Source organism: Gammaproteobacteria bacterium, assembly GCA_015709635.1.
In the GTDB taxonomy this organism is placed as follows: Bacteria; Pseudomonadota; Gammaproteobacteria; order Burkholderiales; family Nitrosomonadaceae; genus Nitrosomonas.
In genome coordinates this window covers 2,133,842-2,191,512 of sequence record CP054180.1, presented here as the reverse complement: position 1 = coordinate 2,191,512, position 57,671 = coordinate 2,133,842, and the positions used below count along the sequence as shown (strand labels likewise).

Here is a 57,671-nt window from a genome sequence, read left to right as displayed (position 1 = left end):
AATGCAGCACCGGATGAAATCGCCCGTAACCGTCGTCGTAGACAATGTTCAGCGCTTCGTGGATGACTTCGGCAAGATTGGAATGTTCGGTCACCAGCTCGCCTTTCTGCAGAAAAGCCAACAACTCGTGCAAACTGCGTCCGGCACGCTGCGCTTGTTCCACACAACCTTGCAGCGCTCTTCGCAAATTGCCGGCACTAAAGCTATTGGTGTTCAGTGCATGCAGTACGACCTCGCTGTACGCGGAAATTGCTGCCAGCGGCTGATTAAGTTCGTGTGCAATTGCGGAAGCGGTGCGCGCCGCCACTTGTTGTTTAAGAATACTTTCCGTTTCATCGCGCTGTAATTGCAGCTTTTTTTGGACAATTTTCTGCTCGGTGACGTCCCGGGTGACGCCGATCAGCCGGTGTGGATTCCCGCCTTCGAAATATACCCGTCCGCGCGCCGATATCCAGCGCTCGGCACCGTTGACGGGATTGATGACACGGTATTGCAACTTGAATTCACCATTACTGGCGGGATCCATCGCCTTATCGATGGCTGCCTGCCGCGCTTCCCGGTCATCCGGATGGATGGCAGCCACAAATTCTTCATAACTGACCGTTTTTTCAGAATATTTTCCCCAGAACTTACGCATCTGCTTATCCCAATAAACGATATTGTGCTTGAAATCGTAATCGAAAATACCCAAGCCTGCCGCTTGTTTTGCCAAACGTAACCGTTCTTCGCTGGCGCGCAACGCTTCCTCGGTATCCAGGCGCCGGTTGGCGATATTGAATATGATCAGGATATACAGCTTTTGCCTTGCTTCCATAGGGGTGAGGCTGATATCCAATAACAATTCCTTGCCTTCGCGGTTTAATGCGACGAGCTCGTTGCCGGCACTGAAGGGACGCTTGGCCGGTTTGCTTAAGAATAGTTTTTGATAGTAGCGGTACTGCTTGCGGTAACGGGGTGCGATCAGTATTTCAATCGCCAGGCCTTTCAGTTCATTCTCGGTATAACCCAGCAATTGTTGCGCTATCGGGTTTGCCGATACGATGTGACCCGAATGTTCAGCCAGCAGCATCGCATCCGCCGCCGCATCGAATACCGTCGAGAAACTCAAGCCTTTAACTGTTGTAGCAATCACGTTATTTTCCTGCTGTTGAATTCAGAAACGAGACACCCTAAAGCTTACGATAAAAAATAATTATTTTCTATAAATTGTTTGTATATAAGAGTTTATACCTACGTATTTACCCTTACGTGTTAGCACGAATATTCCCGCCTATTGTTCTTCTGTAGGATTTCGATGGCAGGGTTAGGGCGCAAACTCAGTCATCACGTGTTTTCCCTGCGCGCCATAAAACCTTTCAACAGTTTGGAGAAATTAGAATGAATAGAAAAATAACAGCTCACCGATTCACTCGATCTGCCCGGTCAATTTTTCCGGACAAAATATTCGCTGCGGGTGCGGTTCGGGCGATTGTCAAGATGCATCCGGTCGCGGTTAAAAACGATGCTCCAAGATATCCACATAGAGTCTTACGTTTAACCACTTTAGCATAAGAGGAGTGTAATCATGTCTCTGTCCAGTCTGCTCGTACCAGCAATACTATTCTTTGCGCTAGGTATGTTTGCTTGTCTTATCAAGTCGGATCTGAAATTCCCTCCCGACATGCATAAGATGATTGTTATTTACCTGCTGATCGGTATCGGGCTTCATGGCGGTAAAGCGCTTGCCGGATCCGATATGGCCTCCGCCATTCCGGCGGTGTGGGCGGCGCTCGCATTCGGTATCGGCTTGCCGATCGTAGCTTATATTATTTTGCGGGCGCTTGGCAAAATCGATCCACTCAACGCTGCAGCCATTTCCGCGCACTATGGTTCGGTTAGTGCCGGAACTTATATGACCGCAGTTGCGTTTCTCGGCGGTATCGGCGTGACGTACGAAGCCTATCCGGTGATCATGCTGGCGATTATGGAGTCGCCGGCAATCATGATCGGTTTGGTACTGGCCGGCTATTCCCGGAAAATCATGGGAGGCGCTACTAAAGCCGATAAAGGAATGTATAAGCACTTGATAATAGAAGCATTTACCAACGGCAGTATTCTTCTGTTGTTCGGTTCGATGGCGATTGGCTGGGTGGTTTCAGATCCCAGTTACAAGAAAATTGAGCCTTTCTTTGAACTCATCTTCATGGGCGCCCTGTGCGTATTCCTGTGCGATATGGGGATGGAAGCCGGCAAGAGACTGTCGGAATTTAAATCCGTCGGTGTTTTTCTGGTCGGTTTCGGTATAGCGATGCCATTGATTGGCGCGGCATGCGGTTTGTTCGTGGGTCACTTCTTGCTGGGCTACTCGGTGGGTGGTATCACATTGGTGACGGTATTGGCAGCCAGTTGTTCCTATATCGCCGTTCCGCCGGCGATGCGCCTTGCCATCCCGGAAGCCAATCCATCCTTCTACCTGACTTTGTCGCTCGGATGTACGTTCCCGTTCAACGTTGTGGTCGGTATTCCTATGTACTATGCGGCTGCCCAGTACTTGCACGAAACTTATTACCCGCTGGTGTAAGTGTTCATCGCTAATAATGGTATAAATATTTTTGGAGAAAAATCATGGTAATACCATCGGAAATCTTGATATCGATGAAGCGAATCGAGATCGTCATCAATGAAGAATCGTTAGGTGAGCTGCGCGAACTGCTTGAACAAGCCAATGTACGCGGTTTCACCGTGATAAAGAAAGTGGGAGGATTGGGATCAACCGGTGAACGCAATCCGGAGGATTATGCATTAGCGGAAAATAATGCCGTGATAGTACTTGCCTGCGAAGAAAAGCAGGCAGAGAAGGTTATTGCGGCACTTCATCCCAGATTAAAAGAATTCGGGGGTATGTGCCTGATTTCCGATTGCCAATGGACAATCGGGCCAGCCGCTTCTTACTGAGCTGAATGATACAGAACTTCACAAGTAAAACTACTTACTCCTAGGTACTACATTGAATCCCGGCTGTTATCAGCCGGGATTATTTTATCCAATTGTCACGCTTTATTGGATACACACCTCTCTGTTATTCCGCAATTTGTCTGTGGTTTCAAGTGATTATTGCGTTTTCTTGTGGCGAATAAGGTAAAGTCTGTATTCCCGGATTTGCCTCCAGATATTATTCGTTAAACCACAAATTGCGCTATTGATCCGGTTTTGCACTTTGTAGTGTCTTTTCCTCCATTTTGAATATTCAACTCCCTAAACAAATAAGGGTTTACGCTTAGGTGCTTACACGGATTTTTTCACTTGTTATCCCCAAGTAATATTTGAAAGAGTTGAATCGGTTGTGTCAGATTTTTACTTGAGAATTACTAAAAGAGAGGGGTATCAAAATGACGTGGAGAAATATTCAATTTACTTGTTGGACAGTCTTTTTCATTATTGGATGTTTTTTATGGAGTCCGCACTTATTTGCGGCGGAAGTGGAAAAAACGGAGACAGATAAGGCAAAAAAGCCATCCGTTGTCGTTCAGAATAAAACCGCGCCGGCCAATGGAACCAATGGCGCACCATTCAGTGCGCTGGGCACGCCGGGAAGTACGCGCTTCGACTTCGATAGCTTGACCAGATTAATGGAAGAGCATAAAACGCCACTAGCTGCAATGGCGCCGGATTGGCTTAACGTGGCGATCGAGCACCGCACGCGTTACGACGTATACGATCACGGCTTTACCAGAAATATTCCGGGATTCAACGATCAGGTCAATCAACGCACTCGCTTTTTGTTTGAAGTCAAGAATATTATCGATCCTCTGAAGTTCACCCTTGAATTGACTGACTTCCGTGTTCCGATGGCCAGTTACGGACAAGATCATAACCCGACGATGGCCAATCATTTCGACTTTACCCAACTGCATCTCGGTCTGCACGACAAAAACTTTCTTGGCACAGGCTATGCGGCAAAATTTGAAGTCGGACGTTTTGTGATGGACCTTGGCGAAGCTCGTCTGGTAGGGGGACATCGCTGGGGGCCCTTCACACCCGCGTTCGACGGCTTGCACTTCATGATGGGCAATACGGATCAAAAATGGAGTCTGCGCGTGTTTGGCGCCCGGCCGGTTCAGCGGGATCCGACATCGCTAGACTGGAACACCCCGGAAACTTACTTTTCCGGCGCTTACGCGACCAACCGCGATTTACGCTGGGCTAACTTCGATGGCTATTTCTTGCAGTTGAACGAAGGCAATAATCTCAGACGGCGCAACTTGTCGACCACGGGTTTCAGGCTGTTTGCCAAGCCGACGAAAGGCAGCATGGATTATGAAATTGAATCCATGTATCAGTTCGGTGATACCCAGGGCGAAAGTATTTTCGCTCATCGCCACCACGGTGAGGTCGGATATAGTTTCAATACGCCGATGCCGTTGCGGGCTATTTACTTATTCGACTTCGCATCGGGAGACCGCGATCCGAACAAGAATTTCGATATTTTGTACGCAAAACGCCGCGTCGAGTATGGTCCGACCGGTATGTTCGGGCCGTTCTTCCCATCCAATCTGTTGTCACCTGTCGGATTCCGTGCAACGCTCGTACCCACGCCTACCGTGCGCCTGATGATGTCGCATCGCGCCTATTGGTTGGCCGATAAACGCGGCGCGTTTGTCGGCAGCGGCCTGCAAGACCCGACTGGCGGCGCCGGTGGTTTTTTGGGCAATATGCTGGACCTCAGCGTAGGCTGGGATCCGCAGTGGAGTTACTTGAAACGGGTGAGCTTCGACATTGGCTATAGCCATCTATTCAAGGGTGACTACTTCGATAAGGTTCCATTTAGCCCGGGCATGAAGGACACCAATTACGGCTACACCATGGTGACGTTCAAGTTCTAGCCTGTTTAGGTATGAAGTTGAGCGTACGGCTCGAAGATGAAGCAGGAATAACCGGTCATTCGGGTGTACAGTGTGTAAAAATGCGATCATTCCTTCGGCTGATCGTTCTGAGTGGCCGAAGGAATGAAGCGGGATTTGCCTGAACCGTTGTTTGATGCGCCAAATTACGACTGCACATTGCAACGGAGCAGGAAGCGCTGTGTGATTGATGAATCCCCCTCCCAGTGCCGCCAGTGCTTCAGCACGATTTCTCCGGAGCCGGTTTTTTTGCCCTGAAAAACGAACTCGATTTCTCCCCCGGAACCCACGGCATCCGATGTATAGTGAGGTTCTGTCGCGATCGTTTCGATGAATTCCTCATCGAAACGATCAATCGCCCAACGATAGCCGGTGGTCGCATTCTCCGGCAAGTTGATTCGAATCCGCTCACCGAGGCGGACATCGATCGTCCGCTCATTATCTTTTTCAGCTACCAGTAACATGGGTGGGAAAGTCTTTTCCAGAATTGATTCACAAGCCGCACCTGTGGCGTACACGAGGCATACCGCCACCAGTGCGGTTACGAGCATCCACTCCAAGGATGATGGTGTTTCCGTCATGGGGTGCTCGATGATTCAAGCGCCGGTTAAACAGTGACGCCGTAACTTTCATTATAAAAACCGGCATTGATGTACGCTTCGCTGGCATAGGCGAAGCCTTGATCTCCCCATGTTTTGCCCCAGCTGTTGCGGATGATGAAGCGTTTGTCCGTCGTGTAACCGACGATGCACACAGCGTGACCGCCGCGAATAGTGCCGGGTTGAAAGCCATCAAGCTTGCCGTGGGTTGCCGTGGCATTATCCCATGTTGCATCGACATTCAATCCGGCCATGATCGGGCCGTGAGTGGCCAGCCAATTGCGCCAACTGTTCAAGTCTTTGCCTAGATTGAAGTAAGCTGCAATGCGGCGAGTTGCCGCAGTGGCGTACAGGGTGTTTTCGTCACCGAGATACATCGCGGTCGTAATGTGAAAAGGCAGCATGGCTTCAGGGACTGCGCCGTATTTACGCAGGATATCCATGGCTGCTTTCAGCGTAGTACCGGCTTCTTCGATAAAGGTTTCCGGGCGGCTTGCGAGCTCATCGGTTTCCTTCGACGCCATCCACGTGCAACGCGGCGACAAAAAGCCAGGCTGGACGATTTTACCGGCTTTGACCATGTGGTAACGGGTTACACCATCGGTGGAAGCCCAGCCGACACAGGAACCGGTGCTTTCCTGGTTGCCGATATTCCACCAGGCTGCACGCAAATCCACACTGGCGGGTAAAGCCGCAGGTGCGGCGGCGACAGCACCGGCCGCGATAGCATGTTTGATGCCCCAGTCACGCTCGGTATCGCGCGAGGGTATCAGATTACAAATCCGATTTGCTTCAGGCCTTGTGCTTGGTGTTGAATTCATGGTGATTCTCCTTGGGTAAAATGCGAGAGTACCGGTGGAAGCTTCGTATTCTCTGCGTTGTTATTGAACTAAAGGGTGCTGCCGAACATGCGTTGCTATACTAGCACGCTGGCGGGCAATTCCATTGTGACCTTTACCACAGCATTGCTATTATGAAATTCAACCGGTAAAAGATCTAACTCAAATTTAACTTTCGGATTATAAAGATGGATTACAAAATTTTACTGACGGTTTTCGCCACGGTGTTTATCGCGGAGCTGGGTGACAAAACGCAATTGGCCACGATGTTGTTTGCCGCCGATAAAGAAGCCGGCAAGTGGACGGTATTTATCGGTGCATCGCTGGCGTTGGTCGCGACCTCGGCGATCGGGGTGCTGGCGGGTAGTTTTGTTTCCGATTACATCAGCGAGAAGCAGTTGCACTACATCGCAGGGGTAGGGTTTATTCTGATTGGTGCATGGACGCTGATCAAAGCCTAAGCCGGGGTGGGTAATGTTCCTGATGCGACGAGTTCAGCACGAGCATTATTTGCTTTTCTTTAAACGCAAAGTCACGCTAAGACCGCTGCTTGGGTTGTTCTCAATCGATAGCTCGCCACCGTATACCTGCATGATATCGCGCACAATCGCCAGGCCGATACCGTGACCGGGTGTGGATTGGTCGGCGCGTACGCCACGCTCCAGGATTCTGGCGATTTCGTGCGGCTGGATGCCCGGGCCGTCGTCTTTGACTTGGATCACCACTTGAGTTTCCACATAACCAGCGGATAAATGGATGCTATGGCGGCACCATTTAAAGGCGTTGTCGACCAGGTTGCCGAGCAATTCCATCAAGTCGCCTTCGTCGATGCGCAAACCGATGGTGTCATCGATTTCCACGATTATATCCGGATGCTTGTTGCGGTAGGCTTTGGTGACAGTGTTGACGATGCGGTCAGCCATCGGGCGTAACAGAATCAATCCCATTCCCGGTGAACTGCCGGCAGTCGCGGCGCGGCGTAATTGGTACTGGATGGTGTTATCCATGCGCTCGATTTGTTCCTGAATGGTTTTGCGCCGGATGGTTTCATCGTCTTCGCTATGAATCGCGCCTTGCAGCACGGCGAGCGGTGTTTTGAGGCTGTGCGCCAAATCGGCGAGACCGTTGCGGTAGCGTTTTTGTTGCTTGTGTTCGTGCGTGATCAAGGAATTGATGCTGTCGGTCAGTAGTTTAAGCTCACTGGGGTACGTATCTTTGAGGCTCTCCTGCTGACCGGATTCGATCGCGGCAAGCTCCACGGAAACCTTGCGCAGCGGTAGCAAGCCCCAGCGCAATACCAGCATCTGCGTCGCCAGCAAGAAAGCAGCCATCACACCCAACCAACCCCACAAATCTTCCCGGTAGTGCTCGATTTGCGCTTCGAACAGCACGGTATCGGTGATGACATGGAAAGTCAGTGGGTAATCGCCGGACGGTGTCTCCCAGGCAACGCCATAACGGTAGATAAAATGCGGTTCATCGTTGAGCATGATTTGCTCGAATTCTTTTTTTCCTTTATCCAGCAGCGCAATCGCCGGAATCGGTTTGTTCAGCGATGACGTGGAGCGCCACATGATCGTGTTGGTAGGGCCAATGATGAAGGCATAGGTATCCGAATTGACGTGACCGAGTTCTGCATCGAGTAAGTTAGTCGGTACATCCAGTTCACCGGAATCCTCCACCTCGGCGTCACCCATCAGCATCAGCAATTTTGCAAATAACCGATCCTTAACACCCACGCGTGCGCTATCGTAGAAGGCGCGATCCAGCGTCAAGGCAATGCCTACGATAAAAATCAGCAATACCAGCGTCGCGCTGAATAAAACGCGCTGATTGAGCGACATCATGACGATTTGTTGCAATCCAGGGTGAAGCGGTAGCCGCGTCCGCGCATGGTTTCAATCGGGTTTAATGTGCCATCGGGGTCGAGTTTGCGGCGTAATCGGCCGACCATAACTTCGAGCACATTGCTGTCGCGATCTTCGTCGTGCGGATAGAGATAGTCGGCGAGCGTATGTTTGGACAGTACTTCGCCATGGTGGCGTACTAGCTCTTCCAGCAAACGGTATTCAAACGAGGTTAATTCAATATTTGCGCCGTTGACCGTGACCGATTGCGCTGTGACATCCACTGTGACCGGACCGCATTTCAATAGGGTTTGCGGGATGCCGGTGGCGCGCCGCAGCAGCGCCTTGACCCGCGCTTGCAGTTCTTCCATCTGGAACGGTTTGGTCAGATAATCGTCCGCACCCATCTCCAATCCTTGCACTTTATCCTGCCAGCTGCTGCGTGCGGTCAGGATCAGAATCGGCAGCAGGCTGCCGCGTTCCCGCAGCGTCTTGATAATTTCCAGGCCGGATTTACCGGGCAAACCGATATCGATGATGGCGGCATCGAGCGGGTATTCCGTGGCGAGAAACAAGCCTTCGTCACCGTTACTGCAGGTGTCGACCATATATCCGGCAGCTTCCAGTTGCTGGCGGATTTGGTTTTGCAAGCGGAATTCGTCTTCAATAACCAGGATACGCATTCAGGTCTCCTGTACTACACAATGACAACGAAAAAACGTGTTGGATTGAATCATGGAATTCATTTCGAGATTAATGAGTTGATACGACGCTACCGTCCAGCGCATTGATCAGAATTGTGTGTACAGTGCCTTGATCGCTGAGTATTTTGACGCGATACAGATGGTCGGTCTGATTGATCGCCAGCACGCGGCCTTTGAAATGCTGCTGCGCAATCGTAATTGCGCGTTGCTCAGAAATACCGGCAGCCGGATCGCTTGCGCTACCGCGCTCACTGGGTGTATTTTGCCGGCCGGCCGTTGCGTTCGTCAGTACGGTACCCATGATCAACGCTATCAGTAATGCTTGCCGCCATTTGTTCATAACCCAGCATCCTTGCACGCCGAAAATAAAGATTAAGCGGGGCGGGATATGCTTTTTATCGCTATCCGGCACCCGCTTTTCGCATCAGAAGCGTAACATAAAGTCCACATTTCCGGTATTGATGCCCATCATCATTTGAGGCGGAACGGCATAAACCGGAGCTGGAGGGTAGTAGCTGTAATTATAGCTATACTGCGGCTGCGGATAGTACGGTTGATAGTAGCCGCGCGGTTGGCTGTAGACATACCCGTTGAAATGGCTATGGTGTTTATGGTGATGATGACCATGATGATGCCGGTGATGATGACCTCTATCCGCGTGCGCCAAAGAAGGTGCTGCCAGGTTGACGGACAGCAATGCAATCGCGGCGAGACTGGTCAGTTTTTTTGTTGTGGTGCTCATGATATTTCTCCTTTGTATTGTTTGTTCCAGGTGAATTCCTGATGGCGTCAATCTACGCCGCTTTGTCTGAACAAAAACTGAATGGAGAAAATGGATTATTTATCAAGCTGTATATTTCGATTTGCTGTCTGCATTGCGTCTACATAAACAATAAACATTTTTTGCACCCACTTATAACCTACTGTTTCTGCAGTGTGAATGCCAAAAATGAAGTTATGGATTTTCTGATTAAAAATTAACAACAGTTCGGATTGCCTGAGTTTCCATTAAAATGGAGCGGACTGATATAAGCACACAAGGGATGAACTGATGAAACATAAACCACAAATGATGAGAATGCGTTGGTTGGGCTCGGTAGTGATGTTAGCCCTGTATGCCTCGTCGGCTTGGGCCTTTACCATCGATGATGTTGCAAAACAAGCTCGATCGTTAGCCGGCAAAAGCTACGAAACGCCGAAAAGCAATTTGCCCTCTATTTTCCGCGACATGAAGTATGCGGATTATCAGCAGATTCAGTTTAATCATGGTAAAGCTTACTGGAGTAATCTGAAGACTCCATTCAAGCTTGAGTTTTATCATCAGGGTATGTACTTCGATATGCCAATCGAAATTAATGAAGTAACCGCCACGTCGGTACATAAAATCAAATACAGTTCCGATTATTTCAATTTTGGCGATGTCCAGTATGATAAAGACATAGTGAAAGATCTTGGCTTTGCCGGCTTCAAAGTACTGTATCCGATCAATAGTAAAGGTAAAAACGACGAAATTCTCAGTATGCTTGGTGCCAGTTATTTCCGCGTGGTTGGTGCCGGCCAGGTTTATGGTCTTTCCGCGCGTGGCTTAGCTATCGATACTGCTCTGCCTTCCGGCGAAGAGTTTCCCCGGTTTCGAGAATTTTGGATCGAGCGGCCTAAACCGGCTGACAAACGACTGACAATCTATGCGCTACTCGACTCTCCCCGTGCTACGGGTGCTTACCGCTTTGTCATGATTCTGGATCGCAATATTGTCATCGACGTGCAATCGAAAATCTATCTGCGCGACAAGGTTGGCAAGCTCGGCGTTGCGCCGCTGACGAGCATGTTCCTGTTCGGCTCTAATCAGCCTTCTCCGATGACGAACTTCCGTCCTGAGTTACATGACTCTAATGGCCTATCCATTCACGCCGGTAATGGAGAGTGGATCTGGCGTCCGCTGAACAATCCGAAACGTTTGGCCATCAGTAGTTTCTCCACGGAAAATCCGCGGGGCTTTGGTCTGCTGCAACGTGGCCGCCGGTTCTTGCGTTTTGAAGATCTGGATGACCGTTACGATCTGCGTCCGAGCGCGTGGATAACGCCGAAAGGAAAGTGGGGCAAAGGTAGAGTCGAGCTGGTGGAAATTCCGACCAATGATGAAACCAACGACAACATCGTCGCCTTTTGGACGCCGGATCAACTGCCGGAAGCTGATAAAGAGATGAACTTCAAGTACACCATCACCTTCAGCCGCGACGAAGACAAACTGCATGCGCCGGATAACGCGTACGTCATGCAGACGCTGCGCTCAACGGGTGATGTAAAACAGTCTAATCTCATTCGCCGACCTGATGGCACGATCGCCTTCGTCGTCGATTTTACTGGCGCAGAGATGAAGAAGCTGCCGCAGGATACTCCTGTTGTAGCGCAGACCAGCATTGACGACAACGGTGAGATCGTCGAGAGCAGCGTGCGTTACAACCCGGTCATTAAAGGTTGGCGTCTGATGCTGCGGATAAAAGTACAAGATGTGAAGAAAATCACTGAGATGCGTGCTGCGCTAGTCAACGGTGACCAGACGCTGAGTGAAACTTGGAGCTATCAGCTACCTGCCGATGAATAAGGTGACTGAGTATATTGACGCGCTGCCGCTGACTGACGCTGAGAAAGCGGTGCTGCCGGCAATGAATATCCGCGCCCTTCATGAGGCGCTGGATCCTGAGCATCATCACTATGCGCGTGAAGATGATTCGCCGCTGGGGTCTGTGAAAGTGCGGCTTGAGCGGAGCTGGCCTGATTCTCTGGTTGGCGGGCAACTGATCAAAGACAACGAAGATCGTACGCAACTGAAAGCGATGCCCAAAGTGACACGTTCACCGATGTCACCGGATCCGTGGCGCACTAATCCGATTGGTCGATTCTGGGATCATCTGCGTGGACACGATGTCGCACCGCGCTATGTGTCGCGACTGACGAAGGAAGAGCAAGCTCATGAACAGAAATGGCGCACTGCCGGTACTATCCGCCGCTACATTTTGCTGCTGCTGACGTTGTCGCAAACCGTGGTTGCGACTTGGTATATGAAAACTGTCCTTCCTTACCAGGGCTGGGCGCTGATCAATCTGGTCGATATGATTGATCAGGATGCGTGGATATCGTTTATGCAATTGCTGCCTTATATACTGCAAAGCGGCATTTTGATCCTTTTCGCTATTCTCTTCTGTTGGATATCCGCCGGTTTCTGGACGGCACTGATGGGCTTTCTGCAGCTACTGATCGGTAAAGACAAGTACAGTATTTCCGCATCGATGGCAGGGGATGTGCCACTCAATCCCGAGCATCGTACGGCGTTGATTATGCCTATCTGCAACGAAGACGTGGATCGCGTATTCGCCGGATTGCGTGCGACCTGGGAATCAGTGAAGGCGACAGATCAACAACAGCACTTCGATGTCTATATTCTGAGTGACAGTTACAATCCTGATATCTGCGTTGCGGAACAGAAAGCGTGGATGGAACTGATTGCAGAGGTTCAGGGTGAAGGTCAAATCTTCTATCGCCGCCGCCGCCGCCGCGTGAAACGTAAGAGCGGTAACATTGACGATTTCTGCCGCCGCTGGGGCAATCAGTACAGCTACATGGTGGTGCTGGATGCGGACTCGGTGATGTCAGGAGAGTGCCTGACCAATCTGGTGCGCTTGATGGAGGCTAACCCGAATGCCGGCATCATTCAGTCGTCGCCGAAAGCCTCAGGCATGAATACCTTCTACGCGCGTTGCCAGCAGTTTGCGACACGCGTTTACGGACCGCTGTTTACTGCCGGCCTGCACTTCTGGCAATTAGGAGAATCACACTACTGGGGCCACAACGCCATCATCCGTGTGAAACCGTTTATTGAGCACTGTGCGCTGGCGCCTCTGCCGGGTGAAGGCTCTTTCGCGGGCTCCATTCTCTCTCACGACTTCGTGGAAGCGGCATTAATGCGCCGTGCGGGATGGGGGGTGTGGATCGCTTACGATCTGCCGGGTTCTTATGAAGAACTGCCGCCGAACCTACTGGACGAGCTTAAGCGCGACCGCCGCTGGTGTCACGGCAACCTGATGAACTTCCGCCTATTTCTGGTGAAGGGCTTGCATCCGGTACACCGCGCGGTGTTCCTGACCGGCGTCATGTCTTATCTTTCCGCGCCGCTATGGTTTATGTTCCTTGCGCTTTCCACCGCGCTGCAGGTGGTGCATGCGCTTACAGAACCGCAATACTTCCTGCAGCCGCGCCAGCTGTTTCCGGTGTGGCCACAGTGGAAGCCGGAACTGGCGATCGCGCTGTTAGCCTCGACCATGGTGCTACTGTTCCTGCCCAAGTTGCTGAGTATTCTGCTTATCTGGTGCAAGGGAACGAAAGAGTACGGTGGGTTCATTCGCGTCACGATTTCTCTGCTACTGGAGGTACTCTTTTCGGTGCTGCTGGCACCGGTACGTATGCTATTTCACACCGTATTTGTGGTCAGCGCATTTCTTGGCTGGGAGGTAGTGTGGAATTCGCCACAACGTGACGATGATTCCACCTCGTGGAGTGAAGCCCTTATGCGCCATGGTTCTCAACTGCTGCTGGGGTTGGTGTGGGCCGTAGGGATGGCGTGGCTTGATCTGCGCTTCTTATTCTGGTTGGCGCCTATTGTCTTCTCGCTGATTCTGTCGCCGTTCGTGTCGGTCATCTCCAGCCGTTCGTCCGTTGGCCTGCGCGCCAAACGCTGGAAGTTGCTCCTGATTCCGGAAGAGTATTCGCCGCCTCCGGTACTGGTGGATACAGACAATTATCTGATGATGAATCGCAGCCGCACGCTGGACGATGGCTTTATGCACGCCGTGTTTCATCCATCGTTCAGCGCACTGGCGACGGCGATGGCCACCGCGCGCCACCGCGAGAGCAAGGTGCTTGAGATTGCCCGCGATCGTCACGTTGAGCAGGCGCTGAATGAAGCCCCTGATAAGCTCAATCGCGATCGCCGTCTGGTACTGTTGAGCGATCCGGTCATCATGTCGCGTCTGCATTATCGCGTATGGGCGATGCCGGAGAAATACGCTTCGTGGGTGAATTATTATCAGCAACTGACGCTAAATCCATTAGCACTGAAAGCGAAATAAGCCGAGCATTAAGGGAAGTACCGGCTATGCAGCAATTAGCCGTTGAAATTTTCTGGTGTAAATAGCGGAGATGAGATGAACACCTGTAAGAAGTATCTAGGAATTTCCTGATAAACCGATCGGTCAGTGGCATTCTACAGAAAGCGCAAAAGACTATGGGGATATCGCCATTTCAATGTGCGATAGGCGCGACAGATGGGGTACAGAATGATCAGTGCCAGCAGCGTGATCGCGTAAGTTTGTTCCAGGCTGCCGCGTTCGAACAGCGGTTTCAGTGCCGTCAGCACGGCGAAGTGCGCGAGGTAGAAAAACAGCGCGGTTTGGCCGAACAGCAGTACCGGGTTGTTGGGGTTGATGGTTTTATTGCGCGATTCCAGCTGCATCAGTAACGACAGCATGATCGCCATCAAGCCCAGTTCCAGCAGCGTGTATGCCAGACTGGGCGGGTACTTGCTGACGTGCAGCCAGTCGATCAGGGTATCGCCTTGCAAGTGCATGAACAGGTTGCCGTAACCGTCGTGGCCACGGATGATGACGAACAGCGTCAACGCAAACCACCCGGCGGTCATCAGCACGCGCTGCGGCTGCCAGGAAGCGGATGGATGGACGATGAGCCGTTCGCCGAACGCCCAGCCGAGCATCATCATGCCGAGCCACGGCAAGGCAGGGTAGAGCACGGTGTAGGTGTCGCCGAAATCCGGTGCGAACGTGAGCGCGAGCCAGAGCGGCACGTCGCCACCCGGTTGCCACAGTAGCGCCAGTAACCACTCACCACCGGCGATAATCAAAATCGCCAGCGAGAAAACCGCACCTGCGCCGAGACGTTGCAGATAGACCATCAGCATCATGCTGATGCCGATGGCGTACAGCACTTGCAGCACCGGTTTGCCGCCGATCAGCGAGAACAGGCCGATGTCCAGCAAGGCAATAAACGCGCCGCGCATTAATAATTCGTACTCGATGACGCCAGCACTCATACCTTGCTGGCGGCGCTGGAAGTTGCTGATGGCGATCGAGGTGCCGGCGAGAAATAGAAAAGTCGGCGCGCAGATGTGCGTAATCCAGCGCGTGAAGAATTGATCGGCGGCGAAGCGGGTGCCGGGCTCGAACAGCAATACCGAGTCGGCGAAAATGCGCTGCTCGTTGAAAAACCACGACGCGTGATCGAGCGCCATCAGGATCATGACAATGCCGCGTAGCCAGTCGATGGCGGCGATGCGTTGGGTTGACTCGGCTGGCATAATGGCGGGGGTGTGGCGGTTACAGCAGAACCAGATTGTTCCTGTGAATCAATTCCGGTTCGTCGACGTAACCCAGAATCGCTTCTATTTCGCTGCTGGGTTGTTTCAGGATTTTTTGCGTTTCCACGGCGCTGTAGTTGATCAGGCCGCGGGCGATTTCGCGTCCGCCCGGATCAAGACAGGACACCGTTTCGCCGCGCTCGAATTCGCCATTGACCGCGACCACGCCGATCGGCAGCAGGCTTTTGCCGTCGCCAGTCAATGCTTTAACCGCGCCGTGGTCGAGCGTGACGTAACCGCGCACTTGCAAATAATCGGCGAGCCATTGCTTGCGTGCCGCCAGAACCGGCAGTTTAGCCACAAAACGGGTACCGATGGCTTCATCCTGACTGAGGCGTACCAGCACGTTGTCTTCGTGTCCGGAGGCGACGATCGTGTCGGCGCCGCTGCGTGCCGCGCGTTTGGCAGCGATCACTTTGGTTTGCATGCCGCCGCGGCTGATGCTGCTGCCGACGCCGCCGGCCATTTTTTCCAGCGCCGGATCGCCGGCATGGACTTCGCTCAATAATTTCGCGCTGGGATCCTTGCGTGGATCGCTGGTATACAAACCGGCCTGATCGGTCAGAATCACCAGTGCATCGGCTTCGACCAGGTTGGTGACCAGCGCTGCTAGCGTGTCGTTATCGCCAAAGCGGATTTCGTCGGTGGCGACGGTATCGTTTTCGTTGATGATCGGGATGATGTTCAGTTTGAGCAGTGTGGTCAATGTCGAGCGTGCGTTCAGATAGCGCTTGCGGTTCGACAGATCTTCGTGCGTCAGCAGCACTTGCGCGGTTTGCAGACCGTATTGCGAAAAGCTCGAAGCGTAAGCTTGCGCCAATCCCATCTGACCGACGGCGGCGGCTGCCTGCAATTCATACAGCGCGGTCGGGCGGCTTTCCCAGTTGAGGCGCTGCATGCCTTCGGCGATCGCGCCCGACGAAACCAGGATGATATCCTTGCCCATCTGCTTGAGCGTGGCGATTTGCGCCGCCCAGCCGGCCAATGCGGTGTGATCGAGCCCTTTGCCTTGATTGGTGACCAGGCTGCTGCCTACTTTGATGATGATGCGGCGTGCTTGCTTTAACATGGATTCGATAGTTCGTTTTCCGGGGTCGGGTTTTCGGGCTGCGGCGGTAAATGCTGCTCCAGATAATCCATGATGGCGTAAGTCAGGAGTTGACAGCCTTCGCCGGTCAATGCCGAGATGATGAAGTATTTGTCTTGCCAGCCTAATTTCTTGACGAACGTACGGCATATCTCGTCGCGTTTGTCCTGTGGCATCATGTCGGTTTTGTTCATGACCAGCCAGCGCGGTTTTTGATACAGCGCTTCGTCGTATTTTCGCAATTCTGCTTCCAAGGCATGCGCCTCGTGCACCAGATCGGTTTCTTCGTTCGGCGGCATCATGTCGATGACATGCAGCAGCAGCCGGGTACGCGCCAAGTGTTTTAAAAAACGGTGACCCAATCCCACGCCTTCGGCCGCGCCTTCGATCAACCCCGGAATATCAGCCATGACGAAACTGCGGTTCTGGTCGACGCGCACCATGCCGAGGTTAGGGTGCAGGGTGGTGAACGGGTAATCGGCCACTTTGGGACGTGCGGCGGATACCGCGCGGATCAGCGTGGATTTTCCGGCGTTCGGCATACCGAGTAAACCGACGTCGGCAAGCACTTTGAGTTCCAGCTTCAGTTCGAATTCCTGGCCGGGCTCGCCGAAGGTAAATTGACGCGGCGCGCGATTGGTGCTGGACTTGAAGTGCAGATTGCCGAGTCCGCCGGTGCCGCCTTTGGCCAGCAGCACTTTTTGCTGATCGTGCACCAGATCGGCGACGACTGCATCCGTGTTGATGTCTTTGATCAGCGTGCCAACCGGCATGCGCAGGATAATATCTTCGGCGCTTTTGCCGTAGCGGTCCGAGCCTTGACCGTTCTGGCCGTTCCTGGCGCGGTGGATGCGGGCGAAGCGGTAGTCGATCAGGGTGTTGATGTTGCGGTCGGCTATGGCGAATACGCTGCCGCCCCGGCCGCCGTCGCCGCCATCAGGTCCACCCCGCGGAATGTATTTTTCCCGCCGGAAGCTGGCGACGCCGTTACCGCCTTTGCCGGCTGATACCTGGATAACCGCTTCGTCGATAAACTTCATAGCTAGCTGATTATTAATGTGTTGCTGTTTTTACCACAGCCTGCAAACAAAAAAGCCCCATCGTTTTAGACGGGGCCTTCAAAGTGGTCAAGTGATTTGTTTTTTTATACCGGTATCACGCTTGCTACTTTACGTTTCAATGCGCCTTTGATACTGAAATTCACTTTTCCCGCTACTTTGGCGAATAAGGTATGGTCTTTACCGATACCGACATTTTCGCCCGGATGAACCTGTGTGCCGCGTTGTCTGATGATAATCGATCCGGCTGAGATCAATTCGCCGCCGTACCGCTTAACACCGAGCCGTTTTGAATGTGAATCGCGCCCGTTTCTGGAACTTCCGCCTGCTTTCTTATGTGCCATTTCTTACTCCTTAAGCTGAAATACCGGTGATCTGTATTTCAGTGTAATTCTGCCGGTGACCTTGATGCTTTTGATAATGCTTGCGGCGGCGCATCTTGAAAATGCGGATCTTGTCGTGACGTCCTTGACCGAGAACCGTTGCACTTACCTTGGCGCCACTGACGAGCGGCGTTCCCACCGATACTTTGTCGCCATCCGCTACCATCAATACCTGATCGATAACGAGTTCGCTGCCATTTTCCGCTTTCAGTTGCTCAATTTTCAGCTTTTCACCCACTTGAATTCGATATTGTTTACCGCCGGTTTTTATGACCGCATACATATTAAGCTCCATGCTTCCCTTTTACAGAACCGCGAATTATACATAAATAACCCTTGATTGTGGTGGAAAATTTCGCGCATTTTATCTTTATGCTTGACACTTGGGTGTTGTCATTTCTAACATAGCGTTTTCTTCAAGGTATTATTGTGTCAATCGAAAATATTAGAAGCTTCATCGCGCAAGATATGGACATCGTCGACGATGTCATCCGCGCAAAACTGCATTCCCATGTTCTTCTGATTCGCCAAGTCAGCGAATATATCATCAATAGCGGAGGCAAGCGCTTACGTCCCGCGCTGGTGATCCTATCGGCGGGTGCTTTTGGTTACCAAGGCAAATTTCACTACGATCTGGCTGCGGTTGTCGAATTCATTCATACCGCCACGTTACTGCACGATGATGTTGTCGATGAATCGCAACTGCGGCGCAATAAGGAAACCGCCAATGCATTGTTTGGCAACGCGGCCAGTGTTCTGGTCGGGGATTTTCTCTATTCCAGAGCATTCCAGATGATGGTGGAAGTCGACAATATGCGCGTGATGCAAGTGTTAGCCGATGCGACCAATACGATTGCCGAAGGTGAAGTTCTGCAATTGCTCAATTGCCGCGATCCGCAAGTGACCGAAGAAAATTATCTGCAAGTGATCCGTTATAAAACCGCCAAGCTGTTCGAAGCGGCAAGCCGCTTAGGCGCGATTCTCGGCAACGCCGCACCGGAAGAGGAAAATGCCATGTCGGTTTACGGCATGCATTTGGGTACCGCTTTTCAACTCATCGACGACATGCTCGACTATACCGGTAATAATCAGGACATCGGGAAAAATTTGGGTGACGATCTGGCCGAAGGTAAGCCGACATTGCCGCTCATCTATGCCATGCGCGTCGGTACAGCGGAACAAGCCGGTATAATCCGCAAGGCGATCGAGGATGGTGGCAAAGACGGCTTCCAGCCGGTTCTGGAGGTCATCCAGAGAACCGCTGCGTTGGATTATGCACGTAAATGCGCCGAGGCTGAAATTGCCACCGCAACGGCCGCGATAGCCTCCTTACCGGATTCGGAAAACAAAAAATGTCTGATGCAATTGGCGGACTTTGCGGTTACGCGCAATCATTAAAATAAACAGGAATAACTGCATTGAGTGTTCGCTGCCGATAGCCGCCTTCCGGCGAGGGTCTTTTCTATTCCATCCCGCTTATCAAGTTCAGTATTTCTTCAAATCCGGCGTGTGAGCGGCTTGCGTTGCTGCTGCTTTTTGTGACCGTCATCTGAAATTTCTCGGATCATTAATAATAGTATTGATTCGATGAAAATATCACTCTATATTTTATTGATAAGCCATAAAAACCCGGTTAATCGATAATTTGCCATAACGAAAAATTGCTATGCTCGATCAGCGGTGGCAAATAAAATCCGGTTTGTTATATCCCTGACTTGCAACAGTACAAGGAGGGGAATATGGGATAAATCAGATAAATGCCATAGGAAGTATTTGAAATCAATATGGGAAAGTTAATTTTTTACCTGCTGATAGCACTGTTGATTTACTGGGTGGTCAAAATCCGCATACCCAAACAAAAAGACGATGAATCTCCACCGGAATCCGTTGAAGACATGGTGAATTGCGCACAGTGCGGTATTTATCTGCCGAAAAGCGAAGCGGTCAGCAGTCATAAAAAGTATTTTTGCAGTCACGAGCATTGTAACTTGTATTTAAAATCTTCTTCTTGAGCTGATTTTTGTGTTAACTCCGACATATTCATCACAAACTAAACATTCAATATTCTGGCCGCTGGATTGTGCTGCGGCGGCAACCGGTTACACCGATCAACATTGGCGTTCGCTTCATTATTTCAATTGCTTTCGCTTAGTGATCGGCTGCAGTTTGCTTATTGTTTTTTGGAAATCCGGATTCACCAATCTCGGTTCGTATCATTACCCGCTGTTTTTATATGCCGGTGCAGGCCATGTGCTGTTTAGTGTTTTATTTATGTTGTTTATCCGGTTGCGTTTTCCCGGCTTTAATCAGCAGGTGATTATCCAAGTCATCAGTGATATCGTTTTTTTCTCGGTAATGCTTTACGCCAGTGGCGGCTTGCCAAGCGGTCTGGGGGTTTTGTTGCTGGTATCGCTGACAGAAGCGGGATTGATCAGTCGTGGCCGCCTCGTGTTATTTTTTGCTTCCGTCGCAACGATTAGTCTACTGCTACAAGAAACATATTCTTCATGGACAGTTGATTTTTATTCTGCACAATATTCGCAAGCGGGCTTATTGAGCATGGCGTATTTTGCCGTTGCTTGGCTGGCGCATCGTTTGGCCAAACATTCCTTGGCCAGTGAACAGCTTGCCGAGGAACGCGGTATCGATCTGGCCAATATGGCACAGGTCAATCAACTGGTTATTCAGGATTTGCAAGAAGGTGTTCTGGTTGTTGATAAGCATGGCTACATCCGGCAACGCAATAGCTACGCAGAGCGTTTGCTCAATTTAAATCCATCTGCGGAAAAATCACCATTGCTTAAATTATCGGCTTGCATGCCGGAACTGGCTACCCGGCTGACGACTTGGCAAGGTGATAGCAGCATTAACTTTGATTTGCTGCGTTTGGGGAATAATAACGCCTTGGTACGGACACGCTTTCTTCCGGTTCAAGCGGATTGTCGTAATGGGGTAGTGATCTTCCTCGAGGATATGGGTCGTATACAAACGCAGTTGCAGCAGTTGAAGCTTGCGGCATTGGGACGGCTGACTGCCAATATTGCACATGAAATCCGTAATCCGCTGTCGGCGATCAATCATGCAGCCGAATTACTGGAGGAAGAGCAGCTTGAAAATGATACCGATCCGCGGTTAGTGCGCATCATTTGCGACAATACCCGGCGCTTGAATAAGATCGTTCAGGATGTCCTACAGCTTAATCGGCGCAATATCGCAAAACCGGACCTGTTCGATCTGCATGAGTTCGTGCAAAAATTTCTCGAGGAATTTTGCCATGCGGAGAAAATCAACGGAAATGCTTTTGTATTAAAGAACGATAACAATCATATGATTAGTTTTGATCGTGACCATTTGCATCAGATATTGTGGAATTTATGCCGCAATGCGTGGCGGCATTGCCGCCAGCAAAACGGCAGTATTCATGTCGGATTGTCCGCATCGGCGAATGAAAATAATGTTTGCTTGGATATCGTGGATGATGGTGCGGGTGTTGATCCGCAACAGATAAAACAGATTTTTGAACCATTCTTTACCAAGGCTGCTGGTGGTACCGGCTTAGGTTTATATATTGCACGCGAATTATGTGAAACCAATCAGGCTTCATTGGGTTATATTGAGGAGACTGGCGGCGGGCATTTCCGGATTATTTGCAAAAGCGATCAGCCATGTCTATAGATAGCGAACGGATTGCCAATCCTGATCGAAAAACTGCTTCTCCACATATTCTGATTGTGGACGACGAGCCCGATATCATCGAGCTGCTTGAGCTGACGATCGCTCGGATGGGAATGGATGTTTCCAGCGCAAAGTGTGTTCGTGACGCTATACAGCTATTGCAATCGCGGCAGTTTCAATTGTGCCTTACCGATATGCGGTTGCCGGATGGGGAAGGATTGGAGTTGGTACGATATATTGCGCAGCATTGCGCCGATTTGCCGGTGGCTGTCATTACGGCGCATGGTACGACGGAAAATGCCGTGGCTGCACTTAAAGCCGGAGCTTTCGATTACCTGCCCAAGCCGGTTTCGTTAAAACAATTGCGGGATCTGGTCAAGTCCGCTTTAAGCTTGCCGCCGATGCAATCCGAATCGGCATCGCAAGTGTCGCAGCAACGTACATTGTTGGGGGAATCGCAGCCGATGCGCCAATTGCGCGCGACCATCGACAAACTTTCACGGAGCCAGGCGTCGGTTTATATCAGCGGGGAGTCCGGTAGCGGTAAAGAGCTTGCGGCAAGAATGATTCATGAAAAAAGCGCGCGCCACAAACAGCCTTTTGTTGCCGTGAATTGCGGAGCTATTCCGGAAAATTTGATGGAAAGCGAGTTTTTCGGCTACAAGAAAGGAGCTTTTACCGGTGCCGACAAAGATCACGACGGCTTTTTTCTGACCGCGAACGGCGGTACTTTATTTCTGGATGAAGTCGCCGATTTGCCGCTGACGATGCAGGTCAAATTGTTGCGGGTGATTCAGGAGAAACAAGTCAGAAGGATTGGTGAAACTCAAGAGAAAAGTGTCGACGTGCGTATCATCAGTGCAACGCACAAAAAACTCGGTCAGTGCGTTGAAACTGGGCAATTCAGGCAGGATTTGTATTATCGCCTCAATGTAATCGAACTCAATATGCCGGCATTGCATGAAATGCGCGAGGATATTCCGCTCATCGCGCAAGCAGTGCTTGTGAAACTATGCCGCGAAGCAGGGCGGTCCGTATGCAACTTGAAGAAAGATGCGTTGACCATGCTGATGAACTACGATTATCCCGGTAATGTGCGCGAGCTCGAAAACATACTCGAGCGTACCCTGGCGCTCTGTTTTGATACCGAGATCGGCAAAGATGAGTTGCAACTGCCTCATAAGGCTAGAGCGATCCAAGAAACTTCCATTACCCTATTTCCTGTTGACTTAGGGGCAGGCTTTCCACTTCAGGATTATCTCGACAAACTGGAAAAAGATTCCATTGTCAAAGCGCTGAATGAAAGTCGCTACAATCGCACAAAAGCGGCCAAGACATTGGGAATTACCGTACGTTCGCTGCGTTACCGTATGGAGCGGCTAGGGTTAAACGAGAGAGTGTAATTGGATCTGATCATGATATCGTGGATCCGTATTGCCAAAATTCACTTGGTCGCTACAACCTCGAGAATTTTGCTGAAATTTTTCCTGATTCGATAGACTGGATGTCGTTTTTCTCTTCTTCATCCGTTAGTTTCCTAAATTTTATCAGGTATTAATAGTGACAATGAACTATTCCTGAGTAAAAAAGTCGGATATATTGTTGGAATTAATTTTTGTTTGTGGTACACTGCAGTCTGGTTGAGAAAAAGTCTTATATTTCTTGACCTTAACTAAAAAGGGGTTAATGAACTCATCCAGCGGGAATGATGTTTTTCATTAGCGGATAACAATGTTTATGTTTGTATGAACGCTTAATCTAGCAATAGGAGAAATTTGATATGAAAGTAATTGCGAGGTTTTTTTCGCTCAATATGCGACCGGGGAGGGGATGTAAGATGAAATCAACTGAAATGATTTTTCCAACATACATGAAAGCTTTTCCAACCTATACTGAACGCATTTTGGAGGAATGAAAATGACAACATTTATTTATGACTGGAGAGTACCCATCAAAAAAGTACTCAAATTATCTTCCTTATTATTAATGCTCTCTGTGTTAGTTGCTTGCGCGCAGATGGGCTCATCAGTAGCTAAACCAACAGGTATTTCAAGTAACGATCATGGCGCCTTAGTAAAATATTACGAAGGTGTTGCCAAAGATGCAAAATTAAGGTTGCAGGAAAACAAAAAAATACTTCAGGAATATGAAGCACGTCCTTATTACTTTGGCAGACAAGGCCTGGATGCTCAATCGCATGCTGCAGCAAATGTTCGAGCATACGAGAAAGCTATAAGGGAAAGTCTGATATTTGCTGATTTCCATAGAAAAATGGCAATGGAGCAGCTAGGGCAAAAAAGTAATCAAATTAAGAAAGTAGAAACAAATCAAGATCGTGACTTTACATCGGAGATTTCGGAGTACTCAGAGTATTCTGGCAACAAAGGTCTTTGATAAAGTGACGAACAACCACCGATCTCATTCGGTGGTTGGTCTTTAAAGTCCAAAATCCCTTAGAGAATTAGAATCGTAATCTCACTCAAAAAGGGAGCGTAAAATCCAGTGAAAATAGAATCTGATCTTTATTGCCTGCAAACGGTCTATAAGCAGCTGCACGGTAAGCATCCACCCTGTCATAACGAATATTAGGGCGAATATTCAGTTTCTTTAGAGAATCCCAGCGAAGCTTTAAGGTTTTGGCTATTTTCCAGTTGATCCCGACAGTTGCGGAATAGTAATCCGCCGGTGTAATTGTCACGCTATTGATATCGCCAGCGTAACTTGTCAGTGTGCCATTGACAATATTGGTGGCTGCAGCAATGCGGAAAGGTGACGGATTACGGAAACCGTCCTTGTCGCGAAACCACTCTGCGCGTGCACCGAGCGATACATTTTCAGTCAAATCATAATACAAGTGTGTGACAACACCCATCCACTGAACATCTTTCACCTCATTGGTATACTTTAAATTATTCAGTAGAACGTTGTTCGCAAACCCGTGAACATGGTGTAAAACCAACAAGGTTTGGGGATTGATTTTGTGTTGCAGCACAGTATTGTACATTGCCCAAGACGCACTGCTGTGCATGGAAGTTTCTCCATAGGTACCGGTAACATTGAGTGTCGTTGCCTGACTATCGCTTGTCCATGTGATACCGCCTATACCGCTCCAATTGCCTAACTGTCTGTTCCAACCGCCATCCCACCCGCCGGTAGCGCTGCCAGTGACGGCGCTTCCTGAAACGGTCCAATTATTATTAATAGGATAAGTGGCTTGTAAGCCGGTATGCGTAAAAGGCTCCCCTGCATTGAAAGAATACGCGCGCGTATAGAAAAAGTTATCCGGTGCAGGAACCGTTTCAAAACCGGTTGGTGAGTAAAAATGTCCGATTTTTAGATTAAGGCCGTTCTGGCCAATCGGCACATACACTTCAAGAAAAGCCTGCGGCAATGCAATATCATAAAATTTTGTCGAAGCGCAACACAAACTAAGATCCCAAGTACTTCTTTTCAATGGTTCACCGGAATTGACATCAAAGGTTGGCACGCCGAAAGCTTGTGTATAAATAGCATCTGTTCCAAACATAAAATCAACTCGTCCGCCGATATCCCATCGATTGGTTTCGGATATGACCGGGCGTTTTACGAATAAATTAAATTGATTCAATTGGAACCGATTGGCCTGATCGGCAAAAGCGACAGGGCCGTTGAAACCGCTGTTTTGGCTCGGATTGAATGTTGCACCGCCATGAACCCAACCACCCAGTTCTATTCGCTTATCTTTTAAAAACTTTCCTAAATCAGTAGTTTGAAAAGTACTCGAATTGCTGGCTTGAAGAACGCCAGAATGAATGATAGTTAAAAAAAGGATGCTGCTTGTTACAGTAAATAATAGCTTCTTTGAGTATGTCATCTGTGAGTCGGGATAGGGATAATGTGGTACAACGAAGAGTGCATAGTATTCTATTCAAGGACTGCAATTATCGCACAAGATAAATTTGTATTCCTCGATTGAATCAGAATATGGTTCGAATTGATCTTCTTTATTGGCGAGTTTGTGGCCTCGATGCGTCAACCGGTATCGTACGTTCAATCAAATTGGATGGTGTAAAACAAATCGATCGCGCTGTCCTCACCGGCCTGGGTGACGACGGTGACTTTGGGCGTCAGATTGTAGGTCAATTTCGTAATACCCATGGTCGTGGCGGTTAGGCTGCGTTCGTAGCTCAAGTAGGCGCGCGACGAAATACGTTTACCGATCACGCCGATCTGCCCGCTCAATGAACTGCCAACACCGGCTTGTTTGAACGTGATTTCGTCGACACCGAGCGCTTCTGTGATTCGATCGGTGATGCCGTTGCCGGATTGGCCGCCGAGTATCGATCCGGCGGCTGATAGCAGCACCGAGGTGTCGAGGCCGCTGGTATCGGGTTTTCTGCCCAGTACGATCCAGGATAATTTCTCGGTGTCGGGGACATCCGGCGTCGATACCAGTTTCACACGCGGGTGGCGTACCGATCCGGCAATTTCGACACCGGCTTCAACTGCCAGACCTTCCCGCACTGCCAGCACATTCAAGTTGGGATCGTCGAGCGGGCCTTGGAAGCTGACGATACCGCGTTTGACCGTCAAGTTCTGGCCGTATGCTTTGAATGCGGCATCTTGCGCGGCGATGGTGCCGGTGAGTTTGAGTTGCTGCTGGTTGTCATTGCGGACTTGCAGTTGTCCGCTCAAGCGGCCTTCCAGACCGGACGCGCGAATATAGAATTTCTCACCCAGATTGAGTGCCATATCCAGATGCAACGGCACTTTCTGCGAACGCTGTGACGCAGAGGTGTTCACCAGAACAATATCATCCGGCAGTCCCGGGCGGCCTTCCGGCGGTTGCATGATCAACCCGGCGTCGGCACGTAAATCGCCGCTGATGCTGAGACGGTCTTTCTGCCAGCGGGTTGCGCCGGTTCCGGAAGCGGCAATCCAGTAATCGGTCTTGTGCGCGAGCGGCAGCTGGTCGATGGTGAAATCGAGCTGGCTCGGGTTACCGGCCAATCCGATCTTGCCGGCAACCGTCAGCGAACCGGCTTCGCTTTTCAGTGCCAGTTCGCGGAACAAGCGCTTATCCGGCGGCGGTGCATGCGGGCTGGTGAAATGCAGCCGGTCGATATGCAAATCCGCTTGCTGAAAATGCGCGTCCAGGGTGCCTTGCTGCAGGCGTATTCCCTGTTCCAGCAAAGCCAGGCTTAAGCCGGTGCCGGACACCTTGCCGCTGATGTCGGGTTGTTGCAGTGTGCCATGAATACCGGCTTCAATCCGCAATTCGCCGTCGCTATGCAAGTTACCGCCGAGCAAAGGATTGAGCGATTTCAGGCTGGTGATGGCGGCGCGAATGTTGCCCTGCAGCGACGATCCCCGGGAGATGGACCACTGCGATTGCGTTTGCTGCAATGGCAGCGTCATATCCGCCGTCGCGATACCGAGTGCTGTGCTGTTCAATTCGAATTGCCCGGACAATTTTCCTTGTGCGGCGGTTGCTTGCAGTTGCAGCTTTTGCAATCCCAGCGGTTGCGGCAGGTCGCCGGGTAAATACCAATCGCCGCGCTCACGATGGATGAGCAATTCACCGGTCAGGTGCGCGGCGGAATCGAAATGCCAGCGGCCACCCAATTGCAACGGAATACTTTGTGTGCGCTGCGGTGCGCCGGGAAGCAGCGCGATGCCGGAAAAATTGCCGCGGGTTTTCCAGCTCTGCGGTGTCCAGTGTAATTGCTCGATGCGAGCCGAACCGCTGGAAATCGACAAACTGGCGTGTTCTAAGGAAAACGAAGCCGTGCTGACTGTTAACGCTGCCGGTGCCAGCAACTGAATCGGCATATTGCCGGTGGTTGAAAGCTCGGTCAGTTGGCCGTGCCACTGCAGCGGTTGACCGGATTTTACGTGGCTCAAGCCACCGTTAGCCGCCAGCCGGAAGGCGATATCCTGGTTGAGATCGGCTTTGACCGTCAGGTGATGGTGGTCGGTTTTGCCGTCGAGGGTGGCGATCAATTGCTTGATCGTTGCTTGTTCATGCGCATGGTAAGTGTCGACAGCAATATTCAGCGCAACAGTATCTTTGTGCCACCGCGCGCTGGCGGATACGCCGGAAAGTCGTTGCTTGCCTGGCAAACCCAGCCGCTGGCTGGTGAGCTTCCAATCAAGATCCGGCGCTTCGATGCTGCCGCGAAAAGTAAGCTGGGTGTGCAGATCACCCGACAGTCCCAATCCCAATTGCGCCAATGCCGGTGCATTCACCGTCAGTTGCACATCGTGTTGCGAATCATCGATGCGGCCTTGCGCGTGTATTTGGTTCGACCCGGCCAGCAATTCGGCTTTGCCGCTGAACCGGCCGATACCGATCAGGGCAATTTCGCCCGAGCCGCTGACCGGCGATTTCGCCAGTCGGCTTTTTCCGATCGCATATTTCAGGGTGCCGGTCACTTCCGGAGTCAGATGGCCGGATAACTGCAGCGTGGCGTTCAGATCGGAATCGACCGTTTGCATGAAGTCCGCGCTGTTGAAGCGAACCAATTGTCCCGATAACTCAAACGGTTGTTCCTCAGTCAGCCGCAACCGGCCTTGACCGGTTAAACGCGATTGGTTGCGCTGCAAATTGAATCGTTCAAGCTCGAATTGATCGCCGCTACGTGCCATGTCAGCGGTCAACCGCAACGAGCGGTCGCGTAGATCAATGCGTGCGGATTGTTTTCTCGTATCGCCGGAAAGCGCGATGTTGCCGGAGATTGCTGCGGTTTGCAGGCGGCTGTCGATTTGCCGCGGATCAAGCTGTTCGACTGCCAAGTTTGCGGTGAGAACATGCCGATTCCTGTCCCAAGCCAATTTGCCGCGTACCGTGCCGTTCTTGCCCAGTTGCGTATGAAAATCCGGCAGTATCAATAATTCCGGCGTGACCAGTACGTGCGTATGGATGGTGGAAACCGGAACACCATTGTGATCGAGCGGTGCAGTCGCATGATTTTCAATATGAACAGTGCCTGCCAATTGCCTGACTTCGTTTTGCGCCAGCTGTACTGACAACGACAGCTTAGCCTGCGGTGCCGCGGCCAAGAAATCGGCCGGGTTCCACTGTTCCGCGATGACATTTAAGTGAATTATCGGATTCGCAGTAAAGGGTTGCAGCTGCGCTTGCAGTTCCATTTTCGCTGCGGGTGGTTTGTTGACGGCTTGCACCGAGAGTTGTTGCAGATTACCGGAGATAATTGCTTCAATGTCGCCCCATGAGCCGGCGGCCGTCGCATCGATGCGGGCGGACAACGCGAACGGCGCGTTGCCGTCGAGCTCCGCCTGCGACCGGACAGTTGTCCAAGGTGTCGCAAAATTCAATTGTGTGAGCCGGTGATGCCGGCCATCGCTGTCCAGTGCCAGCGCCAGACCGGATATTGCGGGCGTGGCGTTTTCCAGCGTTGCTGCATTGAAGTGAATCGCATCGACAGTCATGGCTGCAAGCGATAATCCGAATGGTAACTGCAGGCTTTCCGGTGCTGACTTCGGCGACGATTCGGTCTCAGTCGTATGGTGATCGATATGGATTGCCGCCAACGCCAACCGGTTGATGCTGATCCGCCGGTGCAACAATTGCGCTGGATTCCAATCGATGCGGAGGTTGTGCAACGTGAGTTTCAGGTCATCGTTTCTGAACTGAATATTCTCAATGTGCAGGTCTTGCAGCGTGCCGTGCACACCGGTCAGTTCGATCGTAGCGCCGTGCCAGCGATTGACGGCTGCGGCAATCCATCGTAAGCCGGATTGGCTGTGCAATAGCCAATAACCGGCAGTTATCATTAATGTCAGCAAAAGAAACAGGCTGCCGGCCAATTTGCGGTATTGCCGTGCGTGTTGTATCGGTGATGGGTTTTCGGTCTGCTGATTGGTCATGTTGTTTAAAAGGCTACAGCCATTGAAAAATGCACGCGCAGCGTGCCGGTTTCGTGGCCGCGCGCCAGATCGAGTGCCAATGGGCCTGCCGGACTGCGCCAGCGCACTCCCGCGCCATAACCGAGAAACATGCGCATGTCTTGCCAACGGTCAGCCGCGCTGCCGATGTCGGTAAACGCCGCTGCACCCCATTGTTGCGTCAGCCAATGCGTATACTCGGCGGTGCCGGTCGCCATCACCCGGCCGCCAACCACGGCGCTGCCTTCGTGCACGCCGATGCTTTTAAAATCGTAACCGCGTACCGATTGAATGCCGCCGGCGCGAAACAGATATTCCTGCGGAATGCCGAAGCGCGACGACGCTAATGTGTAGCCGACCTCAGCCCGCAGGAAAAATGTATCGCGCGATCCCATCGGCCACCAGCTCTGATGGCTGGCATATGTGCGGATAAAATCCTGATCCGACAGCAACAGCTGGCTGCCGCCGCCGATGCGCACTTCGGTGATATCGCCGCGCCGGACATTGACCGGATTGTCGACGACCAGCCGCCGCCAGCGCCAATCCAGTACCAGCGCTTTGTTGACCTGATCGATCGCGCCATCGGGTTTTTTATGCTCGCGTTGCCAATTCAAACCGAGTTGTATGACTGTCGTCGGCGTTTGGTAATTGCGTGTCACGCCGACTTTTTGCACATCGGTTTTCAGGCCTTCGATATCCGTCATCTGCAGGCTGGCGCTGAGCGAATGGTTAATGCTGTTCTGATCGGGCAGCGTGTCGATCCCGGCTAGAAACGTTTGCCGCTTTTGCTCCAGCCGCAGCAAACTGGTGAGATTCCAGGCGCGATCGAGAAAATTATAATTGCGGTAATTGACTTCGCCGCGCGCGCCATTGTTGGAACTGTAGCCGGCGCCGAAGGCGAAGCGCTGCGGCTGAGCTTCCGTCAGCGCCACTTGAACCGGCGCTGCAAGATGTTGTGCGGTATCCTGCGCGATACTGATCGTTACCGTGCTGAATTGCGGCGCTTTTTGCAGCGCGATTTGATATTGGTGCAGCAGATCGCGCCGATACACATCGCCCGCCTTGAACGGTGCAAGCCGTGTGACCAGTGCGGTTTCATAGCGCTGCAGGCCGGTGACCTGGATGCTGCCGAAATAAAACACCGGCCCGGAATCAATGGTGACGACCAGATCCGCGCGTGCCTTACCCGGATCGACGCTGGCTTGGCTGTTGGTGATTGTCGCGGTGGCGAATGCCTGCTCCGTGAGATTGTCGATCAGCACCGACTTTGCGTGCTCCCAATCAGTGGAACGGAAAGGTTGATCGGTCGTAAGTGGCCATGCAGCACGTAACTGCTCGATGCGTTTACGGTGTTTTTCATCGCCATTGACGATGTCGCCGGTAAAATCAATCGTTACCGAGCCGACGCGCGTCAATTCACCGGGTTCAATCGAAATCACCGTGGTTTTGGCTGGGGTCTGAGCCTGCTGTGCGGTGGTAACTGTGGGGTTGAAGTAACCTTCGGTGGCGAGTGTGTCGCGAATCTCCTGTTGTACGCGGTGCAGAAAAATCAATTCGTCGTAGTTACTGGCAAACGGCTCTGTTGGCAAGCGGATATATTTTTCCAGCATTTCCTTGACCGGATCCGGTGCCGACAACGTGACGATGGGCTGGTTGCCGGGTGAGCTCGGTATTTCCAGTGCTGCCGCGGTGCGTGGAAAGATACCGGCAAACATCAGCAGCATAAGCAAATATAACCATAACCGGATTTTGCGAGATATCGTGAGCAATTGAAAATGAAGATGAGTAATTTTCCCGCGCTGAGGAAAGTTTGCTGTCGTTGTTGATATTGATCATATTGAGACCAGGACCAGTTGAAGGGTTCCTTCAATCGGAAAATAGCCAAAATTTACAGGATGGCAGGTATTTGGTTATCTACATAAATTCCCTTTTAATACAGCTTTCTATCTCTTGTGGGTAAGAATCTCTGGCGCTGTTGACTGTATTGGAGAGGCTCTAGACTAACAGATTGTCTCTGCTAGCCTAGAGCCTTGGAAAAATACTGCAAGTGAATATAAGCAAACCTGCCTCTGCAGGGTTACGCAGTTAGGCAATTCGCAAACTGCAACCCAAGCCTGCAGAAATCCGGTTTAACGAAATTCCTTGTATTTCCGCCACCCTCCAAACTGAGTTATTTCTTGCTTTCCTTCGCATAGATAAGATTCTCCAAGTATTCCTAATACTTCCCGGTTATCAGCTAAAAGGATTTTTCCAACGGAAAGCCCGGCCGGTTCACGGCTTAATAATTCACCGATATAGGATGGGTTTATGCTCCATATTTCCAAGGATATTTGCTTTCCTTTTGCGCAACGTTGCATCGCGGGGTATTGATCGTTAATAGACCAAAGCCGATAGAGAGGCGCGGTTAATGCCTCTTCCACAAATACACCGCCTAATTCAAGAAGATTATGGTTTAACTCCAAACCTCTCATCAGCGTTCCATTCACGGCAAGTTCGATTCTCATCATTATTGGATCCTTGTTCTGTGTCGGTGGTGGCTTTTATTTGCTTGTGTTTACTGGATTTCTTACGCCAACCTGACACGATGCTTATAAAACAAAAAAGCATTTAGCTTGATTATCTATAAGATATTGAAATAAAAATAGTATTCTTATTTTTCTTAAACTTCTAATTCTTGGTATTTCTATAAGGTGTGTGATTACTATGCCAATATCTCCCTGAGTACGATCTCTCTCAACTTCTGGCACTAACTAAGAAACTATGTGCGGTACCGCACATAGTTTCTTAAAAAAAACACTATAATGAAAATAAACTTTAATCATAAATGCTGCTCTTAAAACAGTATAACGTGTGAAATTATACAGTTGTGACTGCTGCAGATAGGAGGTATTCATGATTATCAAAATGAAGTTGTATCTGCGCGATAGGCTACACATACAACATTGTCCGTCCAGCATTAATGCAGATGATCTTTGGTGAAACTCTTTACAGGTAAAGTGAGAGGTTACGCTACTCGCCTTCCTTCCGAATTGTTTCATATCACCGAATTAATTTAACCGGAATACTGTTTCTTAAAAACGCTCTGACTATTGCAGTCATACCGTTTAGTTCTTACAGATAGGAGGTATTAATTATGACTGATATACACGATCCACAACAGAATAAGCTGCTCAAAGCACTACCTATAGCAGACTACGAGCGTATTTTTACCCACCTGGAACTCATCCAAATGTCTCCGGGTGAAATTTTATATCACTCGGGAGAGAAGCTACAGTACGTTTACTTCCCGGCAGATTGTTTCATGTCGCTGCTCTACGACACAGAAGATGGAGCAACCACGGAAATTGCGTCCATCGGTAATGACGGTATTGTTGGCGTTGCTATTTTCATGACTGGTGCAGCGATGCCTTATCGGGTAATAGTGCAAAGTACCGGCTATGCTTATCGGATGTCACAAAATCTGTTGATGGAGGAATTTAGACGCCATGGTCCGCTCTATCATAAACTGCTGAGCTATACTCAGGTTCTTATTACTCAAACAGCACAAATGGCTGTTTGCAATCGATTCCATAAGGTCGACCAACAACTCTGCCGCTTTTTGCTGCTAAGCATCGATTGGCTTCCGACCAATGAATTGTCAATCACTCAGGAATTGATCTCCAATATGTTAGGTGTGCGCCGCGAAGGTATTACAGAAGCTGCTGGAAAATTGCAGCAGGAAGGATTGATCCATTGCAGGCGAGGCCACATTGCCGTATTGGATCGGGAAGGATTGGAAGCTCGTTCTTGCGAATGTTACCAAGTCGTTAAGACGGAATTTGAGCGCCTGCTTGCCGCCTAGTCTTCCTGTTTGAATTCAAAAGTACTAAATACTCATTCAACAATGATAGGGAGGCTTAATTCGATGGATAAGAAAACATTGAAGACTGTCAGTTACATGAAGTTACATCTAATGATACGCATGGCGAGTGTATTAGTGTGTTCTGCAATTTTTCTGGCAAGCTGTGAAAGTATTCCGGCGCCTACTGAGCAATTAGCGACCTCCAGAGCTGCAGTTGATACCGCACTCAGTGCTGGAAGCAATGAACTCGCCCCATTACAACTCAAGTCCGCAATCGATAAGTTGGAAGCTGCCGAGCGCGCTATGGGTGATAAAAATTATGTCGTTGCCCGGCAACTTGCCGAAGAAGCGCAAATTGATGCTCAATTAGCGGAAGCAATGGCTCGAACCAATAAAGCACAAAAAGCTGCGGATGCGTTGCAAGAATCCAGTCGTGTGTTACGCCAAGAGATTGATCGCCAAATCCAATAATCTTTAACGGAGCTTATCATGCAAAATAATTGGTATGTGTTTATGATCCTGATTGTTCCTGCAATTATTTCTGGTTGTGGCTCAATGCCGAAAAATCAGTCGCTTACTGAAGCGCATAGCAATTACAACAAAGCATTGACAAATCCACAGGTCACCGATATGGCTGCGCTTGAATTAAATGAAGCAGGCAAATTCTTGGATAAAGCAGATGCTGCCTTGAATAAAAGAGAAAGTGAAATCACAGTGAATCACCTTGCTTATATGGCAAGCCAGCAAGTTGCAATTGCGCAGGAAATCGCCAAAGCGAAAGTTGCTGAAGCAGCGATAAAAAATGCGAGCGTAGCACGTGACCGGATTCTTCTTAATGCAAGAACGGCTGAGGCCGAAGAGGCGAAAAAACAGGCTGCAGAGGCCAAGAGACAGTTAGAGGAATTAAAAGCAAAGAAAACGGATCGTGGTTTGGTGATTACGCTGCAGGATGTATTATTCCGCACCAACATGGCTCAGCTCGAACTCGATGGATTGCGTACCGTGCACAAGTTGGCTGATTTTCTCAAACAATATCCTGAACGCAATGTGTTGATCGAAGGGCATACCGACAGTACCGGCAGTGATAGCTATAATCAAATGCTCTCCGAGCGTCGTGCCCAAGCCGTGCGGATGGCTTTGCTGGACAGCGGAATCAGTAGTGATCGTATCGCTGCGCGAGGGTATGGTGAATCTTTTCCAGTGGTCAGTAATGATACTGCTGAGCATCGCCAATTAAATCGGCGCGTAGAAATTATCTTATCCGATGAAGGCGGTGTCGCTACTCCGCGCTAACAGCGCCTCTTCGTGCGGTCAAGATAGGATACAAGAGAGTTTTTTATAAAAAAGTAAGGCTCTAAGCTGGCGGATATAATCTGCAGCCTAGAGCCTTACATGTTATAGCTTCCACATTGTTTCTTGTAGTCATTTTGTAATTCCTATAATTAATGGACCCGAAGCATAATGAGTATCGCAGTATTTGAGTCAAATTAATTTACCTGAAATGAAAACTCAAATCTGGTACATCTTTTTATAAAGGAAATACCATGAATGGAATACTGGATGTCGCAATTATCGGGGCAGGCAGTGCCGGGCTTGCCGCGCTGCGTGAAGTCAGAAAACGCACACAGCGTTTTGTGATCATTAATGACGGACCATGGGGCACTGTTTGCGCCCGGGTAGGTTGCATGCCGTCCAAGACATTGATTGAAGCGGCGAACGCCTTTCATCGCCGCAATACTTTTGCGGAATTTGGCATACAGGGCGCTGATTCTCTCGTATGCGACATACCTGCCGTGCTGCGGCGTGTACGGCGGCTGCGCGATGATTTTGTCGCAAGCACAGTAAAAACCACCCAGGATTTGGGCGAGTGCGCCATTTCCGGACGTGCACACTTACTTGCGCCGGGCAGGTTGAAAGTCAATGGGCAGGAATTGCATGCGCATAACATCATCATTGCCACCGGATCGAGTCCGGTTATACCCATACCTTGGAACGCGCTGGGAGAACGGCTGTTGACCACGGATACATTATTTGAGCAGGAAACTCTACCCGCTCGAATGGCGGTATTGGGTTTGGGGCCCGTCGGTATCGAAATGGCACAAGCACTTTCCCGGCTCGGCATTGAGGTAGTTGGATTGGGCAGTAATCCGGCAATTGCCGGATTAACGGATCCGCAAGTTACTGCAGTAGCGATAGAATTACTGGGGCATGAATTCCCTCTTCATTTGGGAGAGAGAGTTGAATTAACAGATGCCGGTGACGGATTGAAAGTATGCGCCGGAGCAACAGCGATAGCGGTCGATCGCGTTCTTGCCGCACTAGGGCGGCGCCCTAATATCGGCAACTTGGGCCTCGAAATGTTAGGTGTTTCACTCGATGAGCATGGTATGCCGCCGATCAATCCCGAAACCCTGCAAATAGCCGATCTACGCATATTTATGGCGGGTGATGCCAATGATCAAGCACCGCTATTGCATGAAGCCGCCGACGACGGGTATATCGCCGGATTTAATGCCACACGCTCCGTGCCGATTTGCTTTAAGCGCCGTACATCGCTGACGATTGTCTTCGCTGATCCGAACATTGCAGTCGTGGGTAGTCGGTATCAAACACTCGATCACACAAAAACATTAATTGGTGAGGTGCGTTTTGACCGTCAGGGGCGTGCACGCACCGGTCAATACAACAAGGGTATTCTGCGTATTTATGCCGAGGCGGAAGGCGGGCGGCTGCTGGGTGCGGAAATGTGCGCACCAGCAGGGGAACATATGGCACATTTACTTGCATTGGCGATAGATCATTCTCTTACCGTGCGGGATTTATTGCGTATGCCCTTTTATCATCCGGTTCTGGAGGAAGGGTTACGCACAGCATTGCGCTCATTGGCGGCGCAACTGTCCGCCGGCGATGAATCCGACCTGGCTACGTGCGGCGAGTTTAATATGGAGGCGCTCGATTGACTGGGGTACTTGCAGACGGTGTTCATTGTCATATTGTCTCAACGGCCTGTTGAAAAAGCCAGTTTTATGCCGAGACTGCTTCATGTGGAAAAAATTTTGGTATGCGTCTAAAGTAATTTAGATAATTTTGTACTTTCAATATTTCTTCTCGGAGAGACAGATATTTTTTCAAAAGCCAATAAATACTTGGCGATTGCTTGACGATTCGCTTAATGTTTTGGGCCATTGCGGTCATCAGAGCCTGAATCGATACTTTCTGTAATCCCCGGTAACGGGCACGTCTTAGTCCGTGAAACTGCTTGGCTTCAGCGAATAATCCTTCGATCGTCCATTTGCGCAATATCATCTTGCTGATAAAAGCTCTGGTTTCTTGCCGTACACGAACCTTGTCAATTTCATGCTGATGTGGACTTCGATAGACAAACCGAGCCCTGTTTTGGCCGACTCGGGTAAGCAATCTGCTCGCCTGGGGCACTGGCGACAGTGCCCGCCAGTGATTCGGTATCGTTTGATCATCCCGTTATCCAATTTCTCATAAGGGTGAGAAAATACCCCTCTGGACATTGGTATCGATCAGTCTCACTGTGATACCTGAACTCAGTGGGCGTAAGTTTGCCTTTGCCAAGACGGGCATCGTGCAGCGGTATATAAGTGCGTATCTTGCGTTGCCTAAACGCACTATAAGTTGGCCCCGACCATATCCACGATCAGCAATCACTTCTTGAACATCAAAACCCATCTCATTACATAAATAGTCGATTCTGTCAGGGAGTATGGGGCCCTCATGAGTAGAGCCCGTCGTGGTATAACAATCAGTAATAATCCGTGTCTTTACATCAGCACTATAGTGAACCTTGTACTTAAGACCACCATCAGTACCTTTACGATAGACCATAGTGGCATCTGGGTCTGAGGCACTGACATGAGTCTGATTAGCCACTCGGCGTTTGCGTTTTCCATGCTGAAAATCATGATACCGCTTCTCATACTGCTTTAAAAAACTCTGGCATTAGGATCAGCATTCTCGCGCTTTACCAGGGAATCCATGGAGGCATTAGCCTTCACGAGCGTCGCATCAACAACAATCTGCTTGCCGGTGAATCGACCCTGCTTTTGCCATTGCAGCAACATCAGTTTAAATATTTGCTGGTATCTGGATTCTCCCATTCTGTCTCGTATACGGGTTAATGAGGAGTGGTGAGGTACAGACTGGTATAGGGGAATCCGGCAAAACCAACGATATGCCAGATTCAGGTGAACATCACGGCAAAGCTGACGGTCAGACTCAATCCCAAACAAGTAACTGATCAGCTGCATCCGAAAAAACAATACGGGATCAATGGAGGTTCGTCCATTGTCTACGCAGTAGAGTTCTTCGGTCAGGCCATACAAAAACTCCAAATCCAGTAGCTTATCGACCTTCCTTAATAAATGATCTTTGGGAATAAAGCTCTCTAGATCTATCGTCGAGAATAATTCCCGTTGATGCGTTTGTTTGCCTTGCATTGATCTTTACCGGTGGTCGATAGTGAAGTCTATTTTATTATCAACTCAACGTAGTATCAGAGGTTCTTCAACAGGCCGTCTAGATTACTACACTTCATCTATCACATTCAACGTTCGGAATCGTCTGCCACAGTACAAAGTATCATGCATGAAATCCAGTGCCCAGCAGCAATTCGGTGCGTTGGCCAGCCCCAGCGGTTGCCGAGGCCGATCCGGCAATCTCTTCCTGCATCGCCGAGGCATGTTCAAACCCATATCGCAATATACCCGATGTACGCGTTTCTTGTTCCAGCAGCGACCGTCCAACCGTAGTCTGGCGAAGCACTTCCAGAATCCCCAGCGCCCATGCCGGGTCACGATGGCATTGAGCGCATCAATCACTTCGGCATCCCGTTCGGATGCCAGTGCCGGCTTTTTGTAGTACGCCGCCCGCGACAGGCCGGCAATCTGACAGGCGCGTATAATCGACAATCTGGTTTGCACCAACTGCTCGGTTACTTCGCGCCTGGCCGGCGGCGTCAGAACTTTCGGTTTAGAACATCCTTGATCGCTGCATTCTCCAGCGCCAGATCGGCATACATGCGTTTGAGCTTGGCATTCTCAGCTTCCAGCTCGCGTAATCGCGTAAGCTCCGACACCTGTACGCCTGAGTACTTGCTCTTCCATTGGTAGTACGTGGCGTTGCTAACACCGTGCTTGCGACACAACTCAGACACCGGCATGCCAGCCTCGCCTTCTTTCAGTACTGCAACGATCTGACTTTCTGTAAATCTACTTCTCTTCATGGAAATCTCCGTTATCAGGAGGTTCCGAAATTCTACTGATCTTTGTCTACTTAAAGGGGGAGTTTACGCTTCCCCCTTTTGTCTGAGATTAACACCTGAAGAGCGTGCCACACTTGAGCGTGAAGCTGCCGGACTGCCTTTGGGAGAATATATCCGCAAGCAGGTTTTTGACGAAAATCGTCTCAGACGCCGCACCCGTAATAAACATCCGGTCAAGGATCATAAGCTTTTAAGCCAGCTTCTGGGCGAACTGGGCCGTTTGAGACTGGCTAATAATCTCAATCAATTGGCTAAGGCTGCTAATTACGGCCTGCTGAATCTCACCCCGGAAATTAAAACATCCTTGCTGAATGCCTGTGCCGATATCCGCCATATCCGGGAGGCTCTGATGAAATCCCTTGGATTGGACAGGTAGTTTCCATGATTATCATTGCCCCCAGCGCGGTGGTGCAACCAAGCTTGCCGTGCATCTACTCAATGACCGGGATAACGATCATGTCGAGCTGTATGAAGTTAGCGGTTTTATGTCTGAAACGCTGGACGATGCTTCGCAGGAAGTTCGTGCTCAGGCATTGGGTACGCGCTGCAATCAGTATCTATTCTCCGTCAGTCTCAATCCGCCAGAGGCGGAGAAAGTCGAAACGGACGTGTTCAACTGGGCGATTAGCCGCATCGAAGAACACATGGGTTTAAAGGATCAACCGCGTGTTATCGTCTTTCATGAAAAAGAAGGCAGACGCCATGCGCATTGCGTCTGGTCGCGCATCGATACCCAAGAGATGAAAGCGGTCAATCTACCGTTTTACAAAAACAAGCTCATGGAGATTTCAAAAGAAATCTACCTGGAGCAAGGCTGGAAACTGCCTGCCGGATTGATCGAACGGAGTCAAAGCAATCCATTTAATTTTACGCGGGCGCAGTGGGAGCATGCCAAACGGTTAGAGGATGACCCAAGACTGATAAAAGCAACCTTGAAAGACTGCTGGGCAGTATCGGATAGCAAAGAATCTTTTCAAAACATCCTGGAACAGCGCGGCTACTATTTGGCTAAGGGGGATCGGCGCGGTTTTGTCGCTATGGATTGGCGGGGAGAAGTGTTTTCCTTGTCGAAATGGCTGGATGTCAAAACCAAAGAACTCAAGGAGCGGCTCGGTGATCCCGCACAGCTTCCCAGCATAGAGGAAAAGCCAATATTGATAAGCAGCTTCTTGAGCGTATGCAAAGTTTCACTGCCGAAATCCGAAAGCACAGCCACACTTGTATGGAACCGCTGCTGGAACAGAAAACAAGAATGAAAGCGCGGCATCAAACTGAGCGGGATAATCTTGCTGATACACAGAAGCAACGCTGGCAACAGGAAAGCGAAGACCGGCAAGCTCGATTAAACAATGGCATCCGGGGCCTGTGGGATCGCCTGACCGGACAACATGGCCAAGGATCAAAACGAACGGGAAGCCTGGCAGGCATTGGTACGCGACAGGCAACAGCGGGACGATCTGATTCAGCGCCAGCTGGAAGAGCGTCGTGCTTTGCAACTGAATATCAAGAATGCGCGACAAGACCGGAACAAAGAAATCGATCACCTGAAAACAATGATGTTTTCAGCATTGCCGCCGGAAATGAAGGATCGGCTTCAGGTGCAATTCGAGCAGAAATTTCATCGGCAGAATAAGCAATCGCTCAATCAGAACAATGACTACGATCTGTCGATGTAGCGGCACAAACGAAATTCAGTGAATACGGCTCAAATTCGATTTTTACCGAATAGCCGAGTGCACGGGCGTAATCTTCGACAGTAGCCAGCCTCGGTGACACATTCGAGTGCAAGCTTTCCAATCGGGAGATATTGCTTTTTTTGGTACCCAGCAAGTCGGCCATCTGCTCCTGCGTTACACCGGCCTTTTTACGCAAGGCAATCATCTGGCGTTTCATCTCGAATGCCGTCGAAAGTGCATCGTATTCGGCTCTGACTTCGGGATCTTGTAAAGCCATTTGCTGGAATTTATCGAATGTCGGGCGTTTAGTTGTCATCGCTTTATACCTCTTTCAGTCGTTTTTGTACCGTTTCCATATGGTGTTTCGGTATTTTATTGTCTTTCTTGATCACCGTCAGCAGAATCACGATTTCCCTGTTTCTGACGGTGCAAAATACCGACCGGGAAATGCCTTCGCGTCCTTTGGCTCGGATTTCGAATAATCCCTTGCCCAACGGGGCAGTATGGGGTCATCCCAAATCGGGACCGAATACCTGAATGAGTTCCGCGATACGCAAGAAATTGGCGAGAATTCCTGCTGGCAATGCCAGCGTTTCCGCTTCGACCTTTTCACTATAGAACGTGATCATCCATGTCATAATTGAAGTTATCAAATATGACAACAATAATCAAGACAGTCTTTCGAATGACTGGCTTATTTCAGAGCAACCAGCAACCTCCAGCAGAAAGATAAGCCAATGATTAAGACTTTCTTCCGAAAGAAGAAACGGCTACCGCTGTTTCTTGTTCCCAAAGTACGCAAGTGCCATGTACTACCCATTTACAAAAACCATGAAGCACAATGGAAGCTCTTTGCCGAAGGGGCGCTCAGAAACCAAGTGTTTCATGACGAAGTGATGCACCGGGGACACAAGTGCCTGGCCTGTGATCAGTTGCTTACTAACGGCAAGACCAAATACCCTCATATCGAAAAGCATCATCACTGCTATTTGCGGCTGTGTACCGGCAATATCCTGCCGGATGATTCAAGCGATATCTATCGGGAGGTCAGAAATGCCGAGTTCCCGCATGTTCCCGATTGCAGGCAGTGCAAGCTCAATAGCCCCGAGTATTTTGAAGGCTGCATTAAAAAAATCTTTCCCGTTCATGCAAAATGCCACGGCCATATTCATGAAGTCGAGAAATACCGGTTTGACAGGCTTGCTGAAAAATTACAGAGAGATTTTGCTGTATCCCGTCAGCGCAAGTTGGACAAGAAAGCCTGATTGCATAAGGGAAGGGGCTGTAGTAGATGAGCTTAGATGCTAAGCTAGCTGAATGAAGATAAGTCATTGTAGGTTATTAAAGAAAACGCAATCAAGATTGTTGGAGTATTTTGTGTTGGAGGTTACAGCAAGATCGGCAGCCGATATACTGGAAATACAACCCAATAGTGCAGCACTGCTTCATCGCAAAATACGCGAAGTGATTGTTTACCATTTGGAGCAGGAATCTCACGAAATCTTTGATGGTGTGGAGTTGGATGAAAGCTACTTTGGCGGTATCCGTAAAGGTAAACGAGGTCGAGGCGCTGCAGGTAAGGCTGCGGTGTTTGGCATATTGAAACGCGGTGGTAAGGTCTATACGAAGGTCGTTGGAGATACCAAGACAGAAACGTTGATGCCGCTCATTACTAGAAAAATAGTACCTGACAGCGTAGTTTATACAGATTGTTATCGCAGTTACAATGCGCTTGATGTGAATCATTTTTACCATGAACGGATCAATCATTCCACACTCTTTGCTCAAGGTAAGAATCACGTCAATGGCATTGAGAACTTTTGGAATCAGGCTAAACGCGTCTTAAGAAAATACAATGGCATTCCTAAAGAATCATTTCCACTGTTTCTCAAAGAATGCGAATTCAGATTCAATTATGGAACACCTAAACAACAACTAAAAATACTCAAACTTTGGACTCAGATTTAACTTGATCTACTACAGCCCCTTTTCTTTTCGACATTTCCAATGTTCGCATAATCGATCAGGAGTTTTGTAGTATCGTAGCAATCAAATCTGTAAACTAAGAATCATGTGTGGTACAAACTACCCGAAAATGGTATACGGTATATTGAATTTTGTGCAGCCGGAGTCTGATGATTAAATCTTTTTTAGGGGGCATTTTTCTTAGCTTACTACCTACCGGAATACTGAATTAATAAGAATGGTGATTACGCTATGAGTCGCCGAGCTCATGGCAACATACCGAATAAAAAGCTCAATATTATATAGTGATTAAATGTGAACACATTAATACCTGTCATTTTATCGGGGGGATCAGGCACACGCCTGTGGCCATTGTCGCGAGAGAAACACCCGAAACAGTTGTTGCCATTGATCAATGAAGATTCATTATTGCAGGCTACGGTTCGTCGCATGGATGGATTGAAAGGCGTGCAATTAAATGATCCCATGATTGTTTGCAATGAAGAATATCGTTTTGTCATTGCAGAACAATTACGCATCATGGATAGAAAGGGGAGTATTCTGCTCGAGCCTTTCGGGCGCAACACGGCTCCTGCATTGACACTGGCTGCGCTTGCCGCAATGCGGGAAGGTGACGATCCGGTTTTGTTGGTGATGCCGTCCGATCATGTGATCATGGAAGTTGAATCATTCCAGAATGCTGTTCTTAAAGGCATGCCGCACGCCATCAATAGCAATATCGTTACTTTTGGAATAACCCCCGATGCTCCCGAAACGGGTTATGGTTACATTCAATCCGGTGATTCGATAGGGCAGGACGACGTGGGTTATCGTATTGCACGTTTTGTGGAAAAACCCGATTTGGCCACTGCACAAGCTTATTTGGATGAGGGTGATTATTTCTGGAATAGCGGTTTGTTTATGATGCGGGCCTCTGTATGGATATCCGCCATAGGTAAGTGCCGACCGGATATCTTAGCTGCGTGTAGAACAGCTTGGGAGCAAGGGTCGGTGGATGGAGAATTTCTCCGCATCGATAAAAAAGCATTCGAGCAATGTCCGAATGATTCGATCGATTATGCCGTGATGGAAAAAATCGTCAGCGGTGATAGTGAATTACCTGCTGGCATTGTCATCCCGCTGACCGCGGGATGGTCGGATATCGGTGCATGGAGCTCATTATGGCAGGTGCTTCCTAAAGATGATGCGGGTAACGTAGCGAAGGGAGATGTGCTATTGAATGAGTGCCGCAATACCTTGGCTATTTCGGAAAGCCGCTTGGTGACATGTGTCGGTGTTGAAAATATCATTGTTGTCGAGACGCCTGATGCCGTATTGGTTGTGCATAAAGACAAGACGCAAGACGTGAAATTGGTTGTTGATATGCTGAAACAACAAGCACGCTCCGAAGGGAAGTTACACCGCAAGGTGTTTCGTCCGTGGGGATGGTACGATGGCATCGATGTCGGCGAGCGCTTCCAGGTTAAGCGCATTGTCGTCAAACCTGGTGCGGCTCTGTCCCTGCAAATGCACCATCATCGTGCGGAACACTGGGTTGTCGTGCGCGGTACGGCGAGGGTGACGCGCGACAAAGAAATTTTTCTGGTTTCTGAAAATCAATCGACTTATATTCCGCTCGGTACGAGTCACCGGCTGGAAAATCCTGGCCGGGTGCCGCTGGAGATGATCGAAATTCAATCCGGTTCGTATCTGGGTGAAGATGATATCGTTCGCTTCGAAGATATCTATGGCCGGAAAGAACATTAACCGGATTTTCTAAGAAAACCTTGAAGGTTATTTGTCCAATTGTTTCAGCAGCTTTTCTTCCGCATTGGTCAATAATCTCAAGCACGGCAAGTAGCCGTCATAAACAATGCCGTGCACTTCGATACGCTTCTGCGAACGCAGCATACCGACTAAATACTGGGTGATGCCCTGGGTGATTATCTGCCCGGGAACCAGGACCGGAATTCCCGGCGGGTAGGGGGTGATCTGGTCGGCGCTTATCCGGCCGTTTAGACTGGAATTGACTTTATCTTGCTCGTCCAATAGCGGCATCAGCTCGCCACCGCAATAAAATGCATCGCGCGGAAGGTACTTCAACTCGGTAAATCGCGGAATTTCGGCAGTTTGATAGAGCCTTTGCGGTGCACGATTCTCGCGGGCGATGCGCATTAAGGCGTCGTAAAGCCGAGATACTTTGCTGCGGGTGGTGCCGATCGTGAGCAACAGAGTGAGTGTATTGAAAGTGGATTTTTCCACTTGTATGTTGAAACGCTCAAATAATTCCTGGATTAATTCTTCGACGGTAAACCCGCAGCGCGAAATATCTACCGTCACCTTGGTGGGATCCAGCTGGATGTTGTCTTGCTTGATTTCATCGGGAAGAAGATCGGCGAGTTCCAGCACCTGAAATGCACCGGTGGAGTTGATTTGCGCCCGCAATTCTTTTGCCAGCTCCAGTGTGCGTGATAGCAGTTTATATCCCTCCAGCACAATTTGCTTGCGTGCCACATCGAGGCTTGCAATCATGCTGTATTGAGGACTCGTAGAAGTGTGCATGTTGAAATTTTCACGGAACAAATGTTCGTTAAAATCGGGGTCGTTGACATGAATCATGCTGGATTGCGAGAACGCCGATAGCACTTTGTGCGTGCTTTGAGTGGCGTAATCCGCGCCGGCTTCCAATGCGGTGGGGCGAAAGTCCGGGTGGAAGCGGGCAAAACCATACCACGCTTCGTCGATAATGACTTTGATGCCTTTTGCGTGCGCTGCTTGAATGATGGGTGGCAGATCATAGCGCAAGCCATCGTAGGTGCAGTTGGTCAAAATCAGTGCTTGCGCGTCATGGTGTTCTTCGATGGCCTTGAACAGGGTTTGTTTGGGTACCGGTCCGTAAATATTGAATTTCTTATTGACCGAGGAATCCAGATAAATCGGATATGCGCCGGATAACACGACGCCGTGATGCACGGATTTATGGCAATTACGATCCAATAATAGCTTGTTGCCGGGCGCCAGCAATGTTTGAAAAATCACCTTGTTGGCGGTTGAAGTGCCGTTCGTGGCAAAAAATGTCCGGCGTGCGCCAAAAGCCTTGGCGGCAATTTTTTGCGATTCTGCGATTACCCCTGTTGGTTCCATCAATGAATCGAGCATCGGCACTGAAACCGAGAGATCGGCGCGGAATATGTGTTCGCCGATGAATTCATAAAAATCGCTGACCCAAGGGCTGTCGCGTAACGAATCACCTGATGAGTGTCCCGGGGTATGCCAGGCATCCTTGGCCATTAACACATAATGCTTGAGCTGATCGTAGAATGGCGTGCGCGCCTTTTCCTGAAGCTGAGCATTGAGAATACGATACATGCCGCGGTAGTCGCGTTCTTCGCGGTAAAAATAGCCATCCACAGTTTCGGAAAACAATGCGTCGACCACATCATCTTCCTGTTCTTGCGCGATCAGAATGTAAATGTTTAATTCCGGACGGAAGTGGGTGATTTTCTGCACCAGCTCAAGTGCTGTCATTTGCAGACCGTGCGCGCGTTTTCCTTGATTTTTTAAGGTGTAGAGTATGTCATCAACGATCAATCCCTGGATGTCGCCATCTTGTTCGATCGACTGCAGCGCTTCTTGCGCGGTGGTGACGCCGGAGAAAACCATACCCAGCGGATTTTCCATTGATTTGGCCGCGGTATTCAGCCCTTTGACGAATTCCTTTAAAACCAGCTTCTCATCGTTGATGATCAGGATCCGGCTGACTGGTTTTTTCATGAACTGAGGTTTATCGGATTGCGTGCGGTGGATGGGTACTCAGCTTGGCGGATGCATTCTTATTCATAACTTACCAGGGTGAATGTATACGATCCCGGATCGCTCAATCGCATCAGCACATTTTTTACGGTCGTCGAAGCGCCGATCATCACCGATGGAATGTGCAGTTGGCTGTTTCCAAGCGAGAAAGTTGCGATATTACTTGGACTCACTGTCAACGCCGCGACGCTGGTTGCGTCGAGCTGAAAAATGTAATCCGGTTTGTCGCTAATCAGCCGCAAATTGACCGTATACATCTGACCGGAACCGATATCGACGGCGAAACTTAAAATACCATCGCTGAATATACCGGTTGCATCCGTTACCTCGACGCGGTCGATTTTTACCAAGTTGCTCAGTGCTGCGTGGACACCGTCAAAATCTTTGAGCGGTGCATTAGTAAGATTTCCTCCCAAGTTTCTAACCGGGAGTTTTTCAATGGCATCAAAAACTGCCATGCCCTCGAAAATAACGCGCCCGAATACCGTGAAGCCGCCATTCTGATGATCCAGATTTGCGGAATTATCGGCCAGATTGACAAACCATTGACTGGTTGCGCTGTTGGGGTTGTCGGGGAGCTTGGCCATCGCCACGGTTCCGCGCGTATTGGAAATCTTGAATTCATTGACGATTGGAGAAAATGTATTGACAGCCACGAGTGAGTCTCCACTAACGCCATTCACGATCTTGAAACCGCCGCCTTGGATAACAAAACCTGGCATGCTGCGATGGATAATCCCGTTGGTGTACGCATCGCTGTGGATATAGCTGAGAAAATTGGCGGTTGTAACCGGTGTTTGTATTTCAAAAAGCTCGATGCAAAATTGCCCCATGTTGCTAGTAAAACAAGCCACGGAATTCGCTTGTGTCGTGGATGACGAGAACAACAAGCAGATAAAAAACGCAACTTTGGGATAAATTTGAGAGATGCGCATGGTGATTGAGATGGTTGAAGTTAAATTTGGATTTTACTGATAGAAATCGTTGTGAAGCAATTGTTTTATTATTGTAAAGCAGCGGTTTTATAGAAAAGAACACATGCTAGGGTATGGGAATTAACAGTTTTTTGACGCGATGAACGAAGTAAAAATAAATCAGCGCACTGGTCACTGCAGCAAAGAAACACCAAACCGAGGTGAAGGTTTCCAAGTAAGTGAAATAAGCCACGAAGAAACCGATTGTGATGAAGATGCCGGCAAGGTACAAAACGAGATTTTTTGCGCAAGTTGTCAGTTTCTGCGTAATAAACGGCGAATGGCGCAAAGAGAAGCCAGACAATGTTGATGTCGCGATCAAGACGGCCGGATATTCTGTCATGGAAAATAAATTTCTCAGAATGGTCTTGTAGTGCTGAACTATAAACAAAATGGCGGTTACGAACATCGGTTTTTAGGATGGTGTTGTCTGTAGGAATTCTGATAGAATGCGCAATTCTATAAAAGTGTCAAGCAAGGAAGAGTTGTCATGGCTTATGTAGTAACTGAAAATTGCATTAAATGTAAATATACCGATTGCGTGGATGTTTGCCCGGTGGATTGCTTCCGTGAGGGTCCCAATTTTTTGGTTATTGACCCCGATGAGTGCATTGATTGTACACTATGTGTCGCGGAGTGCCCGGTGGAAGCGATTTATGCGGAGGATGACGTGCCCGACGAGCAAGTTCATTTCATTGATTTAAATGCTGATTTGTCCAAGAAATGGCGCCCGATCATTGAGAAAAAAGACCCACTGCCTGATGCCGATGAATGGGCCAGCGTTAAAGATAAGTTGGATCAGCTGAAACGCTAAACAGAAATGGCGGTAATCAAGATACCGCATGTTTGATTCCCCGCAATTTCCGTATCTACCCCTTTCCGAGGTTTTTAAGCGCATCAATGCCGGTACGACGGTTGTAACACCAAACCGGCGGCTTGCATTGGCGCTTAAAGAAAAATTCGACCGTGAGCAAATCAGCCGGAAAATAACCGCTTGGTATTCGGCTGATATTTTGCCATTTGCTGCGCTGATCGAACGTATTTACCACGATGCGTTGTATGCACGGCAACCATCCGGATTGCCCTTACTGCTATCCGCGGCACAAGAGCAGGTGCTCTGGGAATCGGTCATTCAATCTTCTCAAGCAGGGAAAGCGTTATTGCGTATTTTGCAAACGGCGCAAGCGGTGCGGGAGGCATGGCAACTGGCGCATGCATGGCAGCTTATTCATCGCTTGGGTGATTACAATCCGAACGAAGACGGCAAAGCTTTTCTCGATTGGATAGCCACCTACCGGGATAGAACAGCTGCCGGTCAACAAACCGATCATGCGCGTATTTGCGATTTGATCACCGAACGCTATACCTCTTTGGAGGTAAAAAAACCATCAACGTTGATTTGCTATGGTTTCGATATTTTTACGCCACAGCAAAATGCTTTCTTAAAGAATCTGACTGTAAACGGCTGTAAAGTATTGATTGCCGGCTTGGCAACGCGGCACCAGCAATCCCCGCCTGCGGTCTGCCGAATGCAGTATCTCAGCAGCCGTGACGAAATTTATCAGGCGGCGTTGTGGGCGCGATCCAAAATCGAAGAAACGGACGGTGTCGCTCGAATCGGCATCGTGGTGCCGACATTGGCTAATTATCGTAGCGCATTGCTGCGCACTTTTTCAACGGTGATGCATCCGGATGTCCGGTTTGCGTTGCCAGGGGCTGCACGTCCGGTGGCACCGTTTAATATTTCGCTGGGCTTGGCGTTAAGCTCTTATCCTCTGATTGATGCGGCTCTGCTCAGCTTAACGCTATTGCATCAGGCGATTGAGTTTGATCGTATCAGCCGCTGGTTGCGATCACCCTTTCTGGCAGGTGCGGATACCGAGATGGAGCAACGTGCATTACTGGATGCGCGTATGCGCCGGTTTGCAGAACCGACGATCACATTGGAGCGATTGCTTGCGCTGGTGAAACAATCCGGAGGACAAGCGAGTTGCCCGGTTCTGTTTCAATGTTTATCAGCGCTGCAAGCCTTTCGCCAGACAAAATTGCCAAGATCGGGCAGTCACTCCATTTTTGCCAGAATCATTGCCGAAGTTTTGCAGATCACCGGTTTTCCTGGTGAGCGCAGCCTGGATTCCACCGAGTATCAGGTATTTCAAAAATGGCAAGCGCTTGTCGCCGGTTTTGCTGCATTGGATCATGTGACCGCTGATACGAATTATCCCGAAGCGATCGGCCGGTTGAGAAGAATGGCGGGAGATACGCTGTTTCAGCCGGAGACTCCGTCAGTGCCGATTCAGATTCTAGGCGTGCTGGAGGCTGCGGGGATGGAATTTGATCATCTATGGGTCATGGGATTATCGGACGAGCAGTGGCCGTTACGTTCCGATCCGAATCCGTTTCTGCCGCTGGCGTTGCAACGTAATGCAAAATTACCCTTGAGTTCCGTGCCGGAAGCTCTGGCTCATTGTCAGCGTTTGACGCAAGGCTGGCTATCCGCTGCGCCGGAAATCATTCTAAGCTATCCTAAGTTCAGCGATGATCGCGATGGGCATGAATTAAAGCCCAGTCCGCTGATTCAACCGATAGCGGAAAGTAAGCCGCTTGTTTTAGCGATGCCGTTGCATCGCGAGCGGATTATGCAGTCCTGCGAGCTGGAGCAAATCGAGGATGACCGGGCGTTGCCGCTGGATAAACAAGTGGTTGAACGAGGTATCAGAGGCGGCACGTCGGTCATCAAAGATTTTGCGGCATGCCCGTTCCGCGCCTGGGCCAAGCACCGGCTACATATCGAAAACCTGGAGACGCCGCACACCGGTTTGAACGCACTGGAACGAGGCTTGCTGGTGCATCAGGTGCTGGCGCAGTTGTGGCGGCAATTGAAAAGCAAAGAGGCGCTCGATGCTATTGGCGATGATGATCTCGACCACATGCTGATCGACATTGCTGGTGATGCGGTTTCCACGCTGCAGCAAGTGAAGCCGGCTACGCTTTCAGGCCGTTTTGCGCAGATTGAGCAGCACCGTTTGATCCGCTTGGCGCGCGCATGGTTGGATGAAGAGAAAAAACGCGATCATTTCACCGTGATTGCAACTGAGGAAAAGCATTCTATTCAAGTTGGTGATCTGGTTTTAAGCGCCCGGCTGGATCGGATCGATGAATTGGCAAGCGGACAACGGATCATCATCGATTACAAGACCCGGAAGCAATCGATACAGACAATGCTCGGAGAGCGCCCGGACGAGCCGCAATTGCCCATCTATCTGGTGACAATGGAAGCGCAGCAACAAACCGCAGGCGTGGCATTTGCCGTCGTGAAGCGCGGTGACATGGGGTTTACGGCTGTTGTGCGCGATGCGGATTTGTTGCCCGGTGTGAAAGCTTTTTCGCAAGTCAACGGCTACAAACAATATAGTTCGTGGGAAGATCTGGTCGCCGCATGGCGGCAGCATTTGACCAATCTGGCGGTAGGTTTTTGCGGCGGCGACGCTCAAGTCAATCCGAAGAATTTTCCGCTGACGTGCGAATACTGCGACATGCAATTATTCTGTCGTATTCATGAACGGATGAGCGTGCGTGCGGTAGCGCAGGACAATGAAAATGACTGATTCCGCACGTATTCCCGATGCCGATGAGCGCCTCCGGGCGCTCGATCCTGCACAGTCATTCATCGTGCAAGCACCGGCCGGCTCGGGCAAGACGGCGTTGCTGATTCAGCGCTATCTTAGATTATTGGCCTATGTCGATGCACCGGAAGAAATCGTGGCGATTACGTTTACCCGTAAAGCCGCTGCAGAAATGCGTACACGTGTTCTGGCCGCGCTGGAAATGGGGAGTCAACCTGCCGATGCTGAAACGGCTCATGAGAAACTCAATCACGAACTGTCGGCGGCGGTGTTGCAGCGCGACCGGCGAGCGGGTTGGCATATCACCACGAATCCGGAACGCTTGCGGATCCAGACGATTGATTCTTTGTGTGCAACCTTGACACGGCAAATGCCGGTACTGTCGACATTCGGTGCGCAACCCGAAACGGTTGAAGATGCCTCGGATTTTTATTTGCAAGCGGCGCGGGCCACGCTGGAATCGATCGAACAGGATCATACGATGGCACAGGATATTGTTCGAATACTTGAGCATTTGGATAACGATAGGGCACGTATTGAAGCATTACTGGCCGGCATGCTGGCGCGGCGCGATCATTGGTTGCGCCATCTGCACGGCAGAGCGCGGGAAGAGCTGGAATCTGCGTTGCAGAATTCCCGTTATGATGCGCTGCAATTTGTTTTCCGGTTATTCCCGGCGGAACTGCACGACGAGTTGCTGGCATTGCTGCGTTATGCCGCCGCGAATTTGACTGATGCGGGTAAAGCATCGGCTATTACATTATGCGAATCAGTGGATGCACTATCAGCAACTGATGCCGGGCAGTGGCAAGGAATTGCGGAACTGCTGCTGACGCAAAAGGGTGACTGGCGCAAAAGAATTTCCGAGAAAGAGGGTTTTCCGGTCGGCAGTAATAAGACTGAGAAAGATGAGGCAAAAGCATGGAAAAACCGGTTGGAAAATTTGCTGGAGATACTCGCGTCGCATAATACACTGCGACAAGCACTGCATGATATCCGCCAATTACCGCCGCCGCATTATTCTGATCAGCAATGGGAAATATTGGGTGCGATCACGCGTTTGCTGCCGTATGCGGTGGCACAGCTTAGCGTAATTTTTCAGGTGAGCGGCAAAGTCGATTTTTCGGAAGTGGCGCAACGCGCATTGCTTGCCTTGGGCGATGCCGAATCACCGACGGATCTTGCATTGGCATTGGATTACCGCATCAAGCATTTGATGATTGATGAATTCCAGGATATTTCCATTAGTCAGTTCACCTTGATCGAGCAACTGATTGCCGGCTGGGAAGCGGGCGATGGGCGCAGTTTTTTTGCCGTCGGCGATCCGATGCAATCGATTTACCGTTTCCGCGAAGCGGAAGTCGGACTTTTTTTGCAAGCGCGCAATGCGGGAATTGGTTCTTTGATTTTGCAGCCGATCACACTGAGCGCGAATTTCCGCTCGCAGCAGGGCATTATCGATTGGGTGAATACCACGTTTGCGCAAATGATGCCGGACTGCGAAGACGTTGCATCCGGTGCGGTGGCATATGCATCTTCCATTGCGACCCGCCCTCAGCTCACGGGTGAAGCTGTAAAGATTTATCCATTTCTGGAAAAAGATGAAGTTGCAGAAGCCCGGCAAGTGGTCGAGATTATTACGCAGACTCGCCATGACTTTCCCGCTGGAACAATCGCAATTCTGGTGCGCAATCGCAGTCACTTATTCGACATCGTCGAGCAAATCAAAGGAGCCGGTTTGCGGTTTCGCGCTATCGATATTGAGTTGCTGCATCACAAGCCGGTAGTGCAGGATTTATTGGCACTGACCCGTGTTTTGATCAATCCGGCTGATGCTGTTGCTTGGTTCGCACTGTTGCGCGCACCTTGGTGCGGTCTTTTGCTCAAGGATATTACGCTAATGGCGGAAAATAATCCCGGCATGCTTAACAAAGAAATTACGGTGTGGGGATTGATCGGCGATGAGAGCCGCTGGCAGGGTATTTCAGCCGATGCAACAGTGCGTTTACGCCGGATCTGGGAAGTATTGCATCCTTGCATGAGCAACCGGCAGCGTCGGTCGTTACGCGTAACGGTAGAATCCGCTTGGCATGCGCTAGGAGGTCCGGGGTACTTGAATTCAACCGCAAAAAACGGTACAGGTACAGCAAATCATCTGGATGATGCCATGATTTATCTGGATTACTTGGAAAATCAGGAAGAAGCCGGCGATATCCAGGATCTGATCAATTTTGAAAATGGACTGACCGCATTGTATGCCTCGCCTGATCTGGGTGCTGATGATGGATTGCAGATTATGACAATCCATAAAGCCAAGGGGCTTGAGTTTGATACGGTTATCGTGCCCGGATTGGGCCGGACTACGCGCAATCATGACAAACAATTGTTTAAATGGATTGAGCAGCCGCATAACCAAGTTACCGGCGATAAGAGCGGAGTTCCTCCGGATTTGCTGCTTGCGCCGATTCAGGAAGCAGGAGCAGGCAATGACTCCATTTACGCATGGCTGGACAAACTTGATCGGGATAAGGAACAGTTTGAGGCGGATCGCTTGTTGTACGTTGCCGCGACGCGTGCAAAGAAGTTTTTACATTTACTGGGCCATGTCAATGGAATTTCAGAAGATGGCGGAAAAGCAATCTCGTCAAGGCCATTATCAGGTTCACTGCTTGATCGGCTATGGTTGACCGTGCAGCCGGATTATGATGGCGTTGCTGTAAGTCAATCTAAGTCGGAAGATCATCAGCTTGAGAACAGAACAAAAAAAATAATTGGCGATGCCGTATGCGATCAAAATATTTATCGATTGAAAACAGATTGGGTATTGCCAAATGCACCGGAATCGATCGCGTGGCGAGCGCCTTATGAGCAAAAGGCAATTCAGGAAGAGATAGAATTTTCATGGGCCAGTGAAATGGCGCGACATGTGGGTAATGTAGTGCATCGCTGGCTGCAGAAAATAGCTGAAGACGAAATGCGCGGTTGGAGTATCGCTTGTATCGAGAGGATGCGAGCGCAGTTCGCACAGAATTTGATTGCCGGCGGAATGAGCGGAAATAGTAAAGAAATGACATACGCAGTTGAATGCATTGTTCTGGCTTTGAGCAACGCGGTTAGCGATAAACGCGGGCAATGGATTTTGGGACCTCGGCAATCGGCACAGAATGAATTGAAGATCAGCGGTATCACCAACGGCAGACCCATGTATTGGATAATCGATAGAACATTCTGCGATTCCGCTGGAACTCGCTGGATAATTGATTATAAAACGAGCAGCCATGAAGGTTCGGCAATTGACGAGTTTCTCGATCGTGAGCAAATTCGTTATCAGCATCAGCTCAATCACTATGCCAAACTCATGTGGCAAATTGATGCGAAACCAATAAAATTAGGGATTTATTTTCCATTAATCAATGGCTGGCGCGAATGGTGAAAATTGATTACGTTTTGCGGCGATCTAAATCAGTAACAGAGAAAATTTTTTAAATTTTGCTAGTGAGGAGATATCGTCAATTAATCCTTGTAGAGAAAGGGGAAATAGTGGAGATAGAGGATAAGATCCCTGAGGGGGAGTATGGGATTTTATGACAAATGACTTGACTTTGAGGGGTAAGGTCGACTAGCCTGAGAAGTGTGGTTAAATTAAGGGTAGAAATAGGCTAATTTAGCTGCCGAGATAAAAGTAAAAGCAGTACTAATTAATTAGTATTAGAAGAAGTAGAGAGTAAAAGAACGAGAAGTAGTTTTGATTAACAGTTAGGAGGTAGAAACATGGCAACAACTTACGGCACGTCAAGTGCATCAAGCGCAAGCTATGACATGTCACTGTGGTACGACTCGAAGTACTACAAGCTGGGCATGTTAACAATGCTGTTGGTAGCGATATTCTGGATCTGGTACCAAAGGACGTTTGCATACTCACACGGTATGGACTCGATGGAACCGGAATTTGACAAGGTATGGATGGGACTGTGGCGCGTTCACATGACCCTGATGCCGCTGTTTGCGTTGGTAACCTGGGGCTGGATACTGAAGACCCGCGACACCAAAGAACAACTGGACAATCTGGACACCAAACTGGAAATTAAACGTTATTTCTACTGGATGATGTGGCTGGGTGTGTATCTGTTTGGTGTTTACTGGGGCGGTAGCTTCTTCACCGAGCAAGACGCATCGTGGCACCAAGTGATTATTCGTGACACCAGCTTCACACCAAGTCACGTAGTGGTGTTCTACGGCTCATTCCCGATGTACATCGTGTGTGGCGTAGCATCCTACCTGTACGCGATGACCCGTCTGCCGTTATACAGCCGCGGTACATCATTCCCGCTGGTTATGGCGATTGCCGGCCCGCTGATGATTCTGCCGAACGTTGGTTTGAACGAATGGGGTCACGCATTCTGGTTCATGGAAGAATTGTTCAGCGCGCCACTGCACTGGGGCTTTGTAATTCTGGGCTGGGCAGGTTTATTCTCGGGCGGTATTGCAGCACAAATCATCACCCGTTACTCGAACCTGACCGACGTAACCTGGAATGGTCAAAGCAGAGAGATTCTGAACAACAGAATCGTACCTTAATTCTTGAGGTTAATTCTTCCTGCCCGGCTGGGCGGGAAGGATAGAAGAATTTAAGAAAGATTAGCAGCAGTCATGAAAACGGCCGATAGGCTGACGACAAAAAGAAGCAAGGGAATCGTCAAGTTTTCATAATTTAATATCACACGAAATGAAGAAGGGAGGGTCTAGTGAGTAGAACAGACGAAATTTTAGCAGCGGCGAAGATGGTGCCGGAAGCGGTCAAGATGTCCAGATACATAGATGCGGTATATTTTCCGATTCTGTGTATATTGCTGGTAGGAACCTATCACATGCACTTCATGCTGTTAGCAGGAGACTGGGATTTCTGGTTGGATTGGAAAGACCGTCAATGGTGGCCGGTAGTGACACCGATTGTAGGTATCATGTACTGTGCAGCACTGATGTATTACCTGTGGGTAAACTATCGCCTGCCATTTGGCGCGACACTCTGTATCGTATGCCTGTTAGTAGGTGAATGGCTGACCCGTTACTGGGGCTTCTACTGGTGGTCACACTATCCGCTCAACTTTGTACTGCCATCGACCATGATTCCAGGTGCGTTGATGATGGATACGATTTTACTGTTGACGGGTAACTGGCTGATCACAGCCCTGTTAGGCGGCGGCTTCTTTGGTTTATTCTTCTACCCGGGCAACTGGCCGATTTTTGGCCCAACCCACTTACCGGTGGTTGTTGAAGGCGTATTGCTGTCAGTAGCTGACTACACAGGTTTTCTGTACGTACGTACGGGTACACCTGAATACGTTCGCCTGATTGAGCAAGGCTCACTGCGTACCTTTGGTGGTCACACCACAGTGATTGCAGCGTTCTTCGCAGCATTCGTATCCATGCTGATGTTCTGCGTATGGTGGTACTTCGGTAAACTGTACTGCACCGCTTTCTACTATGTTAAAGGCGAAAGAGGACGCATATCAATGAAGAACGACGTAACCGCGTTTGGTGAAAAAGGCTTTGCACAGGGGATTAGATAATGAACATAAGAAGCATATTTAAACTGGGCGTATTAGGCCTGTATGGAGCAGCGATTGGAGCGGCATCGCTGGCGATGACGCTGACGGTAGACGTCAAGACGGCAGCGGCACACGGTGAGCGCTCACAAGAACCGTTCCTGCGCATGCGTAGTATTCAATGGTACGACTTGAAATGGCAACCGAAAGTCACCAAAGTGAACGACATTGCGACGATGACCGGTAACTTCCACTTAGCGGAAGACTGGCCCCGTGCGGTAGGTAAGCCAACCCGTGCATTTTTTAACGTAGGTAGCCCAAGCCCGGTGTTTGTACGTTTAAGCACCAAACTGAACGGCGAACCGACGTTTATTTCCGGCCCGCTGGAAATCGGTCGTGACTATGCATTTGAAGTCAGACTGAAAGCACGTATCCCTGGACGCCATCACATGCATGCGATGGTGAACATTAAAGATGCAGGTCCTATTGCAGGTCCGGCTTCTTGGATGAACATCTCCGGCAGCTGGGATGACTTTACCAACCCAGTGACCACACTGACCGGTAAAACCATTGACCTGGAAACGTTCAACTTCAGCAACGGCATATTCTGGCACATCGTATGGCTGGGCTTAGGTTGCTTCTGGATTGGCTACTTTGTAGCGAAACCGATGTTCCTACCGCGTAGCCGTGTACTGCTGGCGTATGGTGACGAATTATTAACCTCTCCAACCGACAGAAAAGTAGGTCTTGCAGTAGCTATTCTGACCTGCGCGATCGTTTGGGGCGGCTATCGTTACACCGAAAGCGTACACCCATACACAGTACCGATCCAAGCGGGCGAATCGAAAGTAGCACCGTTACCGATTGCACCGAACCCTGTTGCGATCAAAGTAACGCACGCTAACTACGACGTACCGGGCCGTGCACTGCGTGTAACGATGGAAATCACCAACAACGGTGACTCAGAAGTCAACATCGGTGAATTCACGACAGCGGGCGTACGCTTTGTGAACGAACTGGGCCGCAAACACCTGGATCCTGACTATCCAAGAGAACTGGTAGCAACTGGTTTGACGGTGGATGGCGACAGAGGTGTTCAACCTGGAGAAACCCGTGAAGTTAAGATGGAAGCCAAAGACGCGTTGTGGGAAGTACAACGTTTGATGGCGCTGTTGGGTGACCCGGAAAGCCGCTTTGGTGGCTTGCTGATGACCTGGGACCAAGCAGGCAATCGTTACATCAACAGTATTGCTGGTGCGGTAATTCCAGTCTTTACCAAACTGTAACAAGAGAAGTTAGGCATCAACACCGGTACACCACTGTCGCAAGACAGCCGGTGTACCGGTTTTTTTTGGCAGATCGAAGAAATCGAGGAATGTGAAAGAGGAAAATGCATGCAGCACAATCCAGGATTCTTGGGGTTAGTGGAACAAGCCAGACAACGAGTGAAAGAGTGTACGGTGGCTGATGTGCAGGTACGGTTAGCGCGCGGAGAGCAATTTCACTTCATTGATGTGCGGGAAGACCATGAATTTTGGATAGATCATGCAGCAG

52 protein-coding genes and 1 pseudogene (2 of these 53 running past the window's edge) are annotated in these 57,671 nt (G+C 49.8%); 29 read left to right on the top strand and 24 right to left on the bottom strand.

Going from position 1 to position 57,671, the window contains the following annotated elements; all coding sequences use genetic code 11:
* Positions 1-1,129: the 5' portion of a PAS domain S-box protein gene (locus HRU78_10405; protein QOJ25017.1), read on the bottom strand. It extends 368 nt beyond the left edge of the window; the window shows 1,129 of its 1,497 coding nt (coding positions 1-1,129); it begins with the start codon at positions 1,127-1,129; its stop codon lies off the left edge, out of view.
* 435 nt (positions 1,130-1,564) lie between these two features.
* Between HRU78_10405 and HRU78_10400 the strand changes: the two genes are divergently transcribed.
* The 3 genes from HRU78_10400 to HRU78_10390 all read left to right on the top strand — a co-directional run bounded on the left by HRU78_10400 (position 1,565) and on the right by HRU78_10390 (position 4,862).
* Positions 1,565-2,560: a sodium-dependent bicarbonate transport family permease gene (locus HRU78_10400; protein QOJ24005.1), complete on the top strand. Its 996-nt coding sequence runs from the start codon at positions 1,565-1,567 to the stop codon at positions 2,558-2,560.
* A gap of 74 nt (positions 2,561-2,634) precedes the next feature.
* Complete coding sequence (locus HRU78_10395) at positions 2,635-2,934, top strand: transcriptional regulator (GenBank protein QOJ25016.1); 300 nt, start codon at positions 2,635-2,637, stop codon at positions 2,932-2,934.
* A gap of 434 nt (positions 2,935-3,368) precedes the next feature.
* Entirely contained in the window at positions 3,369-4,862 is a 1,494-nt protein-coding gene (locus HRU78_10390) for an alginate export family protein (GenBank protein ID QOJ24004.1), read from the top strand.
* 164 nt (positions 4,863-5,026) lie between these two features.
* Here HRU78_10390 and HRU78_10385 read toward each other — a convergent pair whose 3' ends face one another.
* Together HRU78_10385 and HRU78_10380 are read right to left on the bottom strand one after the other, a co-directional pair.
* Entirely contained in the window at positions 5,027-5,461 is a 435-nt protein-coding gene (locus tag HRU78_10385) for a protease inhibitor I42 family protein (GenBank protein QOJ24003.1), read from the bottom strand.
* Between the two features lie 26 nt (positions 5,462-5,487).
* Complete coding sequence (locus HRU78_10380) at positions 5,488-6,300, bottom strand: C1 family peptidase (GenBank protein ID QOJ24002.1); 813 nt, start codon at positions 6,298-6,300, stop codon at positions 5,488-5,490.
* A 206-nt stretch (positions 6,301-6,506) separates the two neighbouring features.
* On the opposite strand from HRU78_10380, the gene HRU78_10375 reads away from it, so the two are divergent.
* Entirely contained in the window at positions 6,507-6,779 is a 273-nt protein-coding gene (locus HRU78_10375) for a TMEM165/GDT1 family protein (protein ID QOJ24001.1), read from the top strand.
* Positions 6,780-6,824: 45 nt separating this feature from the next.
* Here HRU78_10375 and HRU78_10370 read toward each other — a convergent pair whose 3' ends face one another.
* The 4 genes from HRU78_10370 to HRU78_10355 all read right to left on the bottom strand — a co-directional run bounded on the left by HRU78_10370 (position 6,825) and on the right by HRU78_10355 (position 9,611).
* Positions 6,825-8,165, bottom strand: a complete 1,341-nt coding sequence (locus HRU78_10370; protein ID QOJ24000.1) for a GHKL domain-containing protein — start codon at positions 8,163-8,165, stop codon at positions 6,825-6,827.
* Positions 8,162-8,848, bottom strand: a complete 687-nt coding sequence (locus HRU78_10365) for a response regulator transcription factor (protein ID QOJ23999.1) — start codon at positions 8,846-8,848, stop codon at positions 8,162-8,164. Before HRU78_10365 ends, HRU78_10370 begins: the two co-directional genes overlap by 4 nt.
* A 70-nt stretch (positions 8,849-8,918) precedes the next feature.
* Positions 8,919-9,209 (bottom strand): PepSY domain-containing protein, encoded by a 291-nt coding sequence (locus HRU78_10360; protein ID QOJ23998.1) that lies wholly within the window; start codon positions 9,207-9,209, stop codon positions 8,919-8,921.
* A gap of 84 nt (positions 9,210-9,293) precedes the next feature.
* Positions 9,294-9,611, bottom strand: a complete 318-nt coding sequence (locus tag HRU78_10355; protein QOJ23997.1) for a hypothetical protein — start codon at positions 9,609-9,611, stop codon at positions 9,294-9,296.
* 327 nt (positions 9,612-9,938) lie between these two features.
* Between HRU78_10355 and mdoG the strand changes: the two genes are divergently transcribed.
* Positions 9,939-11,474 (top strand): glucans biosynthesis protein MdoG, encoded by a 1,536-nt coding sequence (mdoG, locus tag HRU78_10350; protein ID QOJ25015.1) that lies wholly within the window; start codon positions 9,939-9,941, stop codon positions 11,472-11,474.
* Positions 11,467-13,995 carry a glucans biosynthesis glucosyltransferase MdoH gene (gene mdoH, locus HRU78_10345; GenBank protein ID QOJ25014.1) on the top strand — a complete coding sequence of 843 codons (2,529 nt, stop codon included), beginning with the start codon at positions 11,467-11,469 and terminating at the stop codon, positions 13,993-13,995. The genes mdoG and mdoH overlap by 8 nt, the downstream gene beginning before the upstream one ends.
* Before the next feature lie 134 nt (positions 13,996-14,129).
* On the opposite strand, the gene HRU78_10340 is transcribed toward mdoH, so the two are convergent.
* The 5 genes from HRU78_10340 to rplU form a co-directional block, all read right to left on the bottom strand.
* The gene (locus HRU78_10340) at positions 14,130-15,236 is read right to left on the bottom strand and encodes a DUF1624 domain-containing protein (protein ID QOJ23996.1); all 1,107 of its coding nucleotides are present in this window, start codon (positions 15,234-15,236) and stop codon (positions 14,130-14,132) included.
* A gap of 19 nt (positions 15,237-15,255) precedes the next feature.
* Positions 15,256-16,374 carry a glutamate 5-kinase gene (locus tag HRU78_10335; protein ID QOJ25013.1) on the bottom strand — a complete coding sequence of 373 codons (1,119 nt, stop codon included), beginning with the start codon at positions 16,372-16,374 and terminating at the stop codon, positions 15,256-15,258.
* Complete coding sequence (gene obgE / locus HRU78_10330) at positions 16,359-17,423, bottom strand: GTPase ObgE (protein ID QOJ23995.1); 1,065 nt, start codon at positions 17,421-17,423, stop codon at positions 16,359-16,361. The genes HRU78_10335 and obgE overlap by 16 nt, the downstream gene beginning before the upstream one ends.
* A 104-nt stretch (positions 17,424-17,527) precedes the next feature.
* Positions 17,528-17,785: a 50S ribosomal protein L27 gene (rpmA, locus tag HRU78_10325; protein ID QOJ23994.1), complete on the bottom strand. Its 258-nt coding sequence runs from the start codon at positions 17,783-17,785 to the stop codon at positions 17,528-17,530.
* Between the two features lie 10 nt (positions 17,786-17,795).
* A complete protein-coding gene (gene rplU / locus HRU78_10320) occupies positions 17,796-18,107 on the bottom strand; it encodes a 50S ribosomal protein L21 (GenBank protein ID QOJ23993.1) in 312 nt (103 codons plus the stop codon).
* A gap of 146 nt (positions 18,108-18,253) precedes the next feature.
* Between rplU and ispB the strand changes: the two genes are divergently transcribed.
* From ispB to HRU78_10295, 5 genes are all read left to right on the top strand, one after another.
* Complete coding sequence (gene ispB / locus HRU78_10315) at positions 18,254-19,222, top strand: octaprenyl diphosphate synthase (protein QOJ23992.1); 969 nt, start codon at positions 18,254-18,256, stop codon at positions 19,220-19,222.
* A gap of 386 nt (positions 19,223-19,608) precedes the next feature.
* Positions 19,609-19,836, top strand: a complete 228-nt coding sequence (locus tag HRU78_10310) for a hypothetical protein (GenBank protein ID QOJ23991.1) — start codon at positions 19,609-19,611, stop codon at positions 19,834-19,836.
* A 10-nt stretch (positions 19,837-19,846) separates the two neighbouring features.
* A complete protein-coding gene (locus HRU78_10305) occupies positions 19,847-21,499 on the top strand; it encodes a two-component sensor histidine kinase (GenBank protein ID QOJ23990.1) in 1,653 nt (550 codons plus the stop codon).
* Positions 21,490-22,902 carry a sigma-54-dependent Fis family transcriptional regulator gene (locus tag HRU78_10300; GenBank protein ID QOJ23989.1) on the top strand — a complete coding sequence of 471 codons (1,413 nt, stop codon included), beginning with the start codon at positions 21,490-21,492 and terminating at the stop codon, positions 22,900-22,902. The genes HRU78_10305 and HRU78_10300 overlap by 10 nt, the downstream gene beginning before the upstream one ends.
* Positions 22,903-23,485: 583 nt before the next feature.
* Positions 23,486-23,893, top strand: a complete 408-nt coding sequence (locus HRU78_10295; protein ID QOJ25012.1) for a hypothetical protein — start codon at positions 23,486-23,488, stop codon at positions 23,891-23,893.
* Positions 23,894-23,978: 85 nt separating this feature from the next.
* On the opposite strand, the gene HRU78_10290 is transcribed toward HRU78_10295, so the two are convergent.
* From HRU78_10290 to HRU78_10275, 4 genes are all read right to left on the bottom strand, one after another.
* A complete protein-coding gene (locus HRU78_10290) occupies positions 23,979-25,352 on the bottom strand; it encodes a porin (protein ID QOJ23988.1) in 1,374 nt (457 codons plus the stop codon).
* Between the two features lie 176 nt (positions 25,353-25,528).
* On the bottom strand, positions 25,529-29,368 hold the full coding sequence (locus tag HRU78_10285) for a translocation/assembly module TamB domain-containing protein (GenBank protein QOJ23987.1): 3,840 nt from the start codon (positions 29,366-29,368) through the stop codon (positions 25,529-25,531).
* A 5-nt stretch (positions 29,369-29,373) separates the two neighbouring features.
* A complete protein-coding gene (locus HRU78_10280; GenBank protein ID QOJ23986.1) occupies positions 29,374-31,110 on the bottom strand; it encodes an outer membrane protein assembly factor in 1,737 nt (578 codons plus the stop codon).
* A 405-nt stretch (positions 31,111-31,515) separates the two neighbouring features.
* Positions 31,516-31,893 carry a glutamyl-tRNA amidotransferase gene (locus HRU78_10275; GenBank protein ID QOJ23985.1) on the bottom strand — a complete coding sequence of 126 codons (378 nt, stop codon included), beginning with the start codon at positions 31,891-31,893 and terminating at the stop codon, positions 31,516-31,518.
* A gap of 626 nt (positions 31,894-32,519) precedes the next feature.
* On the opposite strand from HRU78_10275, the gene HRU78_10270 reads away from it, so the two are divergent.
* The 4 genes from HRU78_10270 to HRU78_10255 all read left to right on the top strand — a co-directional run bounded on the left by HRU78_10270 (position 32,520) and on the right by HRU78_10255 (position 36,187).
* A complete protein-coding gene (locus HRU78_10270; protein QOJ23984.1) occupies positions 32,520-33,227 on the top strand; it encodes a Crp/Fnr family transcriptional regulator in 708 nt (235 codons plus the stop codon).
* Between the two features lie 63 nt (positions 33,228-33,290).
* Positions 33,291-33,698, top strand: coding sequence for a DUF4398 domain-containing protein (locus HRU78_10265; protein ID QOJ23983.1), 408 nt, complete (start codon positions 33,291-33,293; stop codon positions 33,696-33,698).
* A gap of 18 nt (positions 33,699-33,716) precedes the next feature.
* Entirely contained in the window at positions 33,717-34,520 is an 804-nt protein-coding gene (locus HRU78_10260; protein QOJ23982.1) for an OmpA family protein, read from the top strand.
* Between the two features lie 251 nt (positions 34,521-34,771).
* Positions 34,772-36,187: a dihydrolipoyl dehydrogenase gene (locus HRU78_10255; GenBank protein QOJ23981.1), complete on the top strand. Its 1,416-nt coding sequence runs from the start codon at positions 34,772-34,774 to the stop codon at positions 36,185-36,187.
* A 64-nt stretch (positions 36,188-36,251) separates the two neighbouring features.
* Here HRU78_10255 and HRU78_10250 read toward each other — a convergent pair whose 3' ends face one another.
* The 4 genes from HRU78_10250 to HRU78_10235 form a co-directional block, all read right to left on the bottom strand.
* On the bottom strand, positions 36,252-36,644 hold the full coding sequence (locus HRU78_10250) for a transposase (protein ID QOJ23980.1): 393 nt from the start codon (positions 36,642-36,644) through the stop codon (positions 36,252-36,254).
* 536 nt (positions 36,645-37,180) lie between these two features.
* Complete coding sequence (locus HRU78_10245; protein QOJ23979.1) at positions 37,181-37,693, bottom strand: transposase; 513 nt, start codon at positions 37,691-37,693, stop codon at positions 37,181-37,183.
* Positions 37,694-37,780: 87 nt separating this feature from the next.
* A complete protein-coding gene (locus HRU78_10240) occupies positions 37,781-38,164 on the bottom strand; it encodes a transposase (protein ID QOJ23978.1) in 384 nt (127 codons plus the stop codon).
* A 47-nt stretch (positions 38,165-38,211) separates the two neighbouring features.
* The gene (locus HRU78_10235; protein QOJ23977.1) at positions 38,212-38,478 is read right to left on the bottom strand and encodes a transposase; all 267 of its coding nucleotides are present in this window, start codon (positions 38,476-38,478) and stop codon (positions 38,212-38,214) included.
* A 13-nt stretch (positions 38,479-38,491) separates the two neighbouring features.
* On the opposite strand from HRU78_10235, the gene HRU78_10230 reads away from it, so the two are divergent.
* From HRU78_10230 to HRU78_10220, 3 genes are all read left to right on the top strand, one after another.
* Positions 38,492-38,893, top strand: coding sequence for a hypothetical protein (locus HRU78_10230; protein ID QOJ25011.1), 402 nt, complete (start codon positions 38,492-38,494; stop codon positions 38,891-38,893).
* A complete protein-coding gene (locus HRU78_10225; GenBank protein QOJ23976.1) occupies positions 38,877-39,773 on the top strand; it encodes a relaxase/mobilization nuclease domain-containing protein in 897 nt (298 codons plus the stop codon). Before HRU78_10230 ends, HRU78_10225 begins: the two co-directional genes overlap by 17 nt.
* 132 nt (positions 39,774-39,905) lie before the next feature.
* A complete protein-coding gene (locus HRU78_10220; protein QOJ23975.1) occupies positions 39,906-40,193 on the top strand; it encodes a hypothetical protein in 288 nt (95 codons plus the stop codon).
* Here the strand turns inward: HRU78_10220 and HRU78_10215 are convergent.
* Complete coding sequence (locus HRU78_10215) at positions 40,159-40,509, bottom strand: helix-turn-helix transcriptional regulator (GenBank protein QOJ23974.1); 351 nt, start codon at positions 40,507-40,509, stop codon at positions 40,159-40,161. The genes HRU78_10220 and HRU78_10215 overlap by 35 nt on opposite strands.
* A gap of 4 nt (positions 40,510-40,513) precedes the next feature.
* Positions 40,514-40,831 (bottom strand): annotated as a pseudogene (locus tag HRU78_10210) (type II toxin-antitoxin system RelE/ParE family toxin).
* Positions 40,832-40,930: 99 nt separating this feature from the next.
* Here HRU78_10210 and HRU78_10205 point away from each other — a divergent pair.
* The 3 genes from HRU78_10205 (at position 40,931) to HRU78_10195 (ending at position 43,925) form a co-directional block, all read left to right on the top strand.
* A complete protein-coding gene (locus HRU78_10205; GenBank protein ID QOJ23973.1) occupies positions 40,931-41,458 on the top strand; it encodes a hypothetical protein in 528 nt (175 codons plus the stop codon).
* A gap of 52 nt (positions 41,459-41,510) precedes the next feature.
* A complete protein-coding gene (locus HRU78_10200) occupies positions 41,511-42,161 on the top strand; it encodes an IS1595 family transposase (GenBank protein ID QOJ23972.1) in 651 nt (216 codons plus the stop codon).
* 312 nt (positions 42,162-42,473) lie between these two features.
* A complete protein-coding gene (locus tag HRU78_10195; GenBank protein QOJ23971.1) occupies positions 42,474-43,925 on the top strand; it encodes a mannose-1-phosphate guanylyltransferase/mannose-6-phosphate isomerase in 1,452 nt (483 codons plus the stop codon).
* 27 nt (positions 43,926-43,952) lie between these two features.
* Here the strand turns inward: HRU78_10195 and HRU78_10190 are convergent, their stop codons facing one another.
* Positions 43,953-45,932 (bottom strand): aminotransferase class I/II-fold pyridoxal phosphate-dependent enzyme, encoded by a 1,980-nt coding sequence (locus HRU78_10190; GenBank protein ID QOJ23970.1) that lies wholly within the window; start codon positions 45,930-45,932, stop codon positions 43,953-43,955.
* Positions 45,933-45,991: 59 nt separating this feature from the next.
* Positions 45,992-46,906 carry a peptidylprolyl isomerase gene (locus HRU78_10185; GenBank protein ID QOJ23969.1) on the bottom strand — a complete coding sequence of 305 codons (915 nt, stop codon included), beginning with the start codon at positions 46,904-46,906 and terminating at the stop codon, positions 45,992-45,994.
* A 139-nt stretch (positions 46,907-47,045) separates the two neighbouring features.
* Between HRU78_10185 and HRU78_10180 the strand changes: the two genes are divergently transcribed.
* The 8 genes from HRU78_10180 to HRU78_10145 form a co-directional block, all read left to right on the top strand.
* A complete protein-coding gene (locus HRU78_10180) occupies positions 47,046-47,255 on the top strand; it encodes a hypothetical protein (GenBank protein ID QOJ23968.1) in 210 nt (69 codons plus the stop codon).
* A gap of 180 nt (positions 47,256-47,435) precedes the next feature.
* Positions 47,436-47,759 (top strand): ferredoxin family protein, encoded by a 324-nt coding sequence (locus HRU78_10175; protein QOJ23967.1) that lies wholly within the window; start codon positions 47,436-47,438, stop codon positions 47,757-47,759.
* A gap of 28 nt (positions 47,760-47,787) precedes the next feature.
* Positions 47,788-50,553, top strand: a complete 2,766-nt coding sequence (locus HRU78_10170) for a PD-(D/E)XK nuclease family protein (GenBank protein ID QOJ23966.1) — start codon at positions 47,788-47,790, stop codon at positions 50,551-50,553.
* On the top strand, positions 50,546-54,004 hold the full coding sequence (locus HRU78_10165; GenBank protein QOJ23965.1) for a UvrD-helicase domain-containing protein: 3,459 nt from the start codon (positions 50,546-50,548) through the stop codon (positions 54,002-54,004). The genes HRU78_10170 and HRU78_10165 overlap by 8 nt, the downstream gene beginning before the upstream one ends.
* A 338-nt stretch (positions 54,005-54,342) precedes the next feature.
* Positions 54,343-55,149 carry a methane monooxygenase/ammonia monooxygenase subunit C gene (locus HRU78_10160; GenBank protein ID QOJ23964.1) on the top strand — a complete coding sequence of 269 codons (807 nt, stop codon included), beginning with the start codon at positions 54,343-54,345 and terminating at the stop codon, positions 55,147-55,149.
* A 167-nt stretch (positions 55,150-55,316) separates the two neighbouring features.
* Entirely contained in the window at positions 55,317-56,141 is an 825-nt protein-coding gene (locus HRU78_10155; protein QOJ23963.1) for a methane monooxygenase/ammonia monooxygenase subunit A, read from the top strand.
* Positions 56,141-57,403 (top strand): methane monooxygenase/ammonia monooxygenase subunit B, encoded by a 1,263-nt coding sequence (locus HRU78_10150; protein ID QOJ23962.1) that lies wholly within the window; start codon positions 56,141-56,143, stop codon positions 57,401-57,403. The genes HRU78_10155 and HRU78_10150 overlap by 1 nt, the downstream gene beginning before the upstream one ends.
* 108 nt (positions 57,404-57,511) lie before the next feature.
* Positions 57,512-57,671, top strand: the beginning of a protein-coding gene (locus tag HRU78_10145; GenBank protein ID QOJ23961.1) for a sulfurtransferase. 221 nt of this gene lie beyond the right edge of the window; only the first 160 of its 381 coding nucleotides appear in the window; the start codon lies at positions 57,512-57,514; the stop codon falls past the right edge of the window.

Excerpts from the sequence above, each read along its gene's own strand:
- HRU78_10400 (QOJ24005.1), top strand. The coding sequence starts at position 1,565 with ATGTCTCTGTCCAGTCTGCTCGTACCAGCAATACTATTCTTTGCGCTA.
- HRU78_10395 (QOJ25016.1), top strand. The coding sequence starts at position 2,635 with ATGAAGCGAATCGAGATCGTCATCAATGAAGAATCGTTAGGTGAGCTG.
- HRU78_10390 (QOJ24004.1), top strand. The coding sequence starts at position 3,369 with ATGACGTGGAGAAATATTCAATTTACTTGTTGGACAGTCTTTTTCATT.
- HRU78_10385 (QOJ24003.1), bottom strand. The coding sequence starts at position 5,461 with ATGACGGAAACACCATCATCCTTGGAGTGGATGCTCGTAACCGCACTG.
- HRU78_10380 (QOJ24002.1), bottom strand. The coding sequence starts at position 6,300 with ATGAATTCAACACCAAGCACAAGGCCTGAAGCAAATCGGATTTGTAAT.
- HRU78_10375 (QOJ24001.1), top strand. The coding sequence starts at position 6,507 with ATGGATTACAAAATTTTACTGACGGTTTTCGCCACGGTGTTTATCGCG.
- HRU78_10370 (QOJ24000.1), bottom strand. The coding sequence starts at position 8,165 with ATGATGTCGCTCAATCAGCGCGTTTTATTCAGCGCGACGCTGGTATTG.
- HRU78_10365 (QOJ23999.1), bottom strand. The coding sequence starts at position 8,848 with ATGCGTATCCTGGTTATTGAAGACGAATTCCGCTTGCAAAACCAAATC.
- HRU78_10360 (QOJ23998.1), bottom strand. The coding sequence starts at position 9,209 with ATGAACAAATGGCGGCAAGCATTACTGATAGCGTTGATCATGGGTACC.
- HRU78_10355 (QOJ23997.1), bottom strand. The coding sequence starts at position 9,611 with ATGAGCACCACAACAAAAAAACTGACCAGTCTCGCCGCGATTGCATTG.
- mdoG (QOJ25015.1), top strand. The coding sequence starts at position 9,939 with ATGATGAGAATGCGTTGGTTGGGCTCGGTAGTGATGTTAGCCCTGTAT.
- mdoH (QOJ25014.1), top strand. The coding sequence starts at position 11,467 with ATGAATAAGGTGACTGAGTATATTGACGCGCTGCCGCTGACTGACGCT.
- HRU78_10340 (QOJ23996.1), bottom strand. The coding sequence starts at position 15,236 with ATGCCAGCCGAGTCAACCCAACGCATCGCCGCCATCGACTGGCTACGC.
- obgE (QOJ23995.1), bottom strand. The coding sequence starts at position 17,423 with ATGAAGTTTATCGACGAAGCGGTTATCCAGGTATCAGCCGGCAAAGGC.
- rpmA (QOJ23994.1), bottom strand. The coding sequence starts at position 17,785 with ATGGCACATAAGAAAGCAGGCGGAAGTTCCAGAAACGGGCGCGATTCA.
- rplU (QOJ23993.1), bottom strand. The coding sequence starts at position 18,107 with ATGTATGCGGTCATAAAAACCGGCGGTAAACAATATCGAATTCAAGTG.
- HRU78_10310 (QOJ23991.1), top strand. The coding sequence starts at position 19,609 with ATGGGAAAGTTAATTTTTTACCTGCTGATAGCACTGTTGATTTACTGG.
- HRU78_10300 (QOJ23989.1), top strand. The coding sequence starts at position 21,490 with ATGTCTATAGATAGCGAACGGATTGCCAATCCTGATCGAAAAACTGCT.
- HRU78_10295 (QOJ25012.1), top strand. The coding sequence starts at position 23,486 with ATGCTCTCTGTGTTAGTTGCTTGCGCGCAGATGGGCTCATCAGTAGCT.
- HRU78_10290 (QOJ23988.1), bottom strand. The coding sequence starts at position 25,352 with ATGACATACTCAAAGAAGCTATTATTTACTGTAACAAGCAGCATCCTT.
- HRU78_10285 (QOJ23987.1), bottom strand. The coding sequence starts at position 29,368 with ATGACCAATCAGCAGACCGAAAACCCATCACCGATACAACACGCACGG.
- HRU78_10280 (QOJ23986.1), bottom strand. The coding sequence starts at position 31,110 with ATGCTGCTGATGTTTGCCGGTATCTTTCCACGCACCGCGGCAGCACTG.
- HRU78_10275 (QOJ23985.1), bottom strand. The coding sequence starts at position 31,893 with ATGATGAGAATCGAACTTGCCGTGAATGGAACGCTGATGAGAGGTTTG.
- HRU78_10270 (QOJ23984.1), top strand. The coding sequence starts at position 32,520 with ATGACTGATATACACGATCCACAACAGAATAAGCTGCTCAAAGCACTA.
- HRU78_10265 (QOJ23983.1), top strand. The coding sequence starts at position 33,291 with ATGGATAAGAAAACATTGAAGACTGTCAGTTACATGAAGTTACATCTA.
- HRU78_10260 (QOJ23982.1), top strand. The coding sequence starts at position 33,717 with ATGCAAAATAATTGGTATGTGTTTATGATCCTGATTGTTCCTGCAATT.
- HRU78_10255 (QOJ23981.1), top strand. The coding sequence starts at position 34,772 with ATGAATGGAATACTGGATGTCGCAATTATCGGGGCAGGCAGTGCCGGG.
- HRU78_10245 (QOJ23979.1), bottom strand. The coding sequence starts at position 37,693 with ATGCAAGGCAAACAAACGCATCAACGGGAATTATTCTCGACGATAGAT.
- HRU78_10235 (QOJ23977.1), bottom strand. The coding sequence starts at position 38,478 with ATGAAGAGAAGTAGATTTACAGAAAGTCAGATCGTTGCAGTACTGAAA.
- HRU78_10220 (QOJ23975.1), top strand. The coding sequence starts at position 39,906 with ATGGCCAAGGATCAAAACGAACGGGAAGCCTGGCAGGCATTGGTACGC.
- HRU78_10215 (QOJ23974.1), bottom strand. The coding sequence starts at position 40,509 with ATGACAACTAAACGCCCGACATTCGATAAATTCCAGCAAATGGCTTTA.
- HRU78_10205 (QOJ23973.1), top strand. The coding sequence starts at position 40,931 with ATGATTAAGACTTTCTTCCGAAAGAAGAAACGGCTACCGCTGTTTCTT.
- HRU78_10200 (QOJ23972.1), top strand. The coding sequence starts at position 41,511 with ATGAAGATAAGTCATTGTAGGTTATTAAAGAAAACGCAATCAAGATTG.
- HRU78_10190 (QOJ23970.1), bottom strand. The coding sequence starts at position 45,932 with ATGAAAAAACCAGTCAGCCGGATCCTGATCATCAACGATGAGAAGCTG.
- HRU78_10185 (QOJ23969.1), bottom strand. The coding sequence starts at position 46,906 with ATGCGCATCTCTCAAATTTATCCCAAAGTTGCGTTTTTTATCTGCTTG.
- HRU78_10180 (QOJ23968.1), top strand. The coding sequence starts at position 47,046 with ATGAACGAAGTAAAAATAAATCAGCGCACTGGTCACTGCAGCAAAGAA.
- HRU78_10175 (QOJ23967.1), top strand. The coding sequence starts at position 47,436 with ATGGCTTATGTAGTAACTGAAAATTGCATTAAATGTAAATATACCGAT.
- HRU78_10170 (QOJ23966.1), top strand. The coding sequence starts at position 47,788 with ATGTTTGATTCCCCGCAATTTCCGTATCTACCCCTTTCCGAGGTTTTT.
- HRU78_10165 (QOJ23965.1), top strand. The coding sequence starts at position 50,546 with ATGACTGATTCCGCACGTATTCCCGATGCCGATGAGCGCCTCCGGGCG.
- HRU78_10160 (QOJ23964.1), top strand. The coding sequence starts at position 54,343 with ATGGCAACAACTTACGGCACGTCAAGTGCATCAAGCGCAAGCTATGAC.
- HRU78_10150 (QOJ23962.1), top strand. The coding sequence starts at position 56,141 with ATGAACATAAGAAGCATATTTAAACTGGGCGTATTAGGCCTGTATGGA.